The organism is Gymnodinialimonas sp. 202GB13-11 (assembly GCF_040932485.1).
Lineage (GTDB): Bacteria > Pseudomonadota > Alphaproteobacteria > Rhodobacterales > Rhodobacteraceae > Gymnodinialimonas > Gymnodinialimonas hymeniacidonis.
On the sequence record NZ_JBFRBH010000001.1, the window covers coordinates 2,640,004 to 2,696,935 of the forward strand.

The window sequence follows — 56,932 nt, forward strand, 5'->3', positions numbered from 1 at the left end:
GCTTTACCGCCATCATCGTGGCCTTCCTTGGCCGCCTTCATCCCGTTGGCATCCTCTTCGCGGGCCTCCTGATGGCCCTGACTTATATCGGCGGAGAGCTTGCGCAACTCATGCTGCAAGTCCCCGCGCCAGCGATCCAAGCGTTTCAGGGGATGCTCCTGTTCTTCCTCTTGGCGCTGGACGTCCTGTCCAACTACCGCATCCGGCTGGGACGGGAGGGCGTGGTATGACGCGCGCGTCTTCGACACGGACTCTAAATTCAATCGCGGCAGGCTTTCTGGCAGCGATCATCTTGCTTCTTGCTGTCGAGGTTGCTCTGGCTGACGCGTGGATCTTGCTGCCAATCGGGGCGGCCTTCTTGCTTTGGCTGGGCATGCGTCCGCTGGTTTTGGGAAAAGCGAAGTCAATTCTCTTGCGACAACCCTATACCCGCCCCCCACTTGCGCGACCGCGGCCTTATTGGCCTTCTCTGGTGATCGCGTTCCTTGGAACACTCGCCATCGCAATTGCCTTTGGGTGGACAGAAGGCGCGGCGAACCTCCGTAATGCGGTCGCTGGGGGCGCGCCATGACCACACAATTTCGCCCATTCGAAAGCCGCGACCTGCCCTGGACCGCCTTCGGTCTCGCGTTTGGTCTGTTCTATGGCGCGATGACCATCGCGTTCATTACCGCTTTTGGAATGGGAACATTGGTCATCCTGCTCTTCGGCCTGCCATTCCTGCTTTTGCAGCTTGCCGTGATCATCGGTTTTGATTTTTTCCTGAAATGGCGACGTCGCAATGATCCGCCGCCGCCGCCCATAGCCTGGCTTCGCTACCACGCGGTGTCGATAGGTGCTGCGACCGGCGCAGCCTTCATGCTGATCTGGATCTTCGTGGGGCGCGTGTTATGATCATCGATCCCATCACTCTAATCGTGGCCCTGATCACGATATCCACTCCCGTCCTGCTAGCCGCATTGGGTGAGCTGGTGGTGGAGAAATCCGGCGTCCTGAACCTCGGCGTCGAGGGCATGATGATCATGGGCGCGGTCTGCGGGTTCATCGTGGCGAACCAGACCGGCTCTCCGACCCTGGCCTTCGTTTCCGGCATGGCAGGGGCTGCGGCGTTGTCGTTTGTCTTTGCCGTGCTGACTCAATTCCTGATGTCCAACCAAGTAGCGACAGGGCTGGCGCTGACGCTCTTCGGCCTTGGCCTCGCGGCGCTTCTGGGCGTGGGATATGAGGGCCAGCCGATCCCCGAGGTCGCCAAGCCCTTGCCCGATGTGCTGGCCGAGATCCCCGTGATCGGCCCGATCCTGTTCAGCCACGATCTTGTGACGTACATCGCCATCGCGGCGGTCGTTGCCATTTGGTTCGTGTTCAAACACACCCGCATCGGCCTGATCCTACGAGCTGTCGGCGAAAGCCACGATGCCGCCCATGCCCTCGGCTACAAGGTCGTACGCATCCGCATCCTCGCCATCCTCTTCGGCGGGGCCATGGCCGGGCTTGGCGGGGCCTTCCTGTCCGTCGTTTACGTGGAGAACTGGGTGCAGGGCATGACAGCGGGCGCAGGTTGGATTGCGCTGGCGCTTGTCGTGTTTGCCGCGTGGAAGCCGGGCCGTGTCCTCTTCGGGGCATGGCTCTTCGGCGGGATCGCAGCGCTGCAGCTGCGCCTGCAAGCGGCAGAGGTCGGCGTGCCTGTGGCCCTGCTGGATGCCTCCCCCTACCTCGTGACGATCATTGTGCTGGTCGTCATGTCATCGGACCGCGCCCGCAGCGCGCTCAACGCGCCGGCGGCCCTCGGCAAGACCTTCCACGCGAGTGGCTGATCCGATGGCGCGTTCCGACATCATAGCCATTCTCGACGGCGAGCATCCCCGCGTCGGGCGCGGCGTTGCCCTGTTCATCTATGGCCTCATCATCGCCTCAGCGATCATCATCGCGCTGGAAACGATGCCAGACCTCAGCCCCGCCGTGAACAGCGCGCTCGTCACGGCGGAACTGGTGATCCTCGGCCTCTTCGTGGTCGAATACGCGCTGCGACTGACCTGCTCCGAAAAGCCGCTGCGTTATGCGTTCAGCTTTTGGGGCATCGTCGATTTCGTCGCCATCGTGCCCGCGCTCCTTTTCCTGTTCCCCGATCTCACCACGGTGCGCGCCCTGCGGCTTCTTCGCATTCTGCGCCTGCTGAAGCTGTTCAAGGCCAATCGCGCGCTGGACCGGATCGGGCGCGCCATCGACCGGGCCAAGGCCGAGTTCGGCATCTTCTTCTTCATCGCCTGCGTCGCCCTCTATCTGGCCGCCGTGGGCATCTACCATTTCGAGCATGAGGCGCAGCCCGAAGGCTTCTCTTCCATCCCCGAAAGCCTGTGGTGGGCCATCGCCACGCTCACGACCGTTGGTTATGGCGATGTCTACCCCATCACCACCGGCGGGCGCTTTTTCACGGGCATGGTCCTGCTTGTGGGCATCGGCATCGTCGCCGTGCCAGCAGGTCTGATCACAGCAGCTCTGACCGATGCCTCACCACTCAACAATCCGGATGTGGACTCCGACGCGGAGGACACCCAAACTTCAACCAATCCAACAGAGAGGGAATCCCAATGAGGACATTCACCAAACTTCTGGCCACAGCGGCTCTGGCCACCGGCATCGCCGGGGCAGCGGCCGCGGACGGGCATGATCCGTTCAACGTTGGCTTCGTTTATATCGGTACGCCCGGCGACTATGGCTGGACCTATGAACACGACCAAGGCCGCCTTGCCGTGGAAGAGCATTTCGGTGATGCCGTTGAGACCAGCTTCATCGAGAACGTTCCGGAAGGCCCCGACGCCGAGCGTGTGATGACGCAAATGATCCTGAACGGCGCGGACATGATCTTCACCACCTCCTTCGGCTATGGCGAAGCGACGAACGCTGTCGCTGGCCAGTTTCCGGATGTGGTGTTTGAGCACGCCACCGGCTACTTGCGCGAGCATCCCAACGTCTCGACCTACTCCGCACGCTTCTACGAAGGCCGCGCCGTGATCGGCCATATTGCGGGCCAGATGACCGAGAGCAATATCGTGGGCTACATCGCCTCCTATCCGATCCCCGAAGTGATCCGGGGCATCAACTCGGCCTATCTGCACGCACGTGAAGTAAACCCCGATGTCGAATTCCGTGTGGTCTGGGTTTACACTTGGTTCGATCCAGCGGTCGAAGGTGACGCCGCGCAGGCGCTCATTGATGCAGGCGCAGACGTGATCATGCAGCACACCGACTCCACCGCACCGCAGGCAGTGGCCGAAGAGGCCGGAATCCTGTCCTTCGGTCAGGCGTCTGACATGATTCAATTTGCGCCCGCACCGCGCATCGCCTCCATCATCGACGATTGGGCGCCCTACTACATCCGCCGCGTTGGTGAAGCGATGGAAGGCACGTGGGAGCAGTCCGATACTTGGGAAGGCATGCCCGAAGGTATGGTCGTGATCGGTGAAATGACCGAGACCATCCCGGAAGAAATCCGCGCCTCGGCCCAAGGCATGATCGATGCCATTTCGGCTGGCGAATACCACCCGTTCACCGGCCCGATCAACCGCCAGGACGGCACCGCATGGCTGGCCGAAGGCGAAGTGGCCGATGACGGCACGCTGGCGGGCATGGACTTCTACATCGAAGGCATCACAGGCGAGATTCCGAACTGATCTACGACCAAACGCGTTAAGGAAACGGCCCGTGTATCGCGGGCCGTTTTTCTTTGGGGTTAGGGAGGGGTTGTGCCGGTTATGCCGCAGTCACCGCTCGAGCCATTGCGCAGCAGCGCAATGCGTGGCGCTCCCCTTGCCGAGCGGCCCTACTCGTGCGACGCAAACCGCCATGACGTACGACTTTATCGTGATCGGAGGGGGCATTGCCGGAACCTCCGCAGGCTCACAACTGGCGCAGCTTGGCGCCGTCTGTCTGCTCGAAACCGAAGGTGCGCTCGCCTATCACAGCTCTGGCCGATCCGCTGCGCTTTATGAGGCGCAATATGGACTGCCCACCACCGTCGCGCTCAATCGCGCGTCCAGAGAGGCGCATGAAACGCTGGATGGTGGGCTCCTCACGCCGCGCGGATTGATGTTGCTGGCTGCGGAAGGTGACGAAGGCGCGTTCAGAGACGATTGCACCAAGATGCATCTCGACCCGCTCAGCCCGTCAGAGGCGCAAGCGATGGTGCCTATTCTTGACACCTCTCACATCCAAGCCGCCGCCTACCATTCCGAGGCCTGGGACATCGACACTGACCGCATGGTCCAGCACTATGCCCGCCAGATCAGGGCAAACGGCACGGTCGAGACTGCCGCCAAAGCCACCACGATCACGCGCACGCCTCACGGCTGGCAGGTGAAGACCGATCAAAGCACATTTAACGCCCACACCCTCGTGAATGCCGCTGGTGCGTGGGCAGACCAGATCGCAGCCCTTGCCGGGATCGCGCCCATCGGTCTCACACCCTTCCGCCGCTCAATGGCTCGGATGCCTGCACCGGGTGGGCATGACGTTTCGCACTGGCCCATGCTCTTTGGCGTCAACGAAAGCTGGTATGCCAAGCCCGATGCGGGCGCATGGCTCGTCTCTCCCGCAGAAGAAGACCTCACTGAGCCCCACGACGCCTTCGCCGATGATATGGTTCTGGCCGAGGGCATCGCCCGCTATCAGCCGTTTGTGACCGAAGAGGTCACGCGCGTCACCTCGTCGTGGGCGGGCTTACGAACCTTCGCACCCGATCGCAGCCTCGTCATCGGACCTGAACCTGCAGACCCATGTTTTCTGTGGTTTGCAGGCCAAGGCGGCTACGGATTTCAGACCGCGCCCGCCGCCTCCGCGCTTCTGGCCGACCTCGTGTCGGGCCGCACGCCTCATCTCGACCGGGGAACCGTTGATGCCCTTTCCCCGTCACGATTGCGCTAGGTGCGGAAACCCCGCGCTTGCAGCCGCCGCCCATGGGCTTATCTTGGGCGTTAACCCAACATGGAGAGAGACATGACCCATCTCACCCTCCGCGCTGCCTGTGTTGCGGCGCTGACGATCCTTCCCGCGACCGCCGCCCTTGCGCAGTCGGAACTCGACCGGTTTGAGGCCGCGAGTGAGCGTGTGACCGCCCTCACCTACCAAGGCATTGCCGCACAATATGGCGTCGCCGCCGATGTCTTCCCCGACACCGCCTGGGATCGCCCCATGCGCCGGGCCGGGCGCTGCATCCTGCGTGCCTATGAAGGGGAGGTGGGTGAAAACGGCGTGGCCGTGTTTCTGTCAGGCTTTGAGACAGCGGTTCAATCCGCCTCGCCCAACGACATCCTAAGCGGTTCCTTCTCGGGTCAATTGCCCGATGGCCTGACCCCGCAGCGCCAACAGCAAATCCAGAGCGAATGCGGCATGCTTGAGCTTGAGATGACGCGCCTGGCTGAATCCGGCGTGTTGCAAGCCCTGCAAAACCAATGATCCGCGCGATTGCCATAGGGGCCGCCATAGCCCTTCTGCCGCTCGCAGCTTCGGCGCAATCCACGTTCGAGCGGTTTGAAAATGTCGCCGAGTCCATGAACGCCATGATGAATGACGCCTTCGTGGCCGAGATCCCAGCGCTTGAGGGCAATCTGCCCGACCCGGAATGGGATGAGCCCATGCGTACGGCCTATACCTGCATGTACGACGGGTATGTCGAACGTGTCGGCGAAGAACCGGTCGCCGATATGGTGACGGACATGGAAGAAATGCTCGAAACGATTGACCCGGCCGTCCTGATCGAGGGTGGCGCTGCGGTTGAGAACCCCGAGGGCATTTCCGACGATGAGGCGCTGCAGATCGTCACGGAATGCGGCCTGATGGACGTGTTCATGGCGCGTATGGCCGAATCCGGGGCCATGCAGATCCTGATGCAGCAGCAGTGACAGACGCTCCGCCCAAACGTGGCCCGGACAAGGGCTATGCGGGCGGTGAGTATTCCGATGGGCGGCTTTCGGCCCCCGCCGCCTTGCGCAACCGCGCGCATTTGACCGCCGCACTTACCGACATCGCCCCAGCAAAGGGCCGCGCGCTGGAAATCGCATCAGGCACCGGCGAACATGTCATTTGCTTCGCGCCCGCCATGCCCGGCCTTGTCTGGCAGCCCACCGACCCCGCCCCGGACCGCCGCGCCTCTATCACCGCATGGATCAAGGCTGAGCCGGCCCCCAACATCGAACCACCCGTCGCGCTGGATGCCTGCGCGCCCGGTTGGGCCGCGACACATGGCCCGGCTGACCTGATCTTTCTCGCCAATCTCCTGCACCTCGTCACCGAACAAGAAGCGCAGACTTGCCTGACCGAGATGGCCGGCGCCCTCACCCCGAATGGCCGCGCTGCCGTCTATGGCCCGTTCCTGCGCAATGGCGAAACCACCAGCGAAGGCGATGCAGCCTTCGACGCGCGCATCCGGGCGGAACACCCCGACCGGGGCTACAAAGACCTCCAATGGGTACGCGACACTTGGGCTAAGGCGGGCCTGATCCCTGACACGCCGCGCCCGATGCCAGCGAACAACCTGCTCCTTGTTGCCCACAAACCGGCCTAGGCGCCTGCCCGCAGAAACGTAACGTAACGGAAGGAAACCTTTCGCTTTTTCCGAATGCGCGTTTAAGGTCTGCGAAATTATCTGGGTGGTGCAGATCGCACTGATCCCGCAAACAGAATTCTGACGACAGGCGAACATGACAACCGATTTCGCACCCGAGGGCCTGTTTGCCCTTCTTGAAGGGCCCGCGCTCTCGCAGCTCTCTCAGACTCCCGTTGAACGGGGCACTAAGTTGCTCACAGCCGGGTCCGAGGCAGAGGCCATGTATCTGGTCGAATCCGGGCGCTTCCGGGTCGAACGTGACGGAATTGATCTGGCTGAGATTGGGGCCGGATCGGTGATTGGGGAAATCGCCTTTCTGACTGGAGGCACCCGCACTGCCGACGTCGTCGCAGCCCGCGATAGCGTCGTCTACCGCATCGACCGACCCGCCTATGACAAGCTTTGCACAGCGGTTGAAGGCCTCCCGCAAGCCATCGCGTCTGAGCTGGCGGATCGCCTCGCCAAAACCTCCGCCCGCGTGGTACCCGATCCGGGCCGCCCGCCTGCGCGCACTTTCTGTATCCTGCCCTGCGCAGGCGCGCCCCTGCCGGAACGGTTCGTCCCGGATCTGGCCCGCGCCGTTTCCACCCACCACTCCGTCGCCCTCGTGACCGAGGCCGACCTGCGCGCCGCCTTGGGCGACCGCGTCGATCCGTCCACGCCTGAAGCCATCGCGTGGATGAATGCGCAGGAACGCAATGCGCAGATCGTTCTGTTCGTGGCCAATCCTGATGCCTCCGACTGGTCCCGCGCGGCGCTGAAACAGGCCGATCAGGCCGTCTTCGTGGCGCAGGCCGTGAACTATCAGGTCCCGTCCGAGATTGAGGATTTCGCCCTCAAGATCCTGCCCGAAAGCCAGCGCCGCCTTGTGCTGCTGCACCCGCACCGGGCGCAGAAAGCCTCCGGCACCGGGCGCTGGCTCGACAGCCGCCCGGTCTTCCTGCACCACCACGTCGCCCTGACCGGCGGTGATGAAGATATAAACCGCCTGGGCCGTTTCCTGTCGGGCCGCGCCATCGGCATGGTTTTGTCCGGCGGCGGCGCATTCGGCGTGGCCCATGTTGGCGTTTTCCGCGCGATGGCCGAGGCCGGTATCCCCGTCGACATTATCGGCGGCACCTCTGTCGGGTCGGCCATGGGCGGGGCCTTCGCCCTTGGTGTGCCTGCCGAGGAAATCGGTGGGCGTGTCGAAAAAATCTTCGTGAAATCCGGCGCCATGCGCCGTGTGACGATCCCTAAATTCGCCTTCCTCGATCACAAAGTCCTCGACGCCGCCCTGCGGGAGCATTTCTTCGACGACCCTATAGAAGATCTCTGGACGCCCTACTACGCCGTCGCCGCCGACCTCTCGTCGATGGAGAAAACTGTGATCCGCCGCGGCCCCCTGTGGGAGGCCATCCGCGCCTCCTCCGCCATTCCGGGCGTGCTTCCCCCGTTCTTTTCGCGCGATGGGCGGATGCTTGTAGATGGCGGCTGCATCGACAACATGCCCTTCCGCACCATGCACGGCCTGAAATCCGGGCCGAACGTGATCGTGAACGTGCAGAAGGCCACCAACAAGCTGGTCCATGTCGATTACGAGAAGCTTCCCGGTCGGGCAGAGCTTCTGCGGAACACGGTCGTCCCTTTCGGCAAGAAGGTCGGCCCCCGCGTGCCCGGCGTGATCTCCACTGTCATGCGTTCCCTGCTGGTGGGCCAATCCGACATGCTGGCAGACCTTGATGACACTGACCTGATGATCCGCCCCCCGGGCCTCAAAGGCGCGGGGTTCCTAGCGTGGAACCAGCACAAACTGTTCTACGAGATCGCCTATAAGAAAGCCGCCGAGATTTTTGGCGGCACGGATGAAGAGGCCAGTGCGACGGCTCTTGCCGCCCTGCGCCAAGCTGCCGACGGAACCCGTACCGCCGACATGGAAGTGGACGGCGCGGCCTGAATACCCTAAACACGGCCCATCCACCCGGAGGACCCTGCCAATGATCAAAACAGCCTGAACCATTTGTTTCCGCGCCTGACGGGCGCGCTGTTTTGATATTGGAGCAATCCCTTGCAACCCATCATCTATGACGTGGCGGTCTCCGCAGACGGCTTCATTGCAGGCCGTGATGCGGACGTGTCCGCCTTTCCTCACACCGGCGCTATTGTGGACGATTATGTCACCCGCCTTGGCACCTACACCGTGGTCCTCATGGGACGCGCAACCTATGAGTTTGGCTATGCCTTCGGGCTTACCCCCGGGGCCAACCCCTACCCGCACATGCGGTCTGTCGTGGTGTCTGGAACCCTTGACCTACCCAAAGACGCACAGGTCGAAGTCTGGCGCGACCTATCGGGGCTCGCCGATCTGCGATCAGCGGCTGAGGGTTCCATCTATCTCTGCGGCGGCGGCGAACTCGCGGCCTCCATCGCCCATGCAGGCCACCTCACCGATCTGCGCCTGAAACGCGCGCCGGTCGTCCTGGGGGGCGGCACACCGCTTTTCGCGGGCCTCAACGCCCCCCTCAACCTGCAACCTGAAGGTCAAACGGATTACGGCAACAACCTGCTGTTTCAATCCTTCCGGATTACCTGACCTTGGCCCTCCTGCGCGCCGCCGTCATGGTGGCGCGCATTGAGGCATTCGAAAGGACCAACCATGTTCAAACCAACCCTTCTGGCCACTGCAATCACGGCGGCCCTGTCCCTCCCCGCGCTCGCACAATCCGACCTTGACCGCTTGGCAACGGCGACCGAGGCCGCCGGCGAAAACATGGAGGCATTCCTTGTCTCAACCGTACCGTCGCTGGCCGACGTGATGCCCGATTGGGCCTGGAGCCCCGAGATGCGTGAGGCTGCTTCCTGCACGCTGGATGCGATCCGCGCAGAAGGCGGGGATGAGGCTGTTGCGACCTACATCACCGAGATGGAGGCCTTCGCCGAGGTCGAGATCACTTCGCTCACCCAGCTCTCAACCGTTACGCCGGTCCCGATCAGCCCCGATTTCGCAGCCGCTACCGGCCAGACGTGCGGCAGCGCTGAGTTGGCAATTCAACAAATGTCCGAAAGTGGCCTGATGGCTGCGATGATGGACCCCGCCGTTATGACGGCGTTGATGGGGCAGTAAGCGCCGCCCAATGCGGGACGGCGGGAGGGGCGAGGCGCGGCACGCGCCAGCGTCTCCCCCGTCCGCTTCAATAAAGCGACCGCGCCGCCCGTCGCACCGAAAACCCGTTCCCGCGCGCGTTCTGGCAAGTCACGCCGGTCTGGGCCATCTGGCACTGAAACGTCGTGACTGACCAGTCCGACCCATAGCCGATGGCCCCATGGATCGGCCAGAACACGTCTCCGTGGCAGGTCCATTGTTCGCGCGCTGGCCCATCCGGCGGCAAAATCAACGTCCGGGTCCGGTCCAGATCGCATGTCGGATCATCATCGCCATAATACTCTGGCAGCGTCCAATTCGCCTCGAAAATCAGGCACACCATCTCGCGCTGGTTCAGCGGCAAAGGCGTCTGCCAATGATCGTCCAGATAGCAGGTGATGTTCCCGCTCGGGCTGGAAAAGCCGGGCCGGTCAGCCAGCGCAGGGCTGGCCAAAACCATCAACACAAGCGCAAAGGCGCTAGCCGTCCACGCGGATAACCGCATTCTTCGGATCATAAGGGCTGTCCTCCACGACTTCGGCATCCCACAGCTCACGGAACATCCGCACCTTCAACTTGGTGCCGACCTCCGCGAGGTCGGGCCGAACGTAGCCCATCCCGATCTGCTTGCCAAAGGCCACCGAATAGCCGCCCGAGGTCAGGCGCCCGATCTTCTCACCATCGACCAACAAAGCCTCACGCCCCCAAGGGTCCGCATCCTCCGGCCCGTCGATCAACACAGTCACGCATTTCGACCGAATGCCAACTGCTTCCATCGCCGCCTTCCCGTGGAAGTCCTTCTCCAGATCGACAAACCGATCCAACCCGGCTTCGAGCGGGGTCGCATCCCTACCCAACTCCGTCCCGAACGCGCGATAGCTCTTCTCCTGCCGCAACCAGTTCTGCGCTCGGCCCCCAACCAGCTTCATGCCATGCTTCTCACCGGCGGCAACCAATTGATCCCACAGGTAATTCTGCATCTCGATCGGGTGGTGAAGCTCCCACCCCAACTCACCGGTATAGGCCACCCGGATCGCCCGCACCGGGCACATGCCCAACTCGATATCGCGCATCGACAGCCACGGGAACCGCTTGTTGCTCAACACGCTCGCAGGGTCCGCATCCTTCACCAATTCATTCAGAACATCGCGCGATTTCGGCCCCGCAATCGCGAAGACACCCCATTTCGTGGTGACATCTTCCTCGTTGATCCGCCCGAACCGATGCTCATTCTCCATGATAGCCTTGTAGAGGTAACCCTGATCATAGGCGTGCCACGCCCCCGCGCTGACAAGGTAATAGTCATCCTCCGCCACCCGCACGATGGTGTATTCCGTCCGCGTCGTGCCCGCTTCGGTCAGCGCATAGGTCAGGTTGATCCGCCCGACCTTCGGCAGCTTGTTGGTCGTGAACCAATCAAGGAAAGCCGTCGCCCCCGGCCCGCTGATCCGGTGCTTTGCAAACGCCGTTGCATCCAGCAACCCAACGCCCTCACGGATCGCCTCGGCCTCCGCTTTGGCATATTCCCACCAGCCCCCGCGCCGGAACGAGCGGCTCTCGCGATCAAAGCTGTCGGGCGCATCCAGCGGCCCATAGTAATTCGGCCGCTCGAACCCGTTCACGCAGCCAAACTGCGCGCCTGCGGCCTTCTGACGGTCAAAAGCCGGCGCGGTCCGCAGGGGCCGGCAGGCCTCCCGCTCCTCATCCGGGTGATGCAGGATATAGACGTGGTCGTAGCATTCCTCGTTCTTGCGCGCGGCATATTCGGTGGTCATCCAATCCTGCCCGTAGCGCTTGGGATCGAGCGAGGCCATGTCGATCTCGGCCTCTCCGTCCACCATCATCTGCGCGAGATAATAGCCCGTGCCACCCGCTGCCGTGATGCCAAAGCTGAACCCTTCCGCCAGCCACATATTCTCCAACCCCGGCGCAGGCCCCACCAGCGGATTGCCGTCAGGCGTGTAGCAAATCGGCCCGTTGAAATCGTCCTTCAGGCCGCTCTCCTCGCAGGACGGGACCCGATGGATCATCGCCATGTATTGCTCTTCGATCCGCTCCAGATCGAGGGGGAAGAGGTCCGCCCGGAAACTGTCCGGCACGCCATGCTCAAAACACGCAGGCGCGCCCTTCTCATAAACGCCGAGGATCCAGCCCCCGCGCTCTTCCCGCACATAGGACTGCGCATCCGCATCACGGATCACCGGATGCTCGCCATTACCCGCTCCACGCCACTCCACAAGCGCCGGGTCCTGATCCATCACGATGAACTGATGCTCCACCGGGATCGCAGGCATCTTGATGCCCAACATCTTCGCGGTCCGCTGCACATGGTTGCCGCTCGCCGTGACCACATGTTCGGCGGTGATGACCTGTTGCTCGTCAGACGGCACAAGGTTCCCACCCTTCTCGACCATCTTCGTGACGGTCACCTCCCAGGCCGAGCCATTCCAATGGAACCCATCCGCCTGCCACTTCCGCACAATCTCCACACCCCGCTGCCGCGCGCCCTTGGCCATCGCCATGGTCACATCGGCGGGGTTAATGTAGCCGTCGGTATTGTGGTAAATCGCACCCTTCAAATCCTCGGTCCGGATCAGCGGCCAGCGTTCCTTGATCTGCTCCGGCGTCAGCCACTCGAACGGCACCCCCACAGTCTCAGCCGTACTCGCATAGAGCATATATTCGTCCATCCGCTCCTGCGTCTGCGCCATCCGCAGATTGCCCACCACGGCAAAGCCGGCATTCAGGCCCGTCTCCTCTTCAAGCGTCTTGTAGAACTTGACCGAGTAATCATGGATATGCGTCGTCGCGTAGGACATGTTGAACAAAGGCAGCAATCCCGCCGCATGCCAGGTCGAGCCGGACGTTAGCTCGTCCCGCTCCAACAACATCACATCGTCCCAACCGGCCTTCGCCAAATGATAGGCAATAGACGTGCCCACGGCACCGCCACCGACAACAAGGGCTTTAACTTGGGTTTTCATCGGCGTTGCTCCGGGCAGGTCTGATTGCGTATTACCTGCCTCAAACCCAGACCACGCGCCTTACCCACCCGACCGAAAGGCGCGGAAAAGCGACATCTCTGCGGTCGCGCTATCGGCGCAAAGTGAAGACCAACCCGTCCGTGTCGATTTCAACCGCCTCGACCTGCCAATTCGCAAACCGCACCCGAGGTTCGCCGAAACTGTCCATCCGGTCAAACAATTGCACGATAAGCCGCTCCCAGCCGGCGCGGTTCGCCTCACTTTCGGGTGTCTCTGCACCGCCGTCATAGGCGAGACGATCCGCCGCCACGACGACCACTCGCGTCACGGTCAGGCCACCATTGCGCACTACCCAGGCATCAGGTTCGGCCGGAATCTCGACGCGGAGATTGATATCCGGAAAGGGAAAGCCACCCGCGCCAATGTTGAACCACCGCCGCTTACCGAGCAGGAACAATCCGTCTTCATCGTCCAACGTCAGGCGTGAAAAGCGGACCCTCGGCAGCCGTCCAACATGCGGATCTTCGACTAACGCCTCGGCCAAGGCCACCCGAATGTCCTCTGAACTGACCCGCACCTGCTGTTCCGAAGACCCCCGCATGAACAGGAACACCAGTCCGCAAAGCACAGCGATTGTCGCAATAACTGCCAGAGTTTTCATGATGCTCCCCCTCGCTTCACACCTTAAAAACGCGCGATCATGCCTGCTATTGCACGATACCGCGCGGGCTGGTGGGAGGGGCAAGGCGCACCGCGCCAGCGTCTCCCACCATCCTCACCCGAAAATCGTCGCATCAAACGACTGCCACGCCTCTGGCTCATAAACCTGCGTGAACACCGAATGGCCAAGGAACAGCGCCCTGTCGGCCCAATGCAGCTCCGCCATGCTCACGGAGCCGTCTTCGTCCACGAAAAGAGACATCTCAGCCGCACCCAGCGCCTGTGCAAAGGCACCCACATCCCGAACGTTCGTATCCCCCGCCTCCCGCCAACTCCCGGCATATTCATCCCATAGCAGCGCCGCTGTTGCCTTCCGCGCAGCGTCCAACGCCGCCTCTTCCTTCCCAAGAAACCGCGCCAGAAAGGCCTGCGTCGCATCCGGGACGCGACCATCCTTCAAATCCGGCGCGCCCGGCCCATTCTCTAACACCCGGATCGCAGGCCGACCCACCGCAGACAGAAGCAGCCCAAGACCTGCCTCGTCCGCGCTCACCTCAAAAACGACAGACCCGATCGTGACGTTCACTCCACACTCCGCCGCACCAACACCATCACCGACCACAACAGCAGCACCGGCAACACCAGCACCCGCAGCACGAAAATCCCGATGATCGTCAGCGTCGCCGAAAACAGCGTATCCGCCTCCCGCGTGAATACCGCCGCCGCCTCCACATAGCCCGCAACCGAGTCCCGCGCGCCCGTGATCGCCGATAGAAAGCCCGAGATCATGCCATCGCCGCCCTCGACGGCTTCAACCAGATCGCCCTCGCCCGCGCCGATCAGAACCCGCGCCTCCCCGGCCACGGCATCCAACTCCGCCATCGCCGTGTCCCACTGCGCCTGTGTGGCTACCTCGCCCAGCCAGACCCCGCCCGCGAAGACCAAGGGCAGGACAAGCCCCAAGGCCGCGCCCAACCGCACCGCCCGCAAACTCGCCCGCGCCGTGGACCCGCGCCCAAAGCCATAGCCCACAAGGCCCACGCCCAGAACGATCAAGCCAATCGCTGCCACCGGCTGCAACCCAACCGTCGCCAAGGCCGCGCCCGCCGCCACCGCAAAAACCACGTCCGCAACCCGCTCCACCGTGTCATCAACTGGCTCTAGCACCTTCAGCGGCTGCAATGACGCTTGCGCCCCGATGGAGGCACCGACCTCCACCTCCTGCGCCGCAGACAGCGCCGCATTGATTGCACGCAAGCTCACGTAGACCCCCGCCGTCACCACCGCGACATCTTCCGCCGCCTCAACGGCGGGCGGCAAAGCCGGGTTCACACCGCCACCGCGCACCAAATCCCACGCGCCGACAACCAGACAAACCAATCCGAAAATGGCAAAGATCACAGGCCACAATCCTGCCCTCTGGCCCTTGGGCACATCGCCACGACGCTCGCCCTGCAACACCGGTCGCTCCGCCTCCACCGGGCGCTCCGGTGCCTTTAGCGGAGGCTCGCGACGCTCACTCACAGCATGCTCGGCACAACCAGATCCGGCGGCCGGTGCCCATCGGCGAAGGTCTTGATATTGATCAGAACCTTCTCTCCCATCTCGATCCGCCCTTCGCGTGTGGCCGACCCCATGTGCGGCAGCAGCACCGCGTTGGGCAGCTCCCTCAGACGCGGGTTCACCTCACGCCCCTTCTCGAACACATCCAGGCCAGCCCCGGCAATCTCACCCGCCCGCAACATCCGCGTCAGGGCATTTTCGTCGATCACTTCGCCCCGCGACGTGTTCACAATCACCGCCTCCGGCTTCATCAACTTCAAGCGCCGCGCATTCATCAGGTGGAACGTGCTCGGCGTATGCGGGCAATTCACGCTGACAACGTCCATCCGCGCGATCATCTGATCGAGGCTTTCCCAGTACGTCGCCTGCAACTCGGCCTCCGTATCGGCATGCAGCCTGCGCCGGTTGTGGTAATGCACCTGCATCCCGAATGCCGCCGCGCGCCGCGCAACAGCCTGACCGATCCGACCCATGCCCAGAATGCCTAGCCGCTTGCCCGCCACTCGTCCGCCCATGAACGCCGTCGGCGCCCAACCGTCCCAGTTGCCCTGCTGCATCGTCGCCATGCCCTCGGGCACGCGCCGCAACACACCCAACATCAGCGCCATGACCATATCCGCCGTGTCATCGGTCATAACGCCGGGCGTATTGCTCACCAATATCCCCCGCTGCCGCGCCGTGGAGACATCCACATGGTCCACACCAGCCCCGTAATTCGCGATCAGCTTCAGCCGGTCGCCCGCCTGCCCCAGCATCCCGCCGTCGATCTTGTCGGCGATACACGGCACCAAAACATCGGCCCGCCCCATGGCCGCCACGAGGTCATCGCGGCTCATCGGGCGGTCATCTTCGCGCAATTCCACGTCGAAAAGTTCGCTCATCCGCGTCTCGACTACCTCCGGCAACCGTCGCGTAACGACAACACTTAACCGCTCACCTGCCATGCTTCTGCTCCGAACGCTTGGTTTTGGCCCTCTCTCGTGACACTCTCCTATCGTTACCGGTGGCGCAAGATCACTGGAACGATTGAGGACACGTCTGGCCCAGTTCGGGTCACGGAACCGAGGCAGGAACCCATGCGCAACGCCCTTATCGGCTTTGTCACACTTCTTCTTTGCACAATTGCTCTGGCGCCCACTGCGTCTGTGGCCCAAACAACCGAGGCCGCGCCTGAACGCGTCGGCCCCGTCACTGGCTTTCCGATCCCGCGCTATGTTTCCATGCGCGCGTCTGAGGGCAACGCGAGGCGCGGCCCCTCGCGCTCGCATCGCATCGACTGGGTCTTCACCCGTCGCCACATGCCCATGATGATCGTTGCCGAACATGGCCATTGGCGCCGCGTCGTCGACCGCGACGGCGCAGGCGGCTGGATGCACTACTCGCTTTTGTCGGGTGAACGCTCCGCGATTGTCGAGATTGACATGCTCCCCCTCTATTCCCGCCCCGACCTCACCTCCACGATCCGCGCCCATGCCGAGCTTGGCGTCACCGGGCGGCTCGACGAATGCCAACCCGATTGGTGCCTGATGGAGGTCGGCGGCTACCGCGGCTGGGTCCAGACCGCCGCGCTTTGGGGTGTCGATCCGGGTGAGGTCTTCGACTGAAGCACCTTGCATTTTGCCTGGGCGATCGCGGATCGCGTTCGGGCCGCGGGTGAGAGGCATCGGGTTGCGGTTCAACTCAAAACGTAACGCGCCCTAATCTTATACAGGAATTCACCAAACCCCTCCCGAACGGGAAGGATTTTCGTCTGTCCAACCCCCAAACTCTTCCCGAACGGGAACAACTCCTCCCGAACGGGAGGACTTTCCGGCCACTTCCCCGGCCCGATTTTTCGCTTCTGCGTTGGATCTCCGCTCAGGCCGCGCTGTCCAGCCCGCGCCCTTTCAACAGCGCTTCAACCCCTGGCATCCGCCCGCGGAACGCGGTGTAAAGCACGTCCGCCTCCTGGCTCCCGCCTGCCGAAAGAATGTGCGTTTCCAAAGACTTGGCCATCTTCGGATCGAACGCGCCACCTGCTTCCTCAAAGGCTTCGAACGCATCCGCGTCCATTACTTCGGACCACATGTAGCTGTAATACCCGCTGGAATAGCCATCCCCCGCAAAGACATGCGCAAATTGCGGCGTCCGGTGCCGCATTTCAATCGCCCGCGGCATTCCAATGCGCTCAAGCGTTTTTTCCTGCGATTCCATCGGGTTATCTGGCGCACCGCCATCGTGGAAATCCAGATCCACAAGCGCCGAGGCGACATATTCCACGGTCGAGAAACCCATATCATAGGTCTGCGCCGCCAAAAGCCGCTCCAACAGATCCTTCGGCATCGCCTCACCCGTTTCCACATGCGTCGCGAATTTCTCAAGCACTTCAGGTACTTCCAGCCAATGCTCGTAAAGCTGGCTCGGCAATTCCACGAAGTCCCGCGCCACCGAAGTCCCTGAAATCGAGGCATAAGTTACGTCGCTCAACATCTGGTGCAGCGCATGCCCAAACTCGTGAAACAACGTCCGCGCATCATCATACGACAATAGCGCCGGTTCACCCTTCGCGAAGTTGCACACGTTCACAACAATCGGCCGCGTCTCCCCACCCAGCTTCTTCTGTGAGCGCATAGCCGAGCACCAAGCCCCCGAGCGTTTCGATCCGCGCGCGAAGTAATCTCCAATGAAAACAGCGACATGCGCACCATCCCGCGTCACCTCCCACGCCCGTGCATCGGGGTGGTAAAGCGGCACATCCAACGGCGCGAATTCCAACCCGAACAACCGGTTGGCACAATCAAACGACGCCGCAATCATCGCCTCGAGCGACAGGTACGGCTTCAACTCCGCCTCATCCAGATCATGCTCCGCCTTGCGCCGCTTCTCCGAATAAAAACGCCAATCCCAAGGCTCCAACGGCCCGTTCACGCCATCCTCGGCCATCATCGCCGCCAGTTTTTCGGCATCCGCCTCCGCCTGCGCCTTCGCTGGCTCCCAAACCGCCATCAGCAAATCGCGCACATTATCCGCCGACCCCGCCATTTCGGTTTCAAGCTTGAAGGCCGCAAAATCCTTGTATCCCAAGAGCTTGGCGCGCTCATCGCGCAAGGCCAGCGTCTCGGCCGCAATCGCGCGATTGTCAGTCTCACCGCCATTCGCGCCCCGCGCGGCCCAGGCCTTGTAGGCGGTCTCGCGCAAATCCCGGCGCGGCGAGAATTGCAGAAATGGCACAATCAATGACCGCGACAAGGTCACAACCGGCCCGTCTGCGCCCTTCTCTTCACCAGCCGCCCGCGCTGCGTCCACAACGAAATCCGGCAGCCCCTCCAGATCAGATTCTTCCAATGGCATGAACCAGTTACGCTCATCCGCAAGCAAGTTCTGCGTGAAGGACGTGCCGAGCACAGACAGCCGCGCCATCACGTCCGTGAGCCGATCTCGCGCCTCGCCTTCCAGCGCCGCTCCAGACCGCACAAAGCCCCGCCGTGTCAGCTCCAAAACGCGCATCTGCTCATCGTTCAGGCCGAGCGTATTGCGACGCTGCCACAAGTCGTCAATTCGCGTGAAGAGCTTGGTATTGTTAGAGATTTCCGATGACAACGCCGACAGCTTCGGCGCAAATTCACGCTGCAACTCCTCCCGCACCGGGTTCGAATCCGACCCGGCAAGGTTGTAAAACACCCCCGCCACGCAGTGGAGCAGCTTGTCGGACAGTTCCAACGCCTCAATCGTATTCTCGAATGTCGGCGGCTCGGCACTTTCCGCAATCGCATAGACCCCGTCACGCGCCTCGGAAATCGCGGCCTCCATCGCAGGCGCAAAATGCTCATCGGAGATTGCCTCGAACGGTGGCATCTCGAACGGTGTGTCCCAGCTCTGAAGCAGCGGATTTGTCATGGCGGTTCTCCTTTGGATCACAGATAGGCGTCCGGGACGGCATGGGCACCCTAGCGTTGTTCACTTTGTCTCAGCCGAACTTCCAACCGTCTGAGAAGTAACGATAAAGTCACGGTCATGGTCAGGTAGATCAGCGCGACTACGTTATAGGTCTCGAAATACCGAAAGTTCGACGCGGCAATCACTTTGCCCAATTGCGTCACATCCAGAACCCCAAGCACCGACACCAGCGACGAATCCTTCACCATCGCCACAAAGTCATTGCCTAGCGGCGGTAAGATCGTCCGGATCGCCTGCGGAAAGACGATATGCCGGAAACGATTCCAACGGCTTAACCCCAAGGCATCCGCCGCCTCCAACTGTCCCTTGTCGATGGATTGCAGGCCCGCTCGGAACACCTCGGCGATGAACGCAGAATAGCCGATCGCCAGCGCAATGATCGCACGCCACAGCAGCGGGAAATCACGCGTGCGGATGGTCTCGGCCCCCACGCCCTCCGCCGCCCAATTGTACGCCGCCACCAAGGCGGGCGCGAAAACAAAGGCCACGTAGAGCAGCAATACGATGATCGGAACACCGCGCACGATTTCCACGTAGAACCGTGCGATCTGCCGCAAAATCAGGCTCCGGGACAGGCTCATCAATGCCAGGCCCATCCCCATGAACGAGGCCATGGTGAAACCCACCAGCGTCACCATCACCGTGATCCCAACGCCCCGGCGCAAGGTCACGACAAGCTGTTCGTAGATCGGATCGCCCCACATCCGCCACACGGCAAAGACCCCGAGCGCGCCAAGCGCGACGAGCCACCAGGGAAAATCCTTGTCCTGCGGTGTGGGGGAGATCATGGGAAATGGCGCGCCGGAAACCCCAGCGCGCCCAATCGTTTACTGGCCAAGTGCGTAGTCGACGAACCAGCGCTGGTCGAGCTCGGCCAAGGTGCCATCTTCGCGCATCGACTCGATGCCTGCATCAAAGGCCGCAACCAGATCGCTGTCATTGGGGAAGATGAAGCCAAATTCCTCGGTCCCAAGCGGATCGCCGATCATCTGCAACCGGTCCGGGTTGGCCGACACATAGCCCTGCCCCCCGGCGCTGTCGGCCAGCACCATGTCGACGTCTTCGGTCATCAAGGCCTGAATGGCGGCCGGGATCGTTTCGAACAGAACGATGCGCGGATTGCCTTCATCGCCATCCAGCACGTCGTAGACGCCGACGTAGAAGGGTGTCGTGCCTGCTTGTGACCCAATTAAAAGCTCCTCATCCGCGGCGAATTCTTCTGCCGTAGCAAAGCGATCCTCATCCGCCGCCACCAGCATCCGCATCTGGCTGACCATGTAAGGCGCTGAAAAATCGACCAATTCATCACGGTCTTCGCGGATCGTGATGCCGGTCATGCCCATGTCGTATTGCGCCTCCGACACGGCGGGGATCATCGCGTCCCAGCTGATGTTTTCGATGACGGGGGTGAAGTTCAGGCGCTCCGCCAAAATCTCCAGCGCGTCATATTCCCAGCCGATGGCCATGCCTGTGACCGGGTCAATGAATTGTAGCGGCGGATAGGCGTTTTCCGTAACGACAACGATCTCGCGCCCTTCGAGGTCGGGCAGATGCCCGTCGGCAGATGCAGCGAACGGAACAAGCGCGGCCAAAGCGGCCAAAACAACATGTTTCATGGTCAGACTCCCTGTTTTTCTGAGATCAGTATGGCCGAGCGATCCGGGCGCACAAGGCCCGCCCGGTCAAAGCCCACCACAAACCGCGCAATCGGCCCGGCGCTGCGCCTTGATCGTGCGCGTCTCGGCATGGAGTGCATCGTAAATCAGCATCCGACCACGCAGACCCTCGCCCGCCCCGGTTATCTCTTTCACCGCCTCCAGCGCCATCATGGAGCCGACAACGCCCGGCAAAGCGCCGAGCACGCCAGTCTCGGCACAGGTCGCGGCAAGATCGGGCGCGGGGGCCTCGGGGAAGACACAGGCCATACATGGCGCACCACCCGCTGGGTCGTACAGTGTGACCTGCCCTTCCCATGCGCTGATCGCCCCGGCAATGACGGGTCGACCGGCAGCCACGGCGGCGCGGTTGACCATGGCGCGCACCTCAAAGCTGTCGGTACCATCAAGGATCAGGTCGAAGTCCGCGAACAGCGTTTCAGCGACATCCTCAGTCAATTCTCGATTATAAGGGCGGACGTCCACATGAGGGTTTAGCGCTTTCACCGCCATCTCAGCTGAGAACACCTTTGGCATTCCCGTCCGATCATCGGTGTGAATGATCTGACGTTGCAGGTTCGACAAGCTGACCACGTCATGGTCGATTACTCCGATCCGCCCGACGCCTGCCGCCGCCAGATAAAACAAAACCGGCGCGCCTAGCCCGCCTGCGCCCACCACAAGAACTTTGGCATTCTTCAGCGCAAGCTGACCGCCGCCGCCGATGTCCGGCAAGGTGATATGGCGTGCGTAACGCTCCAGCTCCACATCCAGAAACGGGCCTTCGGGCAGGCTCACATCCGCGTCGCGCGCGGCCTCGATCTCCTCCGCGCGCCCTCGGATGCGCCCAAGCACGAGACGGTAGCCCAGAACAAGCGCAACGAATGCGCCGAGCAGCAGCCACAATGCGGCGGAACCTCCGGTCGCCTCCCGCAGCGGATGGCCAAAGGGCAGCGCAATCTGCACCCCCAGCACCGCGATATAGAGCAAACCGAGCATGTAAAGACGCGCCTGAACCGGCGTTCTCATCACATGGCCGATGCCCCACAGCACGGCGGCAAGAAACAGGACAAACAGCATCAGCGCGTCCCGGTGGACCCGAAGCCACCCGATCCGCGCGATGTATCCGAAAGGGCCCCAACGATCCGATATTCGGCCTTAACCACAGGCGCCACAACGGCCTGCGCAATGCGCGCGCCATGCTCAATCGTGAACGGCTCATCCCCAAGATTGATCAGGATCACCCCCAGAGGCCCGCGATAATCGCTGTCGATGGTGCCGGGCGCATTGGCCAGCGTCACACCATGTTTCAAAGCCAAGCCGGAGCGTGGCCGAACCTGCATCTCGAACCCATCCGGAATTGCAACGCGCAGACCGGTGGGCACCAATGCGCGCGCACCAGGGGCCAGCACCATACCGCCCCGATCCGCCTCTGCGAAATTCGCGCGCAGGTCCGCGCCCGCAGCACCTGCCGTCGCATAGTCAGGCAAGGCAACATCCGCGTCGGCCCAATCCTCTCGCACCACTTCGATGTCCGGCACCTGCATCCCCCAGACGTCCCGTCGCTACGCCGTCAAAGCCTCAGCGATCCGTGCCGCCAAGCGACGGGCCACCTCGTCTTTTCCCAATCTAGGCCATTCCTCGGCCCCGTCTTGGGAAATCAGCACGATCCGGTTCTCATTCCCGCCCATGATCCCAGTCTCGGGTGAGACGTCATTCGCCACAATCCAATCGCAGCCCTTTCGTGCACGTTTGGCCGTTGCATTGGCCACAACATCGTCGGTCTCGGCCGCGAAGCCCACGACCAGCGCGGGCCGCTCTACTGTCCGTTGGGAGACCGTCGCAAGAATGTCCAGGTTCTCTGCGAATTCCAGCGCCGGAGCATTGCCGCTGCCGTCCTTCTTCATCTTCGAGCCGCTGGCATTTTCCACCCGCCAATCGGCCACCGCCGCAGCGAAGACAGCCGCATCGGCTGGATGAGGGGCCGCATCGACCGCCGCCGCCATCTCCGCCGCCGTTTCCACCCGCACGACCTCAACGCCCGCGGGCGGCGGCACCGTTGCAGGCCCAGTCACAAACCGCACGGACGCGCCCAGATCACGCAAAGCCTCGGCAAGCGCCGTGCCTTGCGCACCGGAGGAGCGGTTGGCGATATATCGAACCGGATCAATCGGCTCATGGGTCGGGCCAGAGGTGACTAGCACATGCTTGCCCTTCAACGGCCCATCGTTCAGCGCGGCGTCCACGGCGGCGACGATATCGGGCACCTCGCTCATCCGACCCGGGCCATATTCTCCGCAGGCCATATTGCCTTCGTCCGGACCCACAACCAGCACGCCATCCCCTTGCAAGATCGCAAGATTACGCTGGGTCGCCGGATGCTCCCACATCCGTACGTTCATCGCAGGCGCCAACAGAACACGCTTGTCTGTCGCCATCAGAAGGGTGGAGGCCAGGTCATTGGCGTGGCCATGGGCCATCTTCGCCATCAGGTCGGCAGTCGCGGGGGCCACAACCACCAAATCAGCGGCACGCGAAAGCTCGATATGGCCCATCTCGGCCTCATCGGTCAGGTCGAACAGGTCGCGGTAGACCTTTTCTGCCGCTAGGGCCGAGGCCGACAACGGCGTCACGAATTCTTCGGCGGCCTTTGTTAAAACCGGCGTGACCGAAGCCCCCTGATCCCGCAGGCGGCGGATCAGGTCGAGCGATTTGAATGCGGCAATGCCGCCCCCAATGATCAGGAGAATTCGCTTGTTGGTCAGCATTCTGCGCCCCTTCGACGTCGCGCAGACACGTTATGCGCGCGTCTCCGCCCCTTCAATCTGATTCGGGGCGGTTGCGATGGGGCTTCAGGGGATGACGATCGCCAAAGGCGCTTCAATCGGCAAAGCGGTCGGTGGTGACACGAACAGCGTCACCACGAATAGGCCCGCGAGCAAGACCAATGGCGCATGGAGCATTACACGGCGAAGAATGACCGAACCTCCTTCGACTGTGCCTCCAGCGTCTTGCGCATCTTGCCGAACGCGGCGGCTTCAAGCTGGCGCACGCGCTCTTTCGACAGGCCAAGCTCGTTGCCGAGGCTTTCCAGCGTCCGCGGGTCTTCGCGCAGCTTACGTTCGCGCACGATGAACCGTTCGCGGTCATTCAGCGCGTTCATCGACGTGATCAACCACTCACGCAGCTGCATCCGGTCGTGATCGGCTTCAACGATCTCTTCCGCCTGCTCACTGGTATCTTCCAGCGCGTCAATCCACTCACGGCCTTCATCATCGACCGATTGCGTCGCGTTCAGCGAATAGTCGGACCCGGCCAAACGACCTTCCATCATCTCCACATCATGCAGGGGCACGCCCACTTCGGTGGCGATCATCTGGCGCAACTGATGCTTGTCGAGCGTCTCGCCCACCTGCATCGCCTCACGCTCCAACCGTGCCTGAACACGACGCATGTTGAAGAACAAGGATTTCTGGGAGGAGGTCGAACCGGTTCGCACCATCGACCAGTTGCGCATCACGTAATCCTGGATGGAGGCCTTGATCCACCACACGGCGTAGGTTGAGAAGCGAACACCCCGATCAGGGTCAAACTTGTCGGCGGCCTTCATCAGGCCAAGCCCTGCTTCCTGGATCAAGTCGTTCATCGGCGCGCCGTAGCGCTTGAATTTTGCCGCCATTGAAATGGCCAACCGCATATAAGCCGTGATCAAGCGGTGCAGACTTTCCTCGCACCGTTCATCCCGCCAAGCGTATGCCAGCCTCAATTCGGTCTCTGCATCCAACAACTCCGCCTTCATAGCGCGGCGGGAAAGTGACTGGTCTGATCCCATATCCAATGCCATAACGACCCCCCGGTTTTTAACCTGTCTGAACACGCCTGTTTCGGCGGCTTTCAAATAGGGTTACGCAGGTAAAAACCGTTTGGATCACAATTCAGGACATAAAATTGCGTCTGCCCCCTCTCAGTCTGGTTCTCGGCGGTGCCTCCAGTGGCAAATCGACCTTTGCCGAGCGGATGGTACACCAATCCGGGTTGGCCAAAGTCTACATTGCCACGGCTGAAATGCTGGATGGCGAGATGTCGGAAAAAATTCAGGCTCATCGCGACCGTCGTGTGGGCCAGGGTTGGCGCACCGTCGAGGCGCCGCATGATGCGGCCCGGGCGCTGGCGCAAATCGAAGGCGGCGAAGTCGCCCTGCTGGATTGCGTGACCTTCTGGCTCACCAACCTGATGATCGACGACGGGGACTGGCAGGAGGAGTTGGACCTGCTGATCGACGTGCTGATCCAGATGCGCGCGCCGGTTGTGCTGGTGTCCAACGATGTCTCGGGCGGCGTGATCCCCGAAAACGCGCTGGCCCGCGCGTTCCAACGGGCGCAAGGTGTCGTGAACCAGAAGATCGCCGCCGAGTGTGATCTGGTCGTCTATGTCCGCGCCGGCCTGCCACAGGTACTCAAAGGCCAGCCCAACCTCGACGACGTGGATGATCCGTGGTGAGGCGTCTGGTCTGGGTGCGCCACGGCCCAACACACCAAAAGACCTTCACAGGATGGCGAGATGTGCCAGCTGATCTATCAGACAGCGCGGCCATCGCGCGGTTGGCGGATTGGTTGCCGGCGGACGCACCCATCATCTCATCCGATCTCAAACGCGCGGTCGCCACGGCGGATGCCATCGCAGCGGGCCGCCGTCGCCTACCCCACGCCTCGGACCTGCGCGAATTCAACTTTGGGGACTGGGACGGCGTGCATTTCACGCAAGTCGCCGCCACCCACCCGGAACTCAGCCGCGCGTTCTGGGAAGAACCCGGCGATATCGCGCCACCCAATGGGGAAAGCTGGAATGCCGTGACGCGACGGGTGGCGCGGACGGTTGATGATGTCCTTGCGCGACATGACGGCGATCTGGTCTGCGTCGCACATTTCGGTGTCATCCTGTGCCACATGGCCCACGCCACCGGCATGTCACCCTACGAAGCGCTCGGTCACAAGATCGACCCGCTCTCCGCCACCATGCTGGTCCAGACCGACGGCACATGGCAGGCGGAACACATTAATCACGCCCCGTGATGAGCCGCATCAGCGGCTTTGGTTTGACGCAAACCCAAAACCCGGCATTGATGCGTGCATGACGTATTCTCTCCTGATCGGGCAAAAAAGCTATTCGAGCTGGTCCCTGCGCGGCTATCTCAGCTTTGCACCTTTCGACATCCCCGTGACCGTCCATTCTGCAGTCATCTATTCCGACTCCTTCTACGATGATGTGGCAGACTTCGGTGCGCACCGCACAGTGCCTGCCGTCCGAACGCCAGAAGGGGGCATGCTGACCGACAGCCTCGCCATCGGCTGGCACTTGGCAGAAGCGTTCCCCGACAAGGGCTTGCTGCCCGCCGACCCCATCGCGCGGGCCGAGGCGCAAAGCATCATCGCCGAGATGCATTCAGGCTTCACCGCGATCCGCGGCGCCTGCCCAATGAACCTGCGCACAGCATGGGCCGGATTCGAGCCCTCACCAGAGGTGCTGGCCGATGTCGCCCGGATTGAGGAGGTCTGGACCCGCGCCCTCAATCGCTCCGGCGGGCCGTTCCTTTATGGCGACTTCACCCTGGCCGATGCTTTCTACGCCCCAGTCGTCACGCGCCTGCTGTCCTATGGCTTGCCGATGTCCGACACCGTCGCCGCCTACGCGCAGTCGCTGACGACCCATCCCAGCTTCCTCAGTTGGCGCGCGGAAGGGCTGGACGAGGATGCCGAAGTTGCCGTCTACGACAAGGCCCCGCTGGAACGCATCCCCTTCCCGACTTTCTCTTAACGTTCGTTAACACTTCGCTAACCATGATCCGGCTAGGACTGGATCATGTTTGATTCACCCTCTCCCGAAGCGCTTGCGCTGACCCATACCGTCGCCTTTGAGGGGTTGGAGGCGCGACGCGTCGAAGTGCAGTGCGCCGTGACCGCGGGCTTGCCGGGCTTTGCGATTGTCGGCCTGCCAGACAAAGCCGTGTCCGAGGCGCGCGAACGGGTGAAGACGGCATTGCAGGCAATGGCTATCGCCCTGCCGTCGCGCCGGATCACGGTGAACCTGTCGCCTGCGGATTTGCCCAAGGAAGGCTCCCACTTCGATCTGCCCATCGCGTTGGCTCTACTGGCCGCCCTTGGCATCGTGCCGAAGGAGCGTGTGGAAACCGCGATGGCACTGGGGGAGATGTCGCTCGACGGGCGGCTAGTTCCTGTTCTTGGCGCGCTACCTACTGCGTTGGCGGCAGGCGAAGACGGCCGAACCCTGTATTGCCCGACCGGGTGCGGGGCGGAGGCAGCGTGGGTCGGGGCAACACCCGTTTTTGCCGCCAGCTCGCTCGCCGAATTGATTGCTCACCTCACCGACCGCGCACCACTTGAGCCCGCGAAACCGGGCGAGGTTGCCGCCGAAACCGGACCAAAATGCTTCTCTGAGGTACGCGGCCAGGAACGCGCAAAGCGCGCGGTGGAAATAGCTGCTGCCGGACGGCACCACCTGCTTATGATCGGCTCTCCCGGGTCCGGCAAATCAATGCTCGCCGCGCGCCTGCCGGGTATCTTGCCGCCCTTGTCGGCGCCCGAGGCGCTGGAAACCTCTATGATCCACTCGCTTGCGGGACTGCTGACCGAAGGCGGCATCTCGCGAACCCGGCCCTTCCGTGCGCCGCACCACACGGCATCCATGGCCGCCATCGTGGGCGGCGGGCGTGGAGCGAAACCCGGTGAGATCAGCCTCGCCCACAACGGCGTTCTGTTCCTCGATGAATTCCCGGAATACCCGCGTCAGGTGCTGGAGACGCTGCGCCAACCGATCGAGACCGGCGATGTCGTCGTGGCCCGCGCCAATGCCCATGTGACCTATCCCTGCCGCTTCCTTTTGATCGCCGCAGCCAATCCGTGTCGCTGCGGGCAACTTTATGATGCGAACCAGGCCTGCAACCGCGCGCCGGTCTGCGGGCAGGATTACATGGGCAAAATCTCCGGCCCGTTGATGGACCGTTTTGACCTGCGGCTTGAGGTGCCACCGGTCGCCTATTCCGACCTCGACCTGCCCGCCTCGGGCGAGAGCAGCGCCGTGATCGCCGCTCGCGTGGCCACAGCCCGTGCCTTGCAGGCGGAGCGTTTCGCGGCCCTCGGCACGAATGCGCTGGTCAATTCCGATGCCGAAGGGGCGTTGCTCGATCAGATCGCCACACCGGATGCGCCGGGGAAAGAGATGCTCTTGAAAGCCGCCGACCAGTTCCACCTGACCGCGCGCGGCTATCACCGCGTCTTGCGGCTGGCCCGCACCATCGCAGATCTGGAAGGGGTGGAAACGGTCAGTACCCCCCATATCGCGGAGGCCATCGGCTACCGCCTAATCGGGTCACGCGAGACGTAACTGCGCCTTAATGAACTGCGCCGCCTTCTCAAGGGCGTCGCGCGCCTCAGGCAAGGCGTCCCCGAAGATATGCCAAGTGTGCGGCGGGTTCGGCCAATCCTGCACCACAACCTCTCCGCCCGCTCCGCGCAACACGTCGGCCATCCGCAACGCATCGTCCCGCACGATCTCGGTCTGTGAATGCTGGATGAGCGTAGGCGCTGGTGCGCTGAATTTTGCAAAAAGCGGCGACAGGCGCGGATCAGCCAGATCGGCCCCTTCGGCCACGGCAAAACCGATCAGGTCCGGCAGGCGCTCTACTGGCAAAAGAGGGTCTCGTTTCGCGTTTTCGACCATCGACGCGCCGGAACCCGTCAGGTCCGTCCATGGGCAAAAGGCCACACAGGCGGCGGGCCGAACACCCTCCGCCCCCAGTTCCGCCATGAGCGACAGCGCCATGCCGCCGCCCGCACTGTCGCCCGCCAGCACGATCTCTTCAGCCCGCGTGCCTTTTGCAACCAACGCGTCCCAAGCCGCCCGCGCATCCTCTTGCGCGGCGGGTAAACGGTGTTCCGGCCCCAGCCGATAGTCCGGCGCAACCACCCGTGCCCCGCTGCGCCGCACAAGGCTGCGGATCAGCGCCCGGTGCGATAGGGGTGATCCGGCAATATAGCCCCCGCCATGGAAATAGAGGATCGTGCCCGACGGCCCATCGGCAGGTTCGGTGACGGTCACAGACGGCTCACCCGCTTCAACGCGTTCCGACAAATCCTTCTTCCGACCACTCAGGACCCGCCCGAGATAGTCGAAATCCTTGCGCTGGCTGCCCGGTTTTTGCACGTAGCGCAGCCGCGTCTTGCCGACCAACCGGCAGCCGACGTTCAAAACGGCCAGCCTCAGACTCACGCTTCCGCGGCCCGGCGCTCCACCGCCTCCCAGATTTTCGCGGCGATGTTCACGCCGTCAAAGCGCTCCAGCTCCTGAATTCCGGTAGGCGAGGTCACGTTGATCTCGGTCAGCCAACCGCCAATCACGTCGATGCCGACAAAAACCTGCCCCATCTCACGCAAGCGCGGGCCGATGATGGAGCAGATCTCCAACTCCCGGTCCGTCAGCGCAGTCGCCTCGGGTCGCCCGCCCACATGCATGTTCGACCGCGTCTCACCCTTGGCAGGCACCCGGTTGATACCGCCCACAGGCTCCCCATCGACAAGGATCACGCGCTTATCGCCCGCCGACACATCCGGCAGGAACTTCTGCATGATGAGGGGCTCGCGATTGATGCCGGTAAACAGCTCATGCAGCGAATTCAGGTTGCGATCCTCCGGCGTCAGGCGGAACACCCCCGCCCCGCCATTGCCGTAAAGCGGCTTGAGGATGACATCGCCATGATCTGCCTTAAACGCCTTCAACATCTCGATATCGCGCGCAATCATCGTGGGCGGCGTCAAATCCGGATAATCGAGCACCAGCAGCTTCTCAGGACAGTTCCGCACCCAGAACGAGTCGTTCACGATCAGCGTCTTGCCCTTCAGCCGGTCGAGCAAATGCGTGGTGGTGATGTAGCCCATGTCAAACGGCGGATCCTGCCGCAGCCAGATCGCGTCAACATCGGCCAGATCAACAATCTCTGGCGCCTCGGCGTGAACATGATCGCCCTGCACCCGCTGCACCCTGATCCGCCGCGCCCGCGCCAGCACGCGGTTTTCGCGGTAGAACAGATCGTCGGGCGTATAGACCATCAAGTCATGCCCGCGCGCCTGCGCTTCCTCAGCCAAACGGAACGAGGAATCCGCCTCAATATCGACCGCTTCGATCGGGTCCATCTGAAACGCCACCAACATGCCTGTCCCTCCGCATAGCTTCGCCTTCACTTGGCGTGGGCTGGGGGCCAGTGCAAGGGGGGATCAGGCAGACAGTGCATTCTGCAAGACATCTACGCGCCCTGCACCATCGACCAAAGCCACATCAAATCGCATCGGCGTCAGGCTGCCCTTTGGAAATCCACCAAGGCAATGCTCAGCACTTTGCAAAAGGCGAGCAATTTGCTTGCGAGACAGACTCTCGGCAGCCCGCACATGGGTACTGGATTTCTTGACCTCGACGAAAACAACCTGTCCGTCGCGTTCCATCACCAGATCAATCTCTCCTCCCGCGCCGCGCCAGCGCCGAGCTACAAGAATATGTCCGTGATCCAGATAAAGTCGCATGACCTGATCTTCGGCGGCCTTGCCAGACAGGTAGGCGTTATGGCCTTTCAGCCGTCGTTTTTCAGCTTCAGGCCCAGTTGATAAAGATCCCGCTTCGACAGGTTCAAAACCTCGGCCACCTGCGCCGCGGCCTGTTTCAGCGGCAGATCCGCCATCGCCGTGCGCAGTGCTGCTTCCACATCCGCCTCCGTCGCGACTGGCCCGGTGCCGCGGCCGATCACCAGTACAATTTCGCCCTTCACCGGTTGTTCCGCCAAGCGGTCGCGGACCTGCCCACAGGTGCCGCGGAGCACTTCCTCGAAGCGTTTGGTCAATTCCCGGCATAGCGCCACCTCTCGGTCATCCCCCAAGACCTCACACAATTCAGCTAATGTTCGGTAAACGCGCTTCGGGCTTTCGTAGAGGATCACGGTCGCTTTCGCGGCATCCAGATCCGCTAGCCATTTACGCCGTGCGCCCGCTTGCGGTGGCGGGAAGCCCGCAAACAGAAACCTGTCCGAGGCCAACCCGGATACGCTCAAGGCGGCCAAGGCTGCAGAAGCGCCCGGCGCGGAATAAACAGCGATCCCCTCTTCAATGGCTGCGCGGCCCAACTGGTAGCCCGGATCAGCCACCAAAGGTGTCCCGGCCTCCGAGACATAGGCCATGCTCTTCCCGGCCTGCAGAAGCTTGAGCAAGCCAGCCCTACCCTGCGCGCTGCTGTGATCGTGATAGGCAATCATCTGACGCCCTGCGACAGGAATCCCGTGAATTTCCATCAATCGCCGCGCCGTACGCGTGTCTTCCGCCGCGATCACATCCGCGTCTTTCAGCACATCCAGCGCACGCAGGGTTATGTCGCGGGCCGACCCGATCGGCGTGGCCACAAAATGCAATCCGGGCTGCACTTTTCCCCCTGCCGTCATGCGCGCCGCTCCGCCATAAGCAGGCAAGGGCGCGTCAAGGCGCTTGCGTTGAAGGGGTCGGATGGTCCATCTGCAGCGCGGGGGCACTGGACGGCACGGTCGGATCGTTTACTTGATCTGGCATAGGCCGTAGCGTGCATGCGCGGGCTCCCGCAATGAGAATTAAGTACGCCTCGAGGGAGGGCATCGTTCAATGGTTTCCGGTTTCGCAAAACTTCGCAACCCAGCTCGCATATTGGGCGCTCTGCTCCTGACCTTTGTTTTGACGGCATGTCAAATCGGTGGTGGCCCGATCGGCCTTGGAACCGGACCGCGCGTTAACGGACAAACCGTTGAAGTTGCCATGCTTTTGCCGATGTCGGGTGGCGGCGGTGACGCGCTTCTGTCGCGCAGCCTTGAAAATGCCGCCCGTCTGGCCGCCGCTGATGTGGCAGACAACGCCACCATCAACATTACGGTCTACGACACCGCCGGCAACGCATCCACCGCCGCGACCCGCGCGCAAGAAGCCGTGGGCAACGGCGCAGACGTGATCGTTGGCCCGCTCCGCTCGGACGCAGCCGCCGCCGTTGGTGTGGCTGTTGCAAACTCGAACGTGGCTGTGCTCAGCTTCTCCAATAATACCGAGATTGCGGGCGGCAACGTTCTTGTCTTGGGATATACCTTCGCCAATACAGCAGATCGTATCGTCAGCTATGCCGCCCGTCAGGGCCGCGGGAATATTGTGCTCGTCCATGCCAGCAACCTCGCCGGTGAAGTGGCGCGCGATGCTGTACGCACGGCAGCCGCGCGCAGCGGTGCCAACATCACCGCAACCATTCCCTACGAGTTCAGCCAGGTCGGCGTGGTCAACGTCGTGCCTCAGGTCACGTCCGCTGCACGCAACTCCGATGCGGTTTTGCTGACTTCGGACAGCGCAGGCGCCCTGCCGCTTTTCGCACAGCTTCTGCAGGAGAATGGCCTGAACCCCGCAACGACCCAGATGATGGGCCTGACCCGTTGGGATATTCCACCCGCAACGCTGGAATTCTCGGGCCTTCAGGGCGGCTGGTTTGCCCTGCCTGACACAGGTGCCGCGGCTGATTTCAACGCACGTTATGCCGCCACGAACGGCGCGGCCCCCCATGCGCTTGGCAGCCTTGGCTATGACGCCATCCGCGCCGTCGCTCAGACGGCGGGCACGGGCCGCCTTGGCGCGGGTGATTTCGTGGCAGCCGGTCAGGTCGACGGTGCAGGCGGCGTGTTCCGCTTCCTCAACGACGGAACGATCCAGCGCGCCCTCGCCGTGGCCGCAATCGTGAACCAACAGGTGAGTATCGTTGACCCCGCCCCAAGACGCCTTGGCGGTGCCGGTCTCTGACCGGCCACGCAACCCGTCCCTTTCAAACCCTTCCAAGCCGGGCACATTACTGCTGCCCGGCGCGGATATTGTAGACCGGGCTGCCCTTCAGGCCCGGATCGACAGCGCCTGCCAGTCCGCGCCCGACGCTGCAGCCATCCGCGCGGCAACGGTCGCGGAACTTCTGGAGACCCAAAAGGTCAGCCGCGCGCGCATTGCCGATGCGATCCTCGAAAACCCGCTTGCCGCGCGCCGCGCCACACGCACTTACGCGCACCTGACCGATGTGTTGGTCACAGAGGTCATGCGGGTGGCGCAGACCTATCTGCATCCCACAGGCGTGCCCATCGGATCTGAGCGGATGAGCGTTCTGGCCGTCGGCGGCTACGGACGCGGGGAAATGGCCCCGCATTCCGACGTCGATCTGCTGTTCCTGACGCCCTACAAAGTCACCCCGCAGATCGAAAGCGTCATAGAAAGCGCGCTCTACATGCTGTGGGACCTGCGCCTGAAGGTGGGCCATGCCAGCCGGACGGAGAAGGAATGCCTCCGCCTCGGCAAGCAGGATTACACCATTCGCACCACCCTGCTTGAAATGCGCCACCTCTACGGCGACCCGACCTTGAGCGCTGAGCTTGCAGATACAATGCGCAGCCAGCTCTTCGACAAGACAACCGGTGAGTTTATCGAGGCAAAACTCGAAGAACGCGCCAGCCGCCACAAGCGGCAGGGCGGGCAACGCTATATGCTGGAGCCGAACGTCAAGGAGGGCAAAGGCGGGCTGCGTGACCTTCAGACGCTCTATTGGATCGCCAAATACGAACACGGCGTCAGCCGCGCGGCAGAACTGGTCAAAGCCAAGGTTTTCCGCCCCGAGGAATTCGCCGCCTTTGATGAGGCCGAGCGCTTCCTCTGGGCCGTGCGCTGCCACCTGCACCTGATCGCAGGCCGCGCGCAGGACATGCTCAGCTTTGACATGCAGGTCGAAGTCGCCGACCGCCTTGGCTATACCGACCATTCCGGCAGACGCGCGGTCGAACACTTCATGCAGGATTACTTCCGCCACGCCACCCAGGTGGGCGAGCTGACCCGCATCTTCCTGACGGGTCTGGAAGCGCGCCACGTCAAACAGGAACCCGCCATCCTGAACTTCCTGCGCGGGGTGAACCGGCGCAAACGGCTCAAACCCGGCTATGCGTTGAAACAGAACCGGCTGACCATCGACCGGCCTAAAACCTTCTTCAAGGACAAGCTGAACATCCTGCGCCTGTTCGAAGAAGGCCTGCGCACCGGCTACCTGATTCACCCAGACGCGATGCGCGAAACCTCCGCCCGGCTTGACCTGATCGACGATGAGATGCGTCGCGATCCTGAGGCCAACCGTATCTTCCTCGACCTGATGCTCAAACACGGCAACCCCGAACGCGGCCTGCGCCGGATGAATGAGCTTGGGGTGCTGGCCGCCTTCATGCCGGAATTCGCCCCCATCGTCGCGATGATGCAGTTCAACATGTACCACAGCTATACGGTGGATGAGCATACGATCCAGGTGATCTCGACCCTCGCCCAGATCGAACGCGAAGAGCTTGTCGAAGAACTCCCCCTCGTTTCCGGTATCCTCAAGCGCGGGGTGAACCGCAAGGTCCTGTTTGTGGCTTGCCTGCTGCACGACATCGGCAAAGGACGGAAAGAGGATCACTCGATCCTCGGCGCGCGTATGTCCCGCTCGATTTGCCCCCGCCTTGGCCTGAAACCGGCGGAATGCGAAACCGTCGAATGGCTGGTGCGCTACCACCTTCTGATGTCTGACATGGCCCAGAAACGCGACATCGCGGACCCGCGCACCGTGCGCGACTTCGCCAAGGCCGTAAAAACCCGCGAGCGGCTGGACCTGCTGACCGTGCTGACGGTCTGCGACATCCGCGGCGTCGGACCGAACACCTGGAACAACTGGAAAGCCACGCTCCTGCGCGGGCTTCACCGCGCCACCGCATCTGCCCTTGAAACGGGGTTGGAGGATATCAACCGCGAGCAGTTGGAAGGGGAGGCCAAAAAGGCCCTGCGCGGCGCACTGGCCGATTGGTCCAAGCCCGAGATCAAGGCCGAGGTCGACCGCCATTACGGCCCCTATTGGCAAGGTCTGGACCTTGGCACGCAAGTCACCTTCGCGGAAATGCTGCGCGGGCTGGAAGATGATGAGATCCGCATCGACACCAAGCAGGACGAAGACCGCGATGCCACCCGCGTGTGCTTTGCGCTGCCCGACCACCCCGGCATCTTCTGTCGCCTCGCAGGCGCCCTATCGCTGGTCGGTGCCAATGTCGTTGATGCGCGCACCTACACCTCCAAGGATGGCTACGCGACCGCCGTCTTCTGGGTTCAGGACCATGATGGCCATCCCTACGAAAAGGCCCGCCTGCCGCGCCTGACCGGCATGATCCGCAAAACCCTGAAAGGGGAGGTTCTGGCCTCCGAGGCGATGGAACGCCGCGACAAGATCAAGAAACGCGAACGCCCGTTCGACGTGCCCACCACCATCACCTTCGACAATGAAGGTTCCGAGATTTACACGATCATCGAGGTTGATACCCGCGACCGTCCGGGCTTGCTCTACGACCTGACCAAGACCTTCGCGGCGGCGAATATCTACATCGCCTCCGCCGTGATCGCGACTTACGGCGTGCAGGTGGTCGATACCTTCTACGTCAAGGATATGTTCGGCCTGAAACTGCATTCCGAAGGCAAACGTGCCGGGCTTGAAAAGAAACTCCGCGCCGCGATTGCCCGCGTGGCCGAACGGGCGGGGGCCTAGGGCCTTGGCCGCCGCAAAGCCCATTCGCCTGTTGGCGGGCTTTTTCACGGTTGGGTTCTGGACATTGTGCAGCCGCATCCTCGGCTTCGTGCGCGACATCCTCCTGGCCGCGTTCCTCGGCACCGGCCCGGTGAATGAGGCGTTCCTTGTCGCCTTCTCCCTGCCCAACCTCTTCCGGCGCTTCTTTGCCGAAGGCGCGTTCAACACCGCTTTTGTGCCGCTCTTCTCGAAAAAGGTCGAAGGCGGCGAAGATGCCCAGACCTTCGCGCAAGACGCCTTTTCGGGCCTTGCCACTATCCTGATCGTGCTGACGCTGGTCGCCACCGCAGCCATGCCGTGGCTGGTGCTGGCCATGGCGGGTGGATTCGCAGCAGATGAGCGATTGGAACTGGCCACGGATTACGGGCGCATCACCTTCGTCTACATCCTGTTCATTTCACTGGCCGCGCTCTTCTCCGGCGTCCTGAACGCTCTTGGCCGTTTCGCCGCAGCCGCCGCCGCACCAGTCTTGCTCAACATCATCCTTGTGGCAGCGATGCTGGGGGCCGAATGGTTCCAGCCCGACGGCAAGATGACCTCGCTCGTCTATCCTGAAGAACGCTACGCCACTGCACTGGCGTGGGGCGTGCCACTTGCCGGGATCGCGCAATTGGTGCTGGTCTGGTTCGCCGCAGAACGGGCCGGCATCCGCATTCGCCCCCGCCTGCCGCGCCTGACGCCCGACATGAAGAAACTCGCTATCATCGCTCTACCCGCGATGCTTGCTGGCGGTGTCGTGCAGATCAACCTGTTGGTGGGCCGTCAAGTCGCCAGCTTCTTTGACGGGGCCATCGCGTGGCTCTACTACGCAGACCGTCTCTACCAACTGCCCCTTGGCATGGTGGGCATCGCCATTGGGATTGTCCTGCTGCCGGACCTGTCCCGCCGCCTGCGTGCGGGTGATGCAGAGGGCGGGCGCAACGCACTCTCACGCGCGGCTGAGATTTCGATGGTCCTGACAGTGCCCGCCGCCGTCGCCCTCGCCGTTATACCCGTGCCCCTGATTTCGGTGCTGTTCGAGCGGGGGCAATTCGCCTCCGATGATACCGCCGCAACCGCGCTGGCGCTGACCGTCTATGCCATCGGCCTGCCCGCCTTTGTTCTGCAAAAAGTGCTTCAGCCGCTCTACTTCGCGCGCGAGGACACGCGCACACCGTTCCGTTTTGCAGTGGTGGCGATGGTCGTCAACGCGGTCGTAGCCATCGGGCTTGCCCTGCTGATCGGCTTCCTTGGGGCCGCTATCGCCACAACCGCAGCCGCATGGGTCATGGTGGCCCTCCTCTCCAAAGGCCGCCGCTCCATGGGGGAAGAAGCGCAATTCGACACACGCTTTCGCGGCCGCATCTGGCGCATCGTCGCGGCAGCGCTGTCGATGGGAGTGGTGCTTTTAGGAACTGAGATCATCCTCGGCCCCTTCTTCGGAGCCGAGGGCATTCGTTATGTCGCCTTGGCGTTGCTGATCTTGATCGGCATGGCCAGCTATTACGGCTTTGGCCGCCTCTTCGGTGCCTTCAGCCTGGCTGAAATGCGCAGCGCCCTGCGGCGCGGTTAAAGCGGCGTCAGACGTCCGACATAGTAGATCACGCCACCGGTTGAGCTTGGGAAATTCAGCTGGACCTGATCGCCGTTGAACCGCACGCGCAGGCATTCCTCATCCTCGACCGGCACCAGCGTGTTGCCCTGCAACATCGAAACGGTCGTGCAGATCTGACGGCCCGAGACGCGCCAGATGGCCCACGCCTCTTCATCGCCATACGCCACGAACCGCGCCACATTGCCCGCACGGAACTCCACAGTCATGGAGAAGTCCGAAGGCGCATTCGGATCGCGGTATTCATCGACCGTCAGCAGGTGGTTTGTGAATGCCGCCTCAATCTCGGCCCGCGTCTGTGCTTGGGCCGCAACGCCCATCAGTCCAAGGGCCACAGCCCCGGCGGCAAGGTATTTCAATATGCTCATATCTGCTCGATTTCCCGTGTTCTTCGCCGCCACCCCATAGTGACGGGCAACACGGCAACCCTAACGCTGTCGCATCCGGGTTAGCAACCGCGCCCACCCGCCGGGGCTGACCACGAAGGACAACAGCAAACCCGTCACAAACCCGGTGAAATCCGCCACAACCGTTCCGAACTCGCCATTGATCAACGCGAACAGCAACTGGATCGCCAAAAGCGCCCCGATCAACCCGAACGCCCGCATCTGGCCCGAGCCCTGCGCCTCCGCACGCATCCACATCAGGAAGGTGAACGCCCCGATCAGGCCGTAAACACCGGGATAGCCGCCCACCAGCGGAAAGGGGCTGTCCATGATCAGCACGAAACCCAACGCACCGGCCACCGCCGACACCCAGAACACCGCCAGAAACGCCAGCGTCGAATAAACCTCCGCTACCATCTTGCCGAGCGCCAGGATGAACACGACGACAAACGCCGCGTGCACGAAACTGCCGTGGATAAGCGGATAGGTCACGAACCGCAGCAATTGCTCCGCCGGATAAATCCCGTTCGTCACCATCCACGTCCACACCTGATCGAGAACCGCGAAATCTTCCATCGCGGCCAGCCGCCAGCCGACGCCGCCCTGCCCGCCTAGAAACCCGGCGGTTGCAGCCTGAAACATCAATTCCAGCCCGAAAATGACCACGGCCAAAGCCACCACAACGGGCGGCAAGGCGTTGAAGGGGGATACGTTGTGATCTTCCACGGGCAACGGACCTTTGGTTGACGGCTCTTCCCCCTGTGGGTAAGCCCTCCCGCGCCGCTTGGCCAGTGGGGCCAGAGGCAGTGAGGGACCGACCATGGCAGACACCCAATTCACCCCGCGCGTCTTTTCGGGCATCCAGCCCTCTGGCGGGCTGACCCTTGGCAACTACCTCGGCGCGATCAAGCGCTTCGTGGACATGCAGGATGAGGGCTCATTCGAGACGGTCTATTGCATGGTCGACCTACACGCGATCACCGCCAAACTGCTCGACCCGGATGAGCTTCGCCACAACACGCGGGAGCTTTGCGCGGGCTTCATCGCCTCCGGCATCGACCCCGAAAAATCCATCCTGATCAACCAGTCCCAGGTCCCCGAACACGCCCAACTTGCGTGGATCTTCAACTGCATCGCCCGCATGGGCTGGATGGAGCGGATGACGCAGTACAAGGACAAGGCCGGCAAGAATGCCGAAGCGGCCTCCCTTGGCCTGCTCGCCTATCCCGCGCTCATGGCCGCTGACATCCTACTCTACCACGCGACCCATGTCCCCGTGGGCGACGACCAGAAACAGCATCTCGAACTGACGCGCGACATCGCCGCGAAGTTCAACCACGATTACGGCGTCGATTTCTTCCCGATCACCGAGCCTGTCATCGAAGGTGCCGCCACCCGTGTGATGAACCTGCAGGACGGCACGAAGAAAATGTCGAAATCCGACCCGTCGGAAAAGACACGCATCAACATGACCGATGACGCCGACACCATCGCCAAGAAGATCCGCAAGGCGAAGACCGACCCCGATCCGTTGCCCGACGCGATGGATGCGCTCACCGACCGCCCCGATGCCCGTAACCTCGTGAACATCTACGCGGCCTTGGCCGACATCACGCCGCAAGCGGTCCTCGACAGACACGGGGGCAGCCTCTTCGGCCATTTCAAGGTCGCACTGTCCGAGGTCGCCGTCGAAAAGCTCTCCCCCATCTCGGCCGAGATGAGCCGCCTTATGGACGACCCGTCCGAGATCGACCGCATCCTGCGCCGCGGAGCTGACCGGGCGCGCGAAATCACCGTGCCTGTGCTCGAAAAGACGTATGATATCGTGGGGATGCTACGCAGCTGACCCCTGAATTTGCTTGCCGATAATCGGCGCACACTAACCCTGCATTCTCGTGGAATTGCGCCCCAACGCGTGGTGCACCACCTAGGTCATCGAAAGGAAGCCTACGATGACCTACACTGCAGATCCCGGCACAACCATCGGCCATACGCACCTCAAAGTGTCTGACCTTGAACAGTCCATCGCTTTTTACCGCGATGTGATCGGCTTGGAGGTGCAGCAAAGATATGGCCACGATGCCGCCTTCATGTCCGCTGGCGGTTATCATCACCACCTCGGCCTAAACACTTGGCGCAGCCGGGGTGGGCCACGCCCCGCACCCAACGCGACCGGCTTATTCCACGTCGCTTTCCTCTACCCGACCCGCAAAGCCTTGGCGCAGGCTGTGGCCAATGTCCTTGGGCATGGCGTTACGCTGACCGGCGCGGCCGATCACGGCGTCTCTCAGGCGCTCTACCTCGATGATCCCGACGGAAACGGGATCGAGCTGTATTGGGACCGCGCGCCTCAGGACTGGCCCCGCGATCCCGATGGAAATCTGGCAATGGTCAACGACCGACTGGATATAAATGCCCTTCTGAAGGAAGCGTGAGCCCCGTAAACTAAGGTGACGTTGCGCCATTGTGCATTCACGCACAAATCTTACGCCTGCGTTAACTTTACATTCATATTTCTGACGTTATGTTCCCCGATACTTCAAACATCGACAGCACCAGTACGGGGGGAACTGCATGACCAGTCGTCTCACCACCCGGTCGGATACGCCGACCGTATCTGCCAAGGACCGCACCTCTGATCGGATCTTGGCCACTCAAACCGCCTGCCGCACCAAAGCGGCCAAGCAGGCGCGCTCAGACCACAAGGCCGCGCGCACGCAACCTCGCGCCCCGTCCTCGGACACAGGCGTCACCATGATGTATCAGCAGGGCTTCACCTCTGGACCTTCCATGTGACCTGGCTCTACCCTCCCCCTGACCGATAAGGGGAGGGCACCATGGCCACCGGCACCAACATCAAAACTTATTTCGATGGCGCTTGGCATGATGCGGATATCCCCGTCATGCGTGCGGGCGACCACGGCACATGGCAGGCCACCACCGTCTTCGACGGCGCGCGCTATGTGAACGGCCTCGCCCCTGATCTGCGCGCCCATTGTGACCGCGTCGTGCGCTCCGCCCGCGCACTCAGCCTAAACCCCGGTAAAACGGGCGAGGAGATTTTCGAGATCATCTGGGAGGGGTTGAAACGCTATCCCAAAGACACGCCCGTCTATGTCCGCCCGAACTTCTACGGCATCGACGGCGGCCATTACGGAATTGTCCCCGCCGAGACGGAGGCGGGCTTTTTCATCTGCCTTGAAGAGGTGCCCATCGCCCCGCCAGAGGCATCATCGCGCCTGACCACCACACGCTTTCACCGCCCCGTCCTGAACACTGCCGTGCTCGACGCAAAGGCAGGCTGCCTCTACCCCAACAACGCGCGGATGCTGATGGAGGCGCGGTCCAAGGGCTACGACAATGCCCTTGTGACCGATGCCATGGGCAACGTGGCTGAGACCGCCACCGCCAACATCTTCATGGTCCGTGATGGCGAGGTCTTTACGCCCATCCCCAACGGCACGTTTCTCAACGGCATCACCCGCCAGCGCCACATGAAAAACCTGCGCGCAGACGGCTACACTGTGACCGAGACCATTTTGGGCTACGATGATTTCCGGCAGGCGGACGAGGTCTTCATGACCGGCAACCTCAACAAAGTCACGCCAGTGCTCGAATTTGACGGAACCAACTATCAGCACGGGCCCGTCACGAAACGCGCGCGCGAGCTTTACTGGGATTGGGCGGCCTCCGCTGCCTGAGGGCCTTGGAAATCGTTAAAATTTGGTAAACAAAATCGCGATTATCTCAATCTATCAATGGTTTAACCCATATGTGCAACCTTGCAACCGGTGCACCCACCCCATCTTCCGCTAGACAGGCCCGCCCCCCTCCGTCATGCTCCATCGTCGGAGAGAGGAACCAATCCGATGCGCACATTTCTCGTCATCCTCGATGACACCCGCGAATGCCTCAACGCCATGCGCTTCGCCGCCATGCGCGCCCACAACACCGGCGGCGGGGTCGAAATCCTCTCGGTGATCCCCCCTGACGAATTCAACCATTGGATCGGTGTTGGCGAGGTTATGCGCGCAGAGGCGCGCGAACGGATCGAGGCGCATTTCAACGTCTTCGCCAAATGGATGCGCGACAAGCAGGACATCGACCCGACCCTCGTGATCCGCGAAGGCGATCCGCTGGAGGAAATCCTGAACCACATCCATGCCAACAAGGAAATCGGCGTGCTTGTGTTGGGCGCAAACTCCGGCAAAGGGGGCCCCGGCCCCTTGGTCTCGCAGCTCACCAAACAAGCGGGCAATCTGCCGGTACCTATGACGGTTGTGCCCGTGGAGCTCAGCAAAGAACAGCTCGAAGTCATCACCTGACCCGCCTCAGCCAATCGTTTGCTGCATACCGGCATTACCTCGTCTTCCGCTGCATGGCTTCTTATATGAAGGACGCGAACAGACATGGAGGGCAGATCCATGCCCAAACCCCGCATTGTCATCCTCGGTGGCGGCTTCGGCGGCCTCTACACCGCCCGCGCCCTCAAGCGTGAACTCAAAGACACTGCGGAAATTGAACTCATCACGGCAGAGAACTACTTCGTCTTCCAGCCTCTCCTGCCAGAGGTCGGCGCAGGCTCGGTCACGCCAATCCACGCCACCTCACCCTTCCGCTTCCTCCTCAAGGGCGTCACCATCCGCAAAGCCCTGATCGACAGCGTCGATTTCGCGACCAAAACGGTCACCGTTTTTCAAGGCGTCCAACGCCGCCCGACCGAGATCGCCTACGACCACCTCGTCGTCTCCCTCGGCCAAACCGTCGATCTCTCCCGCACGCCGGGTCTGCAAGACCATGCCCTGACAATGAAGGGTTTGGAGGACGCCCGCCGCCTGCGCGCCCATGTGATCGAGCGTCTGGAACATGCCGACATCACCAATCTGCCCGAGGTCAAACGCGGCGCGCTGACCTTCACTGTGATTGGTGGCGGCTTCTCAGGGATCGAGACTGTAGGCGAGATGGCCGAGCTCATCGACCGCTCGCTTAAGTATTACCCCAACGTCTCGCGCGACGAGGTCCGCATCATCGTGCTGGAATTCGCCGACAAGATCCTTGCCGAGATGCCCGAAAGCCTCGCCCAATACGCCGGCGAACAACTCGAAAAACGCGGTATCGAGATCCGCCTGAACACCGGCATCGCCAGCGCCACCGGCACGCAGATCACCACGACCACCGGCGACACCATCGACTGCCGCACTGTCGTCGCCACCATCGGCAACGCGCCCGCGCCTGTCGTTGAGCGCATGGATTTGGCCCTGCAACACGGCCGCATCGCCGTCGACCGCGACCTCTCCGTGCCCGACAGCGATGGCGTCTGGTCGCTTGGTGACTGCGCCCTGATCCCGATGAAGGACAACGCCGCCGACCGCGCCGATTTCGCGCCGCCCACCGCTCAATTCGCGGTGCGAGAGGCCAAGCAACTCGCCGCCAACATCGCCCGCGCGATCCGGGGTGAGCCGCGCAAACCGTTCGAATATATCTCCAAAGGTGCCATGGCCTCCCTCGGCGGGCGGCGCGGCATTGCTGATGTCATGGGCATCCGCCTGAAAGGTTTCCTCGCCTGGCTCCTCTGGCGCGCCTACTACGTGGCCTTCCTGCCCGGGTTCCCGGCCAAGGTTTGGGTGCTCAGCCATTGGGTCCTCGATTGGGTCACGCCGCGCAGCCTCGTGAACCTTAACTCCTACACGCCGCCTGCCGCGCGCCACGTCCACTATCGCGCCGGCGACCGCATTTACGAGACCGGCAATCGCGCCGATGGGCTCTACACGGTGATCGAAGGCGCCGTTGAAATCCGACGCGACACCGATGATGCCCCGCAGACCCGCCGCGTCGGCCCGGGCGAGCATTTCGGCGAACGCATGGTTTTCGGTGCCACCCGCCGCCTCGCCACGGCCCGCGCGCTGGAAGACACGACCGTCCTCGTCCTCGACCGCGCGCATTTCTTGAAGCTTTACGAGAGCTTGCCGCCGTTCCGCGAGTATTTCGAACAGCACCTCGCCCGCGAAGGCCTCGACTGGCCGCTCGACAGCCGCGAACGCCCCGAAGCGGCAGAGTAGTTTAGAACCATTCCAATCGCCTTGACTCCGCCGGGGTGCGACCGCATATCTGACTCAACCAGTAAGGATAGTCGCGCATGTTCATCCAGACCGAAGCCACCCCGAACCCCGCCACGCTCAAGTTCCTGCCCGGCCAGACCGTGCTGGAGGCTGGCACCGCCGATTTCCCATCGGCTGAGACGGCGGACAAATCCCCCCTCGCCACCCGCATCTTCGCGGTTGAGGGGGCCACGGGCGTGTTCTTCGGCACCGATTTCATCACCGTGACCAAAGCGGAAGCCGTGGATTGGGACCATATCAAGCCCGCCATCCTCGGCGCGATCATGGAGCATTTCCAATCCGGCGCGCCCGTGATGGAAGGTGAGGCACAAGCCGCTGGCGGCCATGCCGAGCACACCGGCGAAGACGGTGAAATCGTGGGGCAGATCAAGACCCTGCTCGATACACGCGTGCGTCCCGCCGTGGCCCAGGATGGCGGCGACATCACCTTCCACGGCTTTGATCGCGGCGTGGTCTACCTGCATATGCAGGGTGCCTGCGCAGGCTGCCCGTCGTCGACACTGACGCTGAAGATGGGTATCGAAAACCTGCTACGCCACTACATCCCGGAAGTGGTCGAGGTGCGCCCGGTTGCCGTCTGATACGGCTCCGATCACCGGACACTGCTATTGCGGGCAGACACGGCTCACCGCCACCGCCCGCCCCCAAACCGTCACCTACTGCCACTGCTCCGATTGCCGCCGCCTCTCAGGCGCGCCGGTCGCCGCCTTCGCGGCATTCGCGCCGTATCAGGTGACGTTCTCACCCTCACGCGGCCCGCGCAAAAGCTTCACCAAAGGCGTGGATCGCTGGTTCTGTCTTGATTGCGGCACGCAGCTTTGCGCGACCTACGACTATTTGCCCGATCAGATCTACGTCCCCCTCGGCCTGCTCGACCAAGCCGACCAACTCGCCCCGGAAAGCCATAGCCACGCCGACAGCGCGCTACCCTGGCTCCACATCACCGATGACTTGCCCCGCGATACCGGGTCTGGACGAGACCGCCTGAAACCCTGACCCCGTTCCTTGTTTCAAAAATACCGTGGGGGTCAGCGGCTTTCCCCTCGGGAAAGACGCGCATAGAGCAGCGCCCCCTGAAACGGGGTGGGCGGGCGGGACCGCACACCCCTCCCCTTGCTCCGACGCAGCAAGGGAATTAACCCCGCCCCATGACCCAGCCGCTGATCCTTGCCTTTGACACCTCCGGCCCGCATTGCGCGATAGCGCTCCTGCAGGGCGAAACGGTGCTCGCCTCCCGGTTCGAGGAGATGGCCAAGGGTCAGGCCGAACGTCTGATGCCACTGATTGAGGCGACATTGGCGGAGGACGGCTTGCCACTGGATGTCCTCGACGCGATCGCCGTCGGCATAGGCCCGGGCAATTTCACCGGCATTCGCATCGCCGTCTCCGCCGCCCGCGGGCTGGCACTGGCCTTGGGCACTCCCGCAATTGGCGTCAGCAATTTCGAAGTGATGCGCGGCCCCAACTCCCGCCGGGACCATGAACCCCAGCTTGTGTCGCTTCCCGCACCGCGCGGCACAGTGTTCCTGCAAGCCTTCAAGGACGGGCGCGAAGATGGCCAAGCGCACATGCTGCGCACCTTGCAGGATCCGTTTTGGGAGCTTTTCGACGCATCCGCTTCGCGTCCAATTCTGGGTCAATGGGCCGAGGACCTCGCCCTCTACCACCCACCAAGCTACGACCCGTCCGGCCCGCCTGCGCAGGATCGAGAGCTACCGGCGCGGCTCTCCGCCCAGATCATCGGGGCCATCGCCGCCGACAAACTGGCAGACGGACACGACCATCCCCGCCCCGCGCCCCTCTACATCAAACCCGCCGACGCTGCCCCCTCGCGTGAGGCCGGGCCAACGATACTGTGACGCTCGCTGAAACCCTCGCCGAGCTCCATGCCGCCAGCTTTCCGCGGGGCTGGACCACCCATGAATTCGAAACGCTGCTGGCCAATCCGGCCTATACTATCATCACCTCGGACCACGGCTTTGCGATGCTGCAAATCATTCCGCCCGAGGCTGAGCTGATCACCATCTCCATTTTACCCACGGCGCGTGGCATGGGCCATGGTCGCACCCTTCTCTCGCGTACCGTCGAAGCCGCACGCACGGCCGGGGCCACTTCAATCTTCCTTGACGTGGATGCCACCAACGTTGCTGCCATCGCCCTCTACGAAAGCGCGGGTTTCTCTGAGTTTGCACGCCGCCCAGGCTATTATGCCTCGGAGGATGATAAACCATCTGACGCGATCCAGATGGTCCACCACGTCTCTGCCCAATGACCTGACTAATCCACAGGCAATTGACGCAGATACAGGCACTGACGCCCCGTCACCCGCCAGAATCCGGTTGACCCTCCCCGCCCGCTTTGCCCTTATTCAAAGCAAGGATTCCGTTGCTTGAGACGGGGTTTCTGCTTCGGGGAGCGGCCACAGCACAGGCTGACGCCCCAGAACCAACCGGGAGACCAATAATATGACAATGATGAAATCGCTTCTTGGCGCCGCTGCTGCCATCGCATTCTCCGCCGCTGGCGCGCTGGCCGACGGCCCTGCCATCATCTTCGACCTGGGCGGCAAGTTTGACCGCTCTTTCAACGAATCCGCCTTCAACGGCGCTGAGCGTTGGGCCGAGGAAACCGGCGGCACCTACCGCGAGATCGAGCTTCAGAACGACGCGCAGCGCGAACAGGCCATGCGCCGCCTCGCGGAAGCGGGCTCCAACCCCATCGTGATGGCAGGCTTCAGCCAGGCCTCCGCGCTGGAAGTTGTTGCACCTGACTACCCCGAGACCACCTTCGTCATCATCGACGGCGTTGTGGACGCGCCCAACGTGCAGTCGATCATCTTCTCCGAGCATGAGGGATCGTACCTCGTCGGCATGATGGCTGGCATGGCGTCCGAGACGGGCACCGTGTCCTTCGTCGGCGGCATGGACATCCCGCTGATCTCGCGCTTCGCCTGCGGCTATGCTCAGGGCGCTGTTGCAGCCAACCCCGACGCCACCGTCATCGCCAACATGACCGGAACCACGCCTGCCGCATGGAACGACCCCGTGCGCGGTGGTGAACTGACGCGCGGCCAGATCGGCCAGGGCTCTGACGTTGTGTTCGCTGCCGCTGGCGGCACCGGCCTTGGCGTTCTGCAGACCGCAGCCGACGAAGGCATCCTGTCGATCGGTGTGGATGCCAACCAGAACTACCTGCACCCCGGCATGGTCCTGACCTCCATGGTCAAGCGCGTGGACGTGGCTGTCTATGACAGCTTCACCGCAGGCGCAGACGGCATCGAGCCCGGCATCTTCGTCTACGGCCTCGCCGAGAATGGCGTCGGCTACGCAATGGACGAATTCAACGCCGAACTTGTGACTGAAGAGATGATCGCAGCCGTCGACGCGGCCCGCGAAGAAATCATCGCAGGCACCCTGTCCGTCCACAACTTCACCGACGACGGCACCTGCCCGGTGGAAATGCAGTAAGGCGCGGGCCTTGCTGTAACGAAACAGACGGGCCGCGCCTTTCCCAAGGTGCGGCCCGCTCCTTATCCAGTCAGAGACCGCGCCCATGACAGCCCCTGCGATTGAACTCAAAGGCATCTCCAAGGCCTTCGGGCCGGTTCAGGCCAACAAGGACATTTCGCTGAGTGTCGCCAAGGGCGCGATCCACGGCATCGTTGGCGAGAACGGCGCGGGCAAGTCGACGCTGATGTCGATCCTCTATGGCTTCTACAAGGCCGACGCTGGTGAGATCTGGATCAACGGCAAACAGACCTCCATCCCCGACAGCCAGGCCGCCATTCGCGCCGGTATCGGCATGGTCCACCAGCACTTCAAGCTGGTCGAGAATTTCACGGTGGTCGAGAATGTGATCCTCGGCTCCGAAGACGGCGCAATGCTGCGCCCCTCCATCTCCAAAGCCCGCAAGGTTCTGATCGACCTTGAGAAGGAATATGGTCTTGAAGTTGACCCTGACGCGGTGGTCGAAGACCTCTCCGTCGGGCACCAGCAACGCGTCGAGATCCTCAAACAACTCTACCGCGAAGCCGACATTCTGATCCTCGATGAGCCTACTGGCGTGCTCACCCCGTCCGAGGCTGATCAGCTGTTCCGCATCCTTGGTCGCCTAAAAGAAGAGGGGAAGACGATCATCCTGATCACCCACAAGCTGCGCGAGATCATGGATATCACCGACACCGTCTCCGTCATGCGACGTGGTGAGATGACCGCGACGGTCAAAACGGCCGAGACCTCGCCCGCCCAGATCGCTGAACTCATGGTGGGCCGCAAGGTCCTGCTGCAGGTCGATAAGACCGCTGCCAATCCGGGCAGTGTGGTCCTTGATGTCCAGAACCTGCGCGTTGTCGATCCGAGCGGGGTGGAGCGTGTCAAATCCATCTCCTTCCAGATCCGCGCGGGAGAAATCCTGGGCATCGCGGGCGTGGCGGGCAACGGCCAGACCGAACTCCTCGAAGTCTTGGGCGGCATGATCCCTGCGCAGGGCGGCACAGTGAAACTCCACGGCGAGGAAATCGATTTGACCGGCCGCGAAAGTGATGGCCAGTCCCGACGGCGGCGTGGCATCGGCCATGTGCCTGAGGATCGGCAAGTCGAAGGCCTGATCATGCCCTATGAGGCGTGGGAAAACGTGGCCTTTGGCTACCACCACGATGTGCGCTACCAATCCGGACCGCTTATGAACAACGCCGCCATCAAGGCCGACTGCGCCGAGAAGATGGAACGCTACGACGTCCGACCGCCCAACCCGCGCCTGCCTGCCCGCAACTTCTCGGGCGGCAACCAGCAAAAGATCGTCGTCGCGCGCGAGATGGACCGCCAGCCTGAATTGCTGCTGATCGGCCAGCCCACGCGCGGCGTGGACATCGGGGCCATCGAATTCATCCACAAGCAGATCATTGCCCTGCGCGATGCTGGCAAGGCCGTGCTGCTGGTCTCCGTCGAACTGGACGAAATCATGGGCCTATCCGACCGCATCGCCGTCATGTTCGATGGCGTGATCTCAGGCGAACGCCTGCCGTCCGAGACCAACGAGGGCGATCTGGGCCTGCTCATGGCCGGCGTCAACGAGACCAAGGGGGCCGCATAATGGATAAGATGCCAAAATGGGCTGACATCATCCTGATCCCACTGATCAGCGTGGTCCTCGCCCTCTTCGCCTCCGGCCTCGTGGTCTATTTCATTATCGGTGAAAACCCCTTCCGTGCCATGGCGATCATGGTGAATGGAGCTTTCGGTTCGGCCTATGGCTGGGGCTACACGCTGTTTTACACCACGAATTTCATCTTTACCGGCCTCGCCGTCGCCGTCGCCTTCCATGCGCGCCTGTTCAACATCGGCGGCGAGGGGCAGGCCTATGTCGCAGGCATCGGCGCGGCCATTGCCTGCCTGCTGATCCCTTGGCCCCATTGGTCGTTGGCCCTTGTGGCCGTGACGTTTATGACCGCGCTTTTTGGGGCCGGATGGGCCGCGATCCCCGCCTATCTGCAAGCCAAGCGCGGCAGCCATATCGTGATCACCACGATCATGTTCAACTTCATCGCCGCCTCGCTGATGATCTACGTCCTGAACAACATCTTCACGATCCCCGGCTCGGCTGAAACCGCCTCCGTCCGCTTCCCGGAAACCACGCACCTGCCCAATGCAGGCGCCTTTGCAGGCTTCCTTGGCTTCCGGTCTTCGACCCCGCTTAACGTCAGCTTCTTCATCGCCCTTCTCGCCGCACTCGGCGTCTGGCTTCTGATCTGGCGCACAAGGCTGGGGTATGAGATCCGCGCCTTCGGCCACTCTGAGACCGCCGCCGTTTACGCAGGCATCAGCCCCGTCAAGATCACCATGATTGCGATGCTGATTTCCGGCGCATTGTCCGGCCTGATGGCAATCAACGCCGTGCAGGGTGAAAGCGAACAGCTGCGCCTCGACTTCGTGGCAGGCGCGGGCTTTGTCGGCATCGCCGTTGCGCTCATGGGCCGCTCGCACCCCGTGGGCGTTTGCCTTGCCGCGCTGCTCTTCGGGATGCTCTACCAAGGCGGCGCGGAACTGGCATTCGAAATGCCCGCCGTCAGCCGAGAGATGATCCTCGTGATCCAGGCGCTCGTGATCCTCTTCACCGGCGCGCTCGACAACATGGTGCGCATGCCGATGGAGAAGCTCTTCATGTCGATGCGCAGCAATGCGGCTCCGAACCCGAAGCCCACGCGCGCCGATCAATCCACCGCGGCAGGAGAATGACCATGATCGACACGCTTCTGCCCTTCCTGCCCGCCTTCGCCGTTGCCTGGGGTATCTTCTTCGTCGGGGCGTCCTCCCCCGGCCCCGCCGTCGCCATGCTCATGGGCCTGTCGCTCAGCCAAGGGCGCACCGCGTCGCTCATCGCCTGCCTGGGCATCGCGCTTGGCTCCGCCACCATCAACGTCCTGACCATCCTCGGCGTTGGCCTGATCCTCAGCCAAGCCGCATGGGCGATGATGCTGCTGAAACTCGCAGGCTCCGCCTACCTTGCCTACCTCGCCTACGGCGCGTTCAAGAAGGCGATCAATCCGCCCACCATCGCGGCGCAGGCCGTCACCCGCCAATCCACGCCCGCGCTTTTCGCCAAGGGCTACCTGCTGCAAGTCACGAACCCCAAGGCCATCGCTTTCTGGCTCGCTATCGCCGCCGTGGGCGCCACGGCAAACGCGCCCCTCTGGGTCATCGCGCTGTTCGTGATCTCCTGCGCAATGCTCAGCTTCGTCTGCCACGCCGCATGGGCGCTGGCGCTTTCCGCCACACCCGTCCGCGCCGCCTATATCCGCGCACGGCGTTACGTCGAAGGCGCGCTCGGCGCATTCTTTGCTTTCGCCGCCTACAAGCTCGCCACGTCGAGGATCTAACCCATGGATTTCATGACAATCCTGCAACTCTCCGACAGCTCCCTGCGGCTCGCCACGCCGCTCCTGCTGGCCTGTCTTGCCGGGCTCTTCTCGGAGCGGGCGGGCATTTTCGACATCGGGCTGGAGGGCAAGATGCTGGCCGCCGCATTCTTCTCGGCCGCCTTCGCTTTCCTGTCGGGCAATGTCTGGATCGGCCTCGGCGTCGGCATCCTCGCCTCTGTCGTCCTCTCTATCCTGCATGGCGTTGCCTCTATCACCTTCCGCGGTAACCAGCTGATCTCGGGCGTGGCCATCAACTTCCTCGCTGCAGGCCTCACGGTGGTGATCGCCCAAACCTGGTTCAGCCAGGGCGGTCGCACACCGGCACTCACCGGCGATGCCCGCTTTTCCGAGATTGTCCTGCCAGGTGCGGCCTCCCGCATCCGCGATATTGCCCAACAAGATCCGCCCATGCAGATTTATTCCGAGCTTCTGTCGGGCCATTCCATCCTTGTCTACATTGCGCTCCTGATCGTGCCGCTCACCTGGTGGGTCCTCTACCGCACCCGCTTCGGCCTGCGCCTGCGCGCCGTGGGCGAAAACCCCGCCGCCGTAGACACCGCCGGCATCTCTGTCGTCGGCCTGCGCTACGCCGCCGTCGTTATCTGCGGAGTCCTCTGCGGCCTTGCGGGTGCCTACCTCGCCACCGGCCTCTCCGCGGGCTTCGTCAAGGACATGAGCGCGGGCCGCGGCTTCATCGCACTGGCCGCGCTGATCTTCGCCAAATGGCGCCCGTGGGAGGCGCTGGGGGCGTGCCTGCTCTTCGGTTTCCTCGACGCCGTCGGCAACCGCTTCCAGAATATCGAGCTTTTGACCTTCCTCAGCCTGACCTTCCTCTTCGTGGTGCTGATCGGGGCCATCATGCTGATCCTCCGCCTCGTCGCGCTCCTGCGCGGCAAAGCCACCCCGGGCAGCCTCGCCATCCCAGCCGCAACTCTTGTCGCAGGCCTCGTCTTTGCCATTGGCCTGCCTGCACTCGATACAAGTCAGGGCCTGGGCGCGACGCTCAACACGTTTGTCCTGCCCGTCCAATTCATGCAGGCCCTGCCCTACATCCTGACCGTGGTGATCCTCGCAGGCTTCGTCGGCCGCGCCATCCCACCACGCGCAGGTGGCGAGCCCTACGTGAAGGAACGATAAAGACCTCAGCACAGGCGCACAGCGCCCGTGCGCCCCCTCGCCTTTTCGCACAGTCACAAACACGCCATCTCTCATGCCATGAACCGGGCCGAACGCCCGCCAAACGCAGGAGAGACTCCCATGTCCACCACCATCCCCGGCCTGCACCACGTGACCGCCATTTCCGGTCCCGCCCAGGCCAATGTCGACTTCTTCACCGGCACGCTCAAACAGCGCCTCGTAAAGAAAACCGTCAACTTCGATGCGCCCGACACCTACCACCTATACTACGGCAACGACGCGGCGGAGCCCGGCACCATCCTCACCTTCTTCCCCTTCGCCGATGCAGGCCCCGGCCGCGCAGGCTCGGGCATGGCAGCGGCCTATGCCTACGCAGTCCCGCACGGCAAGTTCGACGGCTGGATGGAGGATCTGGCGGAGAATGCCATCGACTTCCTCGGCCCGAAAGAACGCTTCGGGGAGCGTGTGATCCTGCTCCGCGACCCCGACGGCGCGCCCGTCGAACTGGTGGAGACCGACCGCGAGGTCGATGGCCCCCTCGACGGCTTCCATTCCGTCACGCTCTGGGAAGACGACATCGCCCCAACCGCACGCCTGATCACCGATCATTTCGGCTGGGAAGAGGTCGGCCACGAAGTGCAGGACGGCACCGAACGCCTCCGCCTCCGTGCCCCCGGCGACGCGCGCGGCGCCGTAGTCGACATCATGCGCTCCGACGCGCCGTCCCTCGGGCGGCAGGGGGCCGGCACCATCCACCACGTGGCCTTCCGCGCGCGGGACGATGCCGAACAACTCGAATGGCAGGAAAAGCTGCAATCCGCAGGCTTCGGCGTGACCGAGGTCCGCGACCGGCAGTATTTCAACGCCATCTACTTCCGCGAACCCGGCGGTGTGCTGTTCGAGATCGCCACCGATCCACCGGGCTTCGCCACCGACGAAGACCCCGCCCATCTGGGCGAGGCCCTCAAACTGCCCCCGCAATACGAGGGCATCCGCGACAAGCTGGAGCGGGTCCTCCCGCCGCTCAAAGTCGCATGAGCATGAACCAATCGGCGCCCGTCACCCTGGCGGGCGCCGCACCGGACCGGGCGCGTTACGGCCTCGTCCTTGTGCATGGCCGCGGTGGCTCTGCTGCCGATATCCTAGGCCTCGGCGAGGCGCTCGGCCTGCCCGACATCGCGCTCGCCGCACCGCAGGCCCCCGGCCACAGCTGGTGGCCCACATCCTTTCTCGCCCCCACTGCGCAGATGGAGCCCTTCGTGCAATCTGGCCTTGCCACAGTCGAGGCAGCAATCGAGGCGCTCGCGCTGCCCCGTAGCCAAATCGCGCTCGCCGGCTTCTCCCAAGGCGGCTGCCTCGCATTGGAATTTGCCGCCCGCAATGGCGACCTCATGGCCACTTTCGGCCTCTCCGCCGGGCTGGTTGGCACCTCTGACAGCGATGAATCTGCAACTGAAGCCCTCTACGGCCACAGGCCCAAACGCTTCGACTACACAACGGACCTTAGCCAAACGCCGGTTCACATCTCCGTCCATGAACAAGACCCACACATTCCTCTCGCCCGCGCCCAAGCCAGCGTCGAGATCTTCCGCGCGCTTGGTGCGGAAACCAACCTCGTCACCGCCCCCGGCGCGGGCCATGGCATCCTTCAGGAGGACGTCATAGCACTGCGCGCCGCCCTGAACCGCTAGCGCAACCCGCCCCTCTTTGTTCCCTGAAAATGCCGGGGGAGTCGCCTTTGGGCGGCGGGGGCAGCGCCCCCAAATGGGGTGGGCGGGCGGGCCCGCCCCCTCATCTGAACCAGAAATCCCAGCCGCGCTGATAGGCGGCAACGAGCGGATGTCCTTGGATCGTGTTCACCGGCACCTCGCCCGCTGGCAGCTGATCCTCCCCAAAGGCCTGCGCCCCGCGCCAAACCTCTGCGTTTAGATACCGCAGCCCCTCGGGCAATTCCGGCACACGACCTTCATCCGGCACGCCCGGCCCGGCCATGACGAAGCCCCAATTCCCGAAACTCGGCAGGTAGACTTGGTACGGCACAGTCCCCAACCCTTGCCCCGGCGATACGGGGTTGCGGGTCGCGGCCAGCGTCGCCTCCGTGATCCAAAAGGCATCACTGGCAAAGGTCGGCGATCCGGCCTGCGTCACCATCAGTCCAACACCCGACAGTCGCTCCATCAACATCCCGTAGAATTCCACGGAATAGAGCTTCGACAAGGCAATGCTTTTCGGGTCCGGCAGATCGGCGATGATGACGTCAAAAACCTCATCTCCATGCCCCTCCGCCGCCCAAACCCAAGCGTCCGTGTTCACCACCTCAACCCGATCGTCGAGCAACGCGCCGTCGTTCAAGGCCACAAGATCTGGGTTGGTCGAAAACAGCTCCGTCACACGCGGGTCCAGATCCACCAGAACCACCCGCTCCACACCCTCGTGGCGCAGCACTTCACGCACCGCCATCCCGTCGCCGCCACCCAGAACCAGCACATTCCGCACACCAGGCACCAACCCCATGGCCGGATGCACAAGCGCCTCGTGATAGCGGTGCTCATCGAGGGAATCGAACTGGATCGAATGGTCGAGGAACAGGCGATACCGCTCGTCAAACCGCGTGATGACGATGCTCTGATAGCTGGTCGTCTCCGAGAAAATCACCTCATCCTGAAACAGCCGCGCATCCACGGCCGAGACCATCCGTTCACTCACGGCAAATGCGAGGAGAGACGCGAGGAGGAACCCACCCCATGCCACCCACATCGCGCGGCCGAACCGGTCGCGGAACAAATACAGTGAGAACCCCGCCACCAGCAGGTTCAGAATGCCAAACGCCACCGACGCGCTCATCAGCGGCAGGTTCGGCACGATCAGCAGCGGAAACGCCAAAGACGCCGCCAGCGCCCCGATATAATCGGCGGTCAGCACGTTCTCGAAGCGGAACTCCGCCGCGCCAATCTCTTTCATCACGCGGCTGATCAGCGGGATCTCCATCCCCGACAGCACGCCAATTGCGATCAACCCGCCATAAAGCGGCAGGCCCACAGCGCCGTAGATCGCATAGGTGAAGAACAACAGCGGCCCGAGCGCGCCACCGATTACACCCAACGCCATTTGCGCCCGCACGAAGCCGCCCAAGGCATCGCCCACAAAGCGCGAGGCCCAGGCGCCCACGCCCATCGCGCTCAGGAACACCCCGATCACGAACGAGAATTGGCGGATGGAATCGCCCAGAAGATAGCTGGAAATGGTCGCTGCGATCAGCTCGTAGATCAGACCCGCCACCGCCACCACGAAGGTGGCCGCCAGCAGCCACGCGACCTTTGGGGTCAGCTCCGCCCGCGACGAAGCTGACGCATCAGGCTCACTCAAGACAGGATGACGGCCGCGATGATGATCGCCATCGACATGAACACCGACCCGATCAGAATGGCGAGTGAGGTGTTCTGATCCTCCTCAATCTCTTTCACGATCGGAAACGGCGAGAGGAATTCGATGATCTTGTAGGCGATGTACATCAGCACCATCCCGATAACGCTGTAAAACAGCATCGAGATCAGTTCCGCGACGATGATTTGTTCAAACATCTGCAAAGGTTCCTATTGCTTGAGGCACTTCATTTGATCCGACCGAAGAAGGCAAAGCCGCCACTTCCGCCGCCCGATGATCCGGTGCGGATCGATTGCGTTGAGGCCGCCAGATCGCGGCTTTCGCGTCCGACGCCATAGTAAGAAAGGTAACTGGCACCCATCAGCGCCATGACCGCGCCACCGATGATGATGAGTCTGATCGGGGTCATCGCTTAATCCTCATCATGCCAGTCCGAACCTGCGAAGCGCACCGAATTGTGCATGGCACGCCGTCCGGCAACATAAAGCCATCCCAGCCCCGCAATCGCGGCCAGCACGAACATCCAAAATGCCGTGGGCTTGCCCTGGCTCACCCGTACGGAGACAGAGAAGCTGTCCGCTGCATTGCCCCCCTCGGCCCGTTCCAGCCGGATCGTGTGGGTGCCGGTTGCTTCGGGCCGGAACCGGAAGGACGCATTGCGAGAGCCTTCCGACCAGCTTTCGCCGCCCGAGCTACCGGAATAATAGGAGATCGCCCGCTGCGCCGCGACCACCGGGTTGCCATCGGGCCCCAGCACTTCAACTGCGAAGACACCCCAGGCGTTTTGCAAGTTGCTCTCCAACCGCACCCGCGACAGCTGGCTGCGGTTCGTAACCTCAAAGCTGTAGCTCTCCGGCAATTCGGCCAGCGTCGCCCGCGGCGTATCCAGGACAGTTCGCCCGCCCATGATCATGAACAGCAGCCCCAACACGATGGAGGCTATGGCCGTCCACGCCAGCACCTTGCGCAGCAATCCTTCCTCGGCCATCGCTTTGTAAGGCTGCAGCGGGTGTTTCTGCGCCGGGCCAAGGGCGCCCACGTCAAAGCCCATATCCTTGGCGACCGCGTCTCGATCCATCAACTTGGTCAGCTCCGCCTCGCGCTCCCGCGACGACTTGACCAGACCCAACATCGCGTCCGGGCCAAGCAGGCTGACGACCTGCTTCTTCTCACCCAGTTTCGGCACCCAGTTGAATTCACCTTCCATGAACTCGATCTGCGTCACCGACGTCTCGTAATACTTGTAGACCTGCCCCTTGTAGGACCGGCGCGGCGGCGTCTCGGCACGCTCCACCGTCGAAGGGCTCAGCCAATGGCCCATGTTGTAGTCACGCACCTTGCGCGTGAACGTAATCTGTCCATTTTCGACATTCAGCCACAGATAGCCGTGCGTGGGGGAAAACACCTGATGCTCCACCCAGCGCCAAGTGCGCCCGCCATAGCGCTCCATGATGCCAAGCGTGCCGATCACGGTGAATTCGACGCCCTCGTATTTCAGGGTCATGCCGATGGTGATCGGGCTCGCCGGATGATCGCGCTTCCCGATGTTGTCGAGGATCTTGTAGTTGTCCTGCGTGTCCAGAACCGCGCCACAATAGCCGCACACATGGGATTGCACGCGCCCGCCGCCCAGAACCGAAAGACCGGCCCCGCAGGAGGTGCAGTTGATCGAACTCAGACCATGCGCCGCGCTCATGCCACCCGGCTCCCGTCCAGTCGCTCAATCTTCAAAGTGAAAGGATCGAGCCACTCTCCATCGCTCCAGCTATGCCCACCTTCCCAGAACTCACCCGACAGAAGCTGCCCGGACGGCCCGGAGGCGTTGATGAAGTAGTGTTCATCCCCTACCTGGATCAACTCAGGGAACTGCCCGCGCACGGCGATACACTTGGCGGTATCACCTTCGGTCACGGTATAGTCGCGGCTGTTGTAAGTGACCGTTTGCCCCACAGCGGGCGGATCGCTCCGGCGCGGCCCGGCATTGCCCTGAAACGGGTACTGCACCGCCACATCGCCCTCGTCGATCGACACCCATGCCCCCGCGCCCTGGCTATTCTCAACCCAGAATTCGTCCCATGTTCCGCGCCCGTAATCATACCGCGCATGGCCCACAACAAGGCACTTCTGACCGCCAATTTCGACGCTGTCGTTCACCGACAGAAGCATCGGATAGTCGTGCATCTCGCCATTATTG

At 62.5% G+C, this 56,932-nt stretch carries 61 protein-coding genes (2 of these 61 running past the window's edge); 37 read left to right on the plus strand and 24 right to left on the minus strand.

Annotated features, from left to right (window positions below):
- The 12 genes from V8J81_RS13305 to V8J81_RS13360 form a co-directional block, all read left to right on the plus strand.
- A protein-coding gene (locus V8J81_RS13305) for an ABC transporter permease (protein ID WP_368476236.1) crosses the window boundary here: on the plus strand, positions 1-230 show its end. The gene continues 856 nt to the left of window position 1, outside the view; the window shows 230 of its 1,086 coding nt (coding positions 857-1,086); its start codon lies off the left edge, out of view; the stop codon is at positions 228-230.
- Between the two features lie 337 nt (positions 231-567).
- A complete protein-coding gene (locus V8J81_RS13310) occupies positions 568-894 on the plus strand; it encodes a hypothetical protein (RefSeq protein ID WP_368476237.1) in 327 nt (108 codons plus the stop codon).
- Complete coding sequence (locus V8J81_RS13315; protein WP_368476238.1) at positions 891-1,814, plus strand: ABC transporter permease; 924 nt, start codon at positions 891-893, stop codon at positions 1,812-1,814. Before V8J81_RS13310 ends, V8J81_RS13315 begins: the two co-directional genes overlap by 4 nt.
- 4 nt (positions 1,815-1,818) lie before the next feature.
- Entirely contained in the window at positions 1,819-2,592 is a 774-nt protein-coding gene (locus tag V8J81_RS13320) for an ion transporter (protein ID WP_368476239.1), read from the plus strand.
- Positions 2,589-3,671, plus strand: coding sequence for a BMP family ABC transporter substrate-binding protein (locus tag V8J81_RS13325; protein ID WP_368476240.1), 1,083 nt, complete (start codon positions 2,589-2,591; stop codon positions 3,669-3,671). Before V8J81_RS13320 ends, V8J81_RS13325 begins: the two co-directional genes overlap by 4 nt.
- A 172-nt stretch (positions 3,672-3,843) precedes the next feature.
- Positions 3,844-4,920 carry an NAD(P)/FAD-dependent oxidoreductase gene (locus tag V8J81_RS13330; RefSeq protein ID WP_368476241.1) on the plus strand — a complete coding sequence of 359 codons (1,077 nt, stop codon included), beginning with the start codon at positions 3,844-3,846 and terminating at the stop codon, positions 4,918-4,920.
- Between the two features lie 72 nt (positions 4,921-4,992).
- A complete protein-coding gene (locus V8J81_RS13335) occupies positions 4,993-5,451 on the plus strand; it encodes a hypothetical protein (RefSeq protein ID WP_368476242.1) in 459 nt (152 codons plus the stop codon).
- Entirely contained in the window at positions 5,448-5,897 is a 450-nt protein-coding gene (locus V8J81_RS13340) for a hypothetical protein (RefSeq protein WP_368476243.1), read from the plus strand. The genes V8J81_RS13335 and V8J81_RS13340 overlap by 4 nt, the downstream gene beginning before the upstream one ends.
- Positions 5,894-6,559, plus strand: a complete 666-nt coding sequence (locus tag V8J81_RS13345) for a DUF938 domain-containing protein (protein WP_368476244.1) — start codon at positions 5,894-5,896, stop codon at positions 6,557-6,559. The genes V8J81_RS13340 and V8J81_RS13345 overlap by 4 nt, the downstream gene beginning before the upstream one ends.
- Before the next feature lie 136 nt (positions 6,560-6,695).
- Positions 6,696-8,537 carry a patatin-like phospholipase family protein gene (locus V8J81_RS13350; RefSeq protein WP_368476245.1) on the plus strand — a complete coding sequence of 614 codons (1,842 nt, stop codon included), beginning with the start codon at positions 6,696-6,698 and terminating at the stop codon, positions 8,535-8,537.
- A gap of 111 nt (positions 8,538-8,648) precedes the next feature.
- Positions 8,649-9,173: a dihydrofolate reductase family protein gene (locus V8J81_RS13355; protein WP_368476246.1), complete on the plus strand. Its 525-nt coding sequence runs from the start codon at positions 8,649-8,651 to the stop codon at positions 9,171-9,173.
- Between the two features lie 63 nt (positions 9,174-9,236).
- The gene (locus tag V8J81_RS13360; RefSeq protein ID WP_368476247.1) at positions 9,237-9,704 is read left to right on the plus strand and encodes a hypothetical protein; all 468 of its coding nucleotides are present in this window, start codon (positions 9,237-9,239) and stop codon (positions 9,702-9,704) included.
- A gap of 67 nt (positions 9,705-9,771) precedes the next feature.
- Here the strand turns inward: V8J81_RS13360 and V8J81_RS13365 are convergent, their stop codons facing one another.
- The 6 genes from V8J81_RS13365 to V8J81_RS13390 form a co-directional block, all read right to left on the minus strand.
- Positions 9,772-10,227, minus strand: coding sequence for a hypothetical protein (locus V8J81_RS13365; RefSeq protein WP_368476248.1), 456 nt, complete (start codon positions 10,225-10,227; stop codon positions 9,772-9,774).
- Entirely contained in the window at positions 10,202-12,706 is a 2,505-nt protein-coding gene (locus tag V8J81_RS13370) for a GcvT family protein (RefSeq protein ID WP_368476249.1), read from the minus strand. Before V8J81_RS13370 ends, V8J81_RS13365 begins: the two co-directional genes overlap by 26 nt.
- A 109-nt stretch (positions 12,707-12,815) precedes the next feature.
- Entirely contained in the window at positions 12,816-13,367 is a 552-nt protein-coding gene (locus V8J81_RS13375) for a hypothetical protein (protein WP_368476250.1), read from the minus strand.
- 114 nt (positions 13,368-13,481) lie between these two features.
- Positions 13,482-13,952, minus strand: coding sequence for a hypothetical protein (locus V8J81_RS13380; protein WP_368476251.1), 471 nt, complete (start codon positions 13,950-13,952; stop codon positions 13,482-13,484).
- Positions 13,949-14,890 carry a hypothetical protein gene (locus V8J81_RS13385; RefSeq protein ID WP_368476252.1) on the minus strand — a complete coding sequence of 314 codons (942 nt, stop codon included), beginning with the start codon at positions 14,888-14,890 and terminating at the stop codon, positions 13,949-13,951. The genes V8J81_RS13380 and V8J81_RS13385 overlap by 4 nt, the downstream gene beginning before the upstream one ends.
- Positions 14,887-15,873 (minus strand): 2-hydroxyacid dehydrogenase, encoded by a 987-nt coding sequence (locus V8J81_RS13390; protein ID WP_368476253.1) that lies wholly within the window; start codon positions 15,871-15,873, stop codon positions 14,887-14,889. The genes V8J81_RS13385 and V8J81_RS13390 overlap by 4 nt, the downstream gene beginning before the upstream one ends.
- A 132-nt stretch (positions 15,874-16,005) precedes the next feature.
- Between V8J81_RS13390 and V8J81_RS13395 the strand changes: the two genes are divergently transcribed.
- On the plus strand, positions 16,006-16,533 hold the full coding sequence (locus tag V8J81_RS13395) for an SH3 domain-containing protein (RefSeq protein ID WP_368476254.1): 528 nt from the start codon (positions 16,006-16,008) through the stop codon (positions 16,531-16,533).
- 253 nt (positions 16,534-16,786) lie between these two features.
- Here the strand turns inward: V8J81_RS13395 and V8J81_RS13400 are convergent, their stop codons facing one another.
- From V8J81_RS13400 to V8J81_RS13430, 7 genes are all read right to left on the minus strand, one after another.
- Positions 16,787-18,805, minus strand: a complete 2,019-nt coding sequence (locus V8J81_RS13400) for a M3 family metallopeptidase (RefSeq protein ID WP_368476255.1) — start codon at positions 18,803-18,805, stop codon at positions 16,787-16,789.
- Positions 18,806-18,855: 50 nt separating this feature from the next.
- Entirely contained in the window at positions 18,856-19,653 is a 798-nt protein-coding gene (locus tag V8J81_RS13405; RefSeq protein WP_368476256.1) for an amino acid ABC transporter permease, read from the minus strand.
- A 39-nt stretch (positions 19,654-19,692) separates the two neighbouring features.
- Complete coding sequence (locus tag V8J81_RS13410) at positions 19,693-20,481, minus strand: transporter substrate-binding domain-containing protein (protein ID WP_368476257.1); 789 nt, start codon at positions 20,479-20,481, stop codon at positions 19,693-19,695.
- Between the two features lie 66 nt (positions 20,482-20,547).
- Positions 20,548-21,600: a HesA/MoeB/ThiF family protein gene (locus V8J81_RS13415; RefSeq protein ID WP_368476258.1), complete on the minus strand. Its 1,053-nt coding sequence runs from the start codon at positions 21,598-21,600 to the stop codon at positions 20,548-20,550.
- A complete protein-coding gene (gene dut / locus V8J81_RS13420; protein WP_368476259.1) occupies positions 21,600-22,067 on the minus strand; it encodes a dUTP diphosphatase in 468 nt (155 codons plus the stop codon). Before dut ends, V8J81_RS13415 begins: the two co-directional genes overlap by 1 nt.
- A gap of 18 nt (positions 22,068-22,085) precedes the next feature.
- The gene (gene coaBC, locus V8J81_RS13425) at positions 22,086-23,288 is read right to left on the minus strand and encodes a bifunctional phosphopantothenoylcysteine decarboxylase/phosphopantothenate--cysteine ligase CoaBC (protein ID WP_368476260.1); all 1,203 of its coding nucleotides are present in this window, start codon (positions 23,286-23,288) and stop codon (positions 22,086-22,088) included.
- Positions 23,289-23,482: 194 nt separating this feature from the next.
- Positions 23,483-24,364 carry an RNA polymerase factor sigma-32 gene (locus V8J81_RS13430; RefSeq protein ID WP_368476261.1) on the minus strand — a complete coding sequence of 294 codons (882 nt, stop codon included), beginning with the start codon at positions 24,362-24,364 and terminating at the stop codon, positions 23,483-23,485.
- A gap of 104 nt (positions 24,365-24,468) precedes the next feature.
- Between V8J81_RS13430 and cobU the strand changes: the two genes are divergently transcribed.
- Genes cobU through V8J81_RS13450 form a run of 4 tightly spaced genes read left to right on the plus strand, consistent with a single transcriptional unit; the run spans position 24,469 to position 27,921 of the window.
- Positions 24,469-25,020 carry a bifunctional adenosylcobinamide kinase/adenosylcobinamide-phosphate guanylyltransferase gene (gene cobU / locus V8J81_RS13435; protein ID WP_368476262.1) on the plus strand — a complete coding sequence of 184 codons (552 nt, stop codon included), beginning with the start codon at positions 24,469-24,471 and terminating at the stop codon, positions 25,018-25,020.
- A gap of 14 nt (positions 25,021-25,034) precedes the next feature.
- Positions 25,035-25,592 carry a histidine phosphatase family protein gene (locus V8J81_RS13440; RefSeq protein WP_368477644.1) on the plus strand — a complete coding sequence of 186 codons (558 nt, stop codon included), beginning with the start codon at positions 25,035-25,037 and terminating at the stop codon, positions 25,590-25,592.
- Between the two features lie 58 nt (positions 25,593-25,650).
- Positions 25,651-26,334 carry a glutathione S-transferase gene (locus tag V8J81_RS13445; protein WP_368476263.1) on the plus strand — a complete coding sequence of 228 codons (684 nt, stop codon included), beginning with the start codon at positions 25,651-25,653 and terminating at the stop codon, positions 26,332-26,334.
- Positions 26,335-26,379: 45 nt separating this feature from the next.
- Positions 26,380-27,921 carry a YifB family Mg chelatase-like AAA ATPase gene (locus V8J81_RS13450; protein ID WP_368476264.1) on the plus strand — a complete coding sequence of 514 codons (1,542 nt, stop codon included), beginning with the start codon at positions 26,380-26,382 and terminating at the stop codon, positions 27,919-27,921.
- Here the strand turns inward: V8J81_RS13450 and V8J81_RS13455 are convergent.
- The 4 genes from V8J81_RS13455 to rsmI form a co-directional block, all read right to left on the minus strand.
- Positions 27,907-28,806, minus strand: coding sequence for an alpha/beta hydrolase (locus tag V8J81_RS13455; protein WP_368476265.1), 900 nt, complete (start codon positions 28,804-28,806; stop codon positions 27,907-27,909). The two genes, V8J81_RS13450 and V8J81_RS13455, sit on opposite strands and share 15 nt — an antisense overlap.
- Positions 28,803-29,744, minus strand: a complete 942-nt coding sequence (gene gshB, locus V8J81_RS13460) for a glutathione synthase (RefSeq protein WP_368476266.1) — start codon at positions 29,742-29,744, stop codon at positions 28,803-28,805. The genes V8J81_RS13455 and gshB overlap by 4 nt, the downstream gene beginning before the upstream one ends.
- A 63-nt stretch (positions 29,745-29,807) precedes the next feature.
- Positions 29,808-30,161: a YraN family protein gene (locus tag V8J81_RS13465; protein WP_368477645.1), complete on the minus strand. Its 354-nt coding sequence runs from the start codon at positions 30,159-30,161 to the stop codon at positions 29,808-29,810.
- Positions 30,158-31,015 (minus strand): 16S rRNA (cytidine(1402)-2'-O)-methyltransferase, encoded by an 858-nt coding sequence (gene rsmI, locus V8J81_RS13470; protein ID WP_368476267.1) that lies wholly within the window; start codon positions 31,013-31,015, stop codon positions 30,158-30,160. Before rsmI ends, V8J81_RS13465 begins: the two co-directional genes overlap by 4 nt.
- A gap of 235 nt (positions 31,016-31,250) precedes the next feature.
- On the opposite strand from rsmI, the gene V8J81_RS13475 reads away from it, so the two are divergent.
- Genes V8J81_RS13475 through murJ form a run of 3 tightly spaced genes read left to right on the plus strand, consistent with a single transcriptional unit; the run spans position 31,251 to position 36,757 of the window.
- The gene (locus V8J81_RS13475) at positions 31,251-32,375 is read left to right on the plus strand and encodes a penicillin-binding protein activator (RefSeq protein WP_368476268.1); all 1,125 of its coding nucleotides are present in this window, start codon (positions 31,251-31,253) and stop codon (positions 32,373-32,375) included.
- On the plus strand, positions 32,335-35,166 hold the full coding sequence (locus V8J81_RS13480) for a [protein-PII] uridylyltransferase (protein WP_439649895.1): 2,832 nt from the start codon (positions 32,335-32,337) through the stop codon (positions 35,164-35,166). The genes V8J81_RS13475 and V8J81_RS13480 overlap by 41 nt, the downstream gene beginning before the upstream one ends.
- A 4-nt stretch (positions 35,167-35,170) precedes the next feature.
- On the plus strand, positions 35,171-36,757 hold the full coding sequence (gene murJ / locus V8J81_RS13485) for a murein biosynthesis integral membrane protein MurJ (protein ID WP_368476269.1): 1,587 nt from the start codon (positions 35,171-35,173) through the stop codon (positions 36,755-36,757).
- On the opposite strand, the gene V8J81_RS13490 is transcribed toward murJ, so the two are convergent.
- Positions 36,754-37,164, minus strand: a complete 411-nt coding sequence (locus V8J81_RS13490) for a hypothetical protein (protein WP_368476270.1) — start codon at positions 37,162-37,164, stop codon at positions 36,754-36,756. The genes murJ and V8J81_RS13490 overlap by 4 nt on opposite strands.
- A 60-nt stretch (positions 37,165-37,224) precedes the next feature.
- Positions 37,225-37,908, minus strand: coding sequence for a rhomboid family intramembrane serine protease (locus V8J81_RS13495; protein WP_368476271.1), 684 nt, complete (start codon positions 37,906-37,908; stop codon positions 37,225-37,227).
- A 94-nt stretch (positions 37,909-38,002) separates the two neighbouring features.
- Between V8J81_RS13495 and trpS the strand changes: the two genes are divergently transcribed.
- From trpS to V8J81_RS13580, 17 genes are all read left to right on the plus strand, one after another.
- The gene (gene trpS, locus V8J81_RS13500; RefSeq protein ID WP_368476272.1) at positions 38,003-39,028 is read left to right on the plus strand and encodes a tryptophan--tRNA ligase; all 1,026 of its coding nucleotides are present in this window, start codon (positions 38,003-38,005) and stop codon (positions 39,026-39,028) included.
- Positions 39,029-39,134: 106 nt separating this feature from the next.
- Positions 39,135-39,617 carry a VOC family protein gene (locus V8J81_RS13505; RefSeq protein WP_368476273.1) on the plus strand — a complete coding sequence of 161 codons (483 nt, stop codon included), beginning with the start codon at positions 39,135-39,137 and terminating at the stop codon, positions 39,615-39,617.
- 139 nt (positions 39,618-39,756) lie between these two features.
- The gene (locus tag V8J81_RS13510; protein WP_368476274.1) at positions 39,757-39,978 is read left to right on the plus strand and encodes a hypothetical protein; all 222 of its coding nucleotides are present in this window, start codon (positions 39,757-39,759) and stop codon (positions 39,976-39,978) included.
- A gap of 41 nt (positions 39,979-40,019) precedes the next feature.
- A complete protein-coding gene (locus tag V8J81_RS13515) occupies positions 40,020-40,883 on the plus strand; it encodes a branched-chain amino acid aminotransferase (RefSeq protein ID WP_368476275.1) in 864 nt (287 codons plus the stop codon).
- Between the two features lie 168 nt (positions 40,884-41,051).
- Positions 41,052-41,507: a universal stress protein gene (locus tag V8J81_RS13520; protein ID WP_368476276.1), complete on the plus strand. Its 456-nt coding sequence runs from the start codon at positions 41,052-41,054 to the stop codon at positions 41,505-41,507.
- Between the two features lie 99 nt (positions 41,508-41,606).
- Positions 41,607-43,241, plus strand: a complete 1,635-nt coding sequence (locus tag V8J81_RS13525; protein WP_368476277.1) for an FAD-dependent oxidoreductase — start codon at positions 41,607-41,609, stop codon at positions 43,239-43,241.
- 77 nt (positions 43,242-43,318) lie between these two features.
- Positions 43,319-43,882: a NifU family protein gene (locus tag V8J81_RS13530; protein WP_368476278.1), complete on the plus strand. Its 564-nt coding sequence runs from the start codon at positions 43,319-43,321 to the stop codon at positions 43,880-43,882.
- Complete coding sequence (locus tag V8J81_RS13535) at positions 43,872-44,297, plus strand: GFA family protein (protein WP_368476279.1); 426 nt, start codon at positions 43,872-43,874, stop codon at positions 44,295-44,297. Before V8J81_RS13530 ends, V8J81_RS13535 begins: the two co-directional genes overlap by 11 nt.
- A gap of 152 nt (positions 44,298-44,449) precedes the next feature.
- Positions 44,450-45,160 carry a tRNA (adenosine(37)-N6)-threonylcarbamoyltransferase complex dimerization subunit type 1 TsaB gene (gene tsaB / locus V8J81_RS13540; protein WP_368476280.1) on the plus strand — a complete coding sequence of 237 codons (711 nt, stop codon included), beginning with the start codon at positions 44,450-44,452 and terminating at the stop codon, positions 45,158-45,160.
- Positions 45,157-45,573 (plus strand): GNAT family N-acetyltransferase, encoded by a 417-nt coding sequence (locus V8J81_RS13545; RefSeq protein WP_368476281.1) that lies wholly within the window; start codon positions 45,157-45,159, stop codon positions 45,571-45,573. Before tsaB ends, V8J81_RS13545 begins: the two co-directional genes overlap by 4 nt.
- A 193-nt stretch (positions 45,574-45,766) precedes the next feature.
- A complete protein-coding gene (locus tag V8J81_RS13550) occupies positions 45,767-46,768 on the plus strand; it encodes a BMP family lipoprotein (RefSeq protein ID WP_368476282.1) in 1,002 nt (333 codons plus the stop codon).
- Positions 46,769-46,853: 85 nt separating this feature from the next.
- The gene (locus V8J81_RS13555; protein WP_368476283.1) at positions 46,854-48,392 is read left to right on the plus strand and encodes an ABC transporter ATP-binding protein; all 1,539 of its coding nucleotides are present in this window, start codon (positions 46,854-46,856) and stop codon (positions 48,390-48,392) included.
- Entirely contained in the window at positions 48,392-49,534 is a 1,143-nt protein-coding gene (locus tag V8J81_RS13560) for an ABC transporter permease (protein ID WP_368476284.1), read from the plus strand. The genes V8J81_RS13555 and V8J81_RS13560 overlap by 1 nt, the downstream gene beginning before the upstream one ends.
- Positions 49,535-49,536: 2 nt before the next feature.
- Entirely contained in the window at positions 49,537-50,175 is a 639-nt protein-coding gene (locus V8J81_RS13565; RefSeq protein ID WP_368476285.1) for a LysE family translocator, read from the plus strand.
- Between the two features lie 3 nt (positions 50,176-50,178).
- Positions 50,179-51,354 (plus strand): ABC transporter permease, encoded by a 1,176-nt coding sequence (locus V8J81_RS13570; protein WP_368476286.1) that lies wholly within the window; start codon positions 50,179-50,181, stop codon positions 51,352-51,354.
- 120 nt (positions 51,355-51,474) lie between these two features.
- Positions 51,475-52,392: a ring-cleaving dioxygenase gene (locus V8J81_RS13575; protein WP_368476287.1), complete on the plus strand. Its 918-nt coding sequence runs from the start codon at positions 51,475-51,477 to the stop codon at positions 52,390-52,392.
- Positions 52,393-52,394: 2 nt separating this feature from the next.
- The gene (locus V8J81_RS13580; RefSeq protein WP_368476288.1) at positions 52,395-53,045 is read left to right on the plus strand and encodes an alpha/beta hydrolase; all 651 of its coding nucleotides are present in this window, start codon (positions 52,395-52,397) and stop codon (positions 53,043-53,045) included.
- A gap of 100 nt (positions 53,046-53,145) precedes the next feature.
- Here the strand turns inward: V8J81_RS13580 and V8J81_RS13585 are convergent, their stop codons facing one another.
- The 5 genes in view from V8J81_RS13585 to V8J81_RS13605 are tightly spaced (at most 29 nt apart) and all read right to left on the minus strand, a layout consistent with a single transcriptional unit that may run on beyond the window.
- The gene (locus tag V8J81_RS13585; RefSeq protein ID WP_368476289.1) at positions 53,146-54,720 is read right to left on the minus strand and encodes a polyamine aminopropyltransferase; all 1,575 of its coding nucleotides are present in this window, start codon (positions 54,718-54,720) and stop codon (positions 53,146-53,148) included.
- On the minus strand, positions 54,717-54,935 hold the full coding sequence (locus V8J81_RS13590) for a DUF350 domain-containing protein (protein WP_368476290.1): 219 nt from the start codon (positions 54,933-54,935) through the stop codon (positions 54,717-54,719). Before V8J81_RS13590 ends, V8J81_RS13585 begins: the two co-directional genes overlap by 4 nt.
- A 29-nt stretch (positions 54,936-54,964) precedes the next feature.
- Entirely contained in the window at positions 54,965-55,147 is a 183-nt protein-coding gene (locus V8J81_RS13595) for a hypothetical protein (protein WP_368476291.1), read from the minus strand.
- A 3-nt stretch (positions 55,148-55,150) separates the two neighbouring features.
- Entirely contained in the window at positions 55,151-56,434 is a 1,284-nt protein-coding gene (locus V8J81_RS13600) for a DUF4178 domain-containing protein (protein WP_368476292.1), read from the minus strand.
- Positions 56,431-56,932 carry the 3' portion of a DUF4178 domain-containing protein gene (locus V8J81_RS13605; RefSeq protein ID WP_368476293.1) on the minus strand. 134 nt of this gene lie beyond the right edge of the window, so 502 of the gene's 636 nt are visible here — the last part of the coding sequence; its start codon lies off the right edge, out of view; its stop codon occupies positions 56,431-56,433. Before V8J81_RS13605 ends, V8J81_RS13600 begins: the two co-directional genes overlap by 4 nt.

Bases quoted from the DNA above. Each gene is read 5' to 3' on its own strand.
- V8J81_RS13310 (WP_368476237.1), top strand. From the start codon at position 568: ATGACCACACAATTTCGCCCATTCGAAAGCCGCGACCTGCCCTGGACC.
- V8J81_RS13315 (WP_368476238.1), top strand. From the start codon at position 891: ATGATCATCGATCCCATCACTCTAATCGTGGCCCTGATCACGATATCC.
- V8J81_RS13320 (WP_368476239.1), top strand. From the start codon at position 1,819: ATGGCGCGTTCCGACATCATAGCCATTCTCGACGGCGAGCATCCCCGC.
- V8J81_RS13325 (WP_368476240.1), top strand. From the start codon at position 2,589: ATGAGGACATTCACCAAACTTCTGGCCACAGCGGCTCTGGCCACCGGC.
- V8J81_RS13330 (WP_368476241.1), top strand. From the start codon at position 3,844: ATGACGTACGACTTTATCGTGATCGGAGGGGGCATTGCCGGAACCTCC.
- V8J81_RS13335 (WP_368476242.1), top strand. From the start codon at position 4,993: ATGACCCATCTCACCCTCCGCGCTGCCTGTGTTGCGGCGCTGACGATC.
- V8J81_RS13340 (WP_368476243.1), top strand. From the start codon at position 5,448: ATGATCCGCGCGATTGCCATAGGGGCCGCCATAGCCCTTCTGCCGCTC.
- V8J81_RS13350 (WP_368476245.1), top strand. From the start codon at position 6,696: ATGACAACCGATTTCGCACCCGAGGGCCTGTTTGCCCTTCTTGAAGGG.
- V8J81_RS13360 (WP_368476247.1), top strand. From the start codon at position 9,237: ATGTTCAAACCAACCCTTCTGGCCACTGCAATCACGGCGGCCCTGTCC.
- V8J81_RS13365 (WP_368476248.1), bottom strand. From the start codon at position 10,227: ATGCGGTTATCCGCGTGGACGGCTAGCGCCTTTGCGCTTGTGTTGATG.
- V8J81_RS13370 (WP_368476249.1), bottom strand. From the start codon at position 12,706: ATGAAAACCCAAGTTAAAGCCCTTGTTGTCGGTGGCGGTGCCGTGGGC.
- V8J81_RS13375 (WP_368476250.1), bottom strand. From the start codon at position 13,367: ATGAAAACTCTGGCAGTTATTGCGACAATCGCTGTGCTTTGCGGACTG.
- V8J81_RS13390 (WP_368476253.1), bottom strand. From the start codon at position 15,873: ATGGCAGGTGAGCGGTTAAGTGTTGTCGTTACGCGACGGTTGCCGGAG.
- V8J81_RS13395 (WP_368476254.1), top strand. From the start codon at position 16,006: ATGCGCAACGCCCTTATCGGCTTTGTCACACTTCTTCTTTGCACAATT.
- V8J81_RS13400 (WP_368476255.1), bottom strand. From the start codon at position 18,805: ATGACAAATCCGCTGCTTCAGAGCTGGGACACACCGTTCGAGATGCCA.
- V8J81_RS13405 (WP_368476256.1), bottom strand. From the start codon at position 19,653: ATGATCTCCCCCACACCGCAGGACAAGGATTTTCCCTGGTGGCTCGTC.
- V8J81_RS13410 (WP_368476257.1), bottom strand. From the start codon at position 20,481: ATGAAACATGTTGTTTTGGCCGCTTTGGCCGCGCTTGTTCCGTTCGCT.
- V8J81_RS13415 (WP_368476258.1), bottom strand. From the start codon at position 21,600: ATGCTGTTTGTCCTGTTTCTTGCCGCCGTGCTGTGGGGCATCGGCCAT.
- dut (WP_368476259.1), bottom strand. From the start codon at position 22,067: ATGCAGGTGCCGGACATCGAAGTGGTGCGAGAGGATTGGGCCGACGCG.
- coaBC (WP_368476260.1), bottom strand. From the start codon at position 23,288: ATGCTGACCAACAAGCGAATTCTCCTGATCATTGGGGGCGGCATTGCC.
- V8J81_RS13430 (WP_368476261.1), bottom strand. From the start codon at position 24,364: ATGGCATTGGATATGGGATCAGACCAGTCACTTTCCCGCCGCGCTATG.
- V8J81_RS13445 (WP_368476263.1), top strand. From the start codon at position 25,651: ATGACGTATTCTCTCCTGATCGGGCAAAAAAGCTATTCGAGCTGGTCC.
- V8J81_RS13450 (WP_368476264.1), top strand. From the start codon at position 26,380: ATGTTTGATTCACCCTCTCCCGAAGCGCTTGCGCTGACCCATACCGTC.
- gshB (WP_368476266.1), bottom strand. From the start codon at position 29,744: ATGTTGGTGGCGTTTCAGATGGACCCGATCGAAGCGGTCGATATTGAG.
- rsmI (WP_368476267.1), bottom strand. From the start codon at position 31,015: ATGACGGCAGGGGGAAAAGTGCAGCCCGGATTGCATTTTGTGGCCACG.
- V8J81_RS13490 (WP_368476270.1), bottom strand. From the start codon at position 37,164: ATGAGCATATTGAAATACCTTGCCGCCGGGGCTGTGGCCCTTGGACTG.
- trpS (WP_368476272.1), top strand. From the start codon at position 38,003: ATGGCAGACACCCAATTCACCCCGCGCGTCTTTTCGGGCATCCAGCCC.
- V8J81_RS13505 (WP_368476273.1), top strand. From the start codon at position 39,135: ATGACCTACACTGCAGATCCCGGCACAACCATCGGCCATACGCACCTC.
- V8J81_RS13510 (WP_368476274.1), top strand. From the start codon at position 39,757: ATGACCAGTCGTCTCACCACCCGGTCGGATACGCCGACCGTATCTGCC.
- V8J81_RS13515 (WP_368476275.1), top strand. From the start codon at position 40,020: ATGGCCACCGGCACCAACATCAAAACTTATTTCGATGGCGCTTGGCAT.
- V8J81_RS13520 (WP_368476276.1), top strand. From the start codon at position 41,052: ATGCGCACATTTCTCGTCATCCTCGATGACACCCGCGAATGCCTCAAC.
- V8J81_RS13525 (WP_368476277.1), top strand. From the start codon at position 41,607: ATGCCCAAACCCCGCATTGTCATCCTCGGTGGCGGCTTCGGCGGCCTC.
- V8J81_RS13530 (WP_368476278.1), top strand. From the start codon at position 43,319: ATGTTCATCCAGACCGAAGCCACCCCGAACCCCGCCACGCTCAAGTTC.
- tsaB (WP_368476280.1), top strand. From the start codon at position 44,450: ATGACCCAGCCGCTGATCCTTGCCTTTGACACCTCCGGCCCGCATTGC.
- V8J81_RS13550 (WP_368476282.1), top strand. From the start codon at position 45,767: ATGACAATGATGAAATCGCTTCTTGGCGCCGCTGCTGCCATCGCATTC.
- V8J81_RS13555 (WP_368476283.1), top strand. From the start codon at position 46,854: ATGACAGCCCCTGCGATTGAACTCAAAGGCATCTCCAAGGCCTTCGGG.
- V8J81_RS13560 (WP_368476284.1), top strand. From the start codon at position 48,392: ATGGATAAGATGCCAAAATGGGCTGACATCATCCTGATCCCACTGATC.
- V8J81_RS13565 (WP_368476285.1), top strand. From the start codon at position 49,537: ATGATCGACACGCTTCTGCCCTTCCTGCCCGCCTTCGCCGTTGCCTGG.
- V8J81_RS13570 (WP_368476286.1), top strand. From the start codon at position 50,179: ATGGATTTCATGACAATCCTGCAACTCTCCGACAGCTCCCTGCGGCTC.
- V8J81_RS13575 (WP_368476287.1), top strand. From the start codon at position 51,475: ATGTCCACCACCATCCCCGGCCTGCACCACGTGACCGCCATTTCCGGT.
- V8J81_RS13580 (WP_368476288.1), top strand. From the start codon at position 52,395: ATGAACCAATCGGCGCCCGTCACCCTGGCGGGCGCCGCACCGGACCGG.
- V8J81_RS13590 (WP_368476290.1), bottom strand. From the start codon at position 54,935: ATGTTTGAACAAATCATCGTCGCGGAACTGATCTCGATGCTGTTTTAC.
- V8J81_RS13595 (WP_368476291.1), bottom strand. From the start codon at position 55,147: ATGACCCCGATCAGACTCATCATCATCGGTGGCGCGGTCATGGCGCTG.
- V8J81_RS13600 (WP_368476292.1), bottom strand. From the start codon at position 56,434: ATGAGCGCGGCGCATGGTCTGAGTTCGATCAACTGCACCTCCTGCGGG.